Annotated in this window: 54 protein-coding genes and 1 pseudogene (2 of these 55 cut by a window edge); 28 read left to right on the forward strand and 27 right to left on the reverse strand. The window is 64.7% G+C overall.

The window, feature by feature from the left end:
- Positions 1-191 carry the start of a histidine phosphatase family protein gene (locus BM136_RS06750; RefSeq protein ID WP_092971118.1) on the reverse strand. Its footprint begins 484 nt before the window's first position, so the window shows 191 of its 675 coding nt (coding positions 1-191); the start codon lies at positions 189-191; the stop codon falls past the left edge of the window.
- Positions 192-447: 256 nt separating this feature from the next.
- On the opposite strand from BM136_RS06750, the gene BM136_RS06755 reads away from it, so the two are divergent.
- Positions 448-1,671: a M20/M25/M40 family metallo-hydrolase gene (locus BM136_RS06755; RefSeq protein ID WP_092971119.1), complete on the forward strand. Its 1,224-nt coding sequence runs from the start codon at positions 448-450 to the stop codon at positions 1,669-1,671.
- 82 nt (positions 1,672-1,753) lie between these two features.
- Here BM136_RS06755 and copD read toward each other — a convergent pair whose 3' ends face one another.
- Complete coding sequence (gene copD, locus BM136_RS06760; protein WP_092971120.1) at positions 1,754-2,683, reverse strand: copper homeostasis membrane protein CopD; 930 nt, start codon at positions 2,681-2,683, stop codon at positions 1,754-1,756.
- A gap of 4 nt (positions 2,684-2,687) precedes the next feature.
- A complete protein-coding gene (gene copC / locus BM136_RS06765) occupies positions 2,688-3,059 on the reverse strand; it encodes a copper homeostasis periplasmic binding protein CopC (protein WP_092971121.1) in 372 nt (123 codons plus the stop codon).
- A 207-nt stretch (positions 3,060-3,266) separates the two neighbouring features.
- Here copC and BM136_RS06770 point away from each other — a divergent pair, with 207 nt between their 5' ends.
- A complete protein-coding gene (locus tag BM136_RS06770; RefSeq protein ID WP_092971122.1) occupies positions 3,267-4,388 on the forward strand; it encodes a beta-ketoacyl-ACP synthase III in 1,122 nt (373 codons plus the stop codon).
- 28 nt (positions 4,389-4,416) lie between these two features.
- Here BM136_RS06770 and BM136_RS06775 read toward each other — a convergent pair whose 3' ends face one another.
- The 4 genes and pseudogenes from BM136_RS06775 to BM136_RS06785 form a co-directional block, all read right to left on the reverse strand.
- Positions 4,417-5,529, reverse strand: a complete 1,113-nt coding sequence (locus BM136_RS06775) for an alpha/beta hydrolase family protein (protein WP_092971123.1) — start codon at positions 5,527-5,529, stop codon at positions 4,417-4,419.
- Positions 5,530-5,531: 2 nt separating this feature from the next.
- Positions 5,532-5,837 carry an AraC family transcriptional regulator gene (locus tag BM136_RS25580; RefSeq protein WP_254775626.1) on the reverse strand — a complete coding sequence of 102 codons (306 nt, stop codon included), beginning with the start codon at positions 5,835-5,837 and terminating at the stop codon, positions 5,532-5,534.
- 250 nt (positions 5,838-6,087) lie between these two features.
- A pseudogene (locus BM136_RS25585) lies at positions 6,088-6,384 on the reverse strand (helix-turn-helix domain-containing protein); the annotation flags it as partial.
- 54 nt (positions 6,385-6,438) lie between these two features.
- Positions 6,439-7,293 carry a LysR family transcriptional regulator gene (locus BM136_RS06785; protein ID WP_092971124.1) on the reverse strand — a complete coding sequence of 285 codons (855 nt, stop codon included), beginning with the start codon at positions 7,291-7,293 and terminating at the stop codon, positions 6,439-6,441.
- Positions 7,294-7,396: 103 nt separating this feature from the next.
- Between BM136_RS06785 and BM136_RS06790 the strand changes: the two genes are divergently transcribed.
- Both BM136_RS06790 and BM136_RS25675 read left to right on the forward strand, forming a co-directional pair.
- A complete protein-coding gene (locus BM136_RS06790; RefSeq protein ID WP_092971352.1) occupies positions 7,397-7,780 on the forward strand; it encodes a tautomerase family protein in 384 nt (127 codons plus the stop codon).
- On the forward strand, positions 7,777-7,902 hold the full coding sequence (locus tag BM136_RS25675) for a hypothetical protein (RefSeq protein WP_302848161.1): 126 nt from the start codon (positions 7,777-7,779) through the stop codon (positions 7,900-7,902). Before BM136_RS06790 ends, BM136_RS25675 begins: the two co-directional genes overlap by 4 nt.
- Here the strand turns inward: BM136_RS25675 and BM136_RS06795 are convergent.
- Positions 7,892-8,851, reverse strand: coding sequence for an SRPBCC family protein (locus BM136_RS06795; RefSeq protein ID WP_092971125.1), 960 nt, complete (start codon positions 8,849-8,851; stop codon positions 7,892-7,894). The two genes, BM136_RS25675 and BM136_RS06795, sit on opposite strands and share 11 nt — an antisense overlap.
- Complete coding sequence (locus tag BM136_RS06800; RefSeq protein ID WP_092971126.1) at positions 8,835-9,191, reverse strand: ArsR/SmtB family transcription factor; 357 nt, start codon at positions 9,189-9,191, stop codon at positions 8,835-8,837. The genes BM136_RS06795 and BM136_RS06800 overlap by 17 nt, the downstream gene beginning before the upstream one ends.
- Positions 9,192-9,308: 117 nt before the next feature.
- Here BM136_RS06800 and BM136_RS06805 point away from each other — a divergent pair, with 117 nt between their 5' ends.
- From BM136_RS06805 to BM136_RS06815, 3 genes are read left to right on the forward strand one after another with little or no spacing between them, the layout of a single operon-like run.
- Entirely contained in the window at positions 9,309-10,196 is an 888-nt protein-coding gene (locus tag BM136_RS06805) for an alpha/beta hydrolase family protein (protein WP_092971127.1), read from the forward strand.
- Positions 10,193-10,627, forward strand: a complete 435-nt coding sequence (locus BM136_RS06810; RefSeq protein ID WP_092971128.1) for a MarR family winged helix-turn-helix transcriptional regulator — start codon at positions 10,193-10,195, stop codon at positions 10,625-10,627. The genes BM136_RS06805 and BM136_RS06810 overlap by 4 nt, the downstream gene beginning before the upstream one ends.
- The gene (locus tag BM136_RS06815; protein WP_092971129.1) at positions 10,624-11,412 is read left to right on the forward strand and encodes an enoyl-CoA hydratase-related protein; all 789 of its coding nucleotides are present in this window, start codon (positions 10,624-10,626) and stop codon (positions 11,410-11,412) included. Before BM136_RS06810 ends, BM136_RS06815 begins: the two co-directional genes overlap by 4 nt.
- Positions 11,413-11,461: 49 nt before the next feature.
- Here BM136_RS06815 and BM136_RS06820 read toward each other — a convergent pair whose 3' ends face one another.
- Together BM136_RS06820 and BM136_RS06825 are read right to left on the reverse strand one after the other, a co-directional pair.
- Positions 11,462-12,394, reverse strand: a complete 933-nt coding sequence (locus BM136_RS06820; protein ID WP_092971130.1) for a diacylglycerol kinase catalytic domain-containing protein — start codon at positions 12,392-12,394, stop codon at positions 11,462-11,464.
- Positions 12,391-13,431: an SPFH domain-containing protein gene (locus BM136_RS06825; RefSeq protein ID WP_092971131.1), complete on the reverse strand. Its 1,041-nt coding sequence runs from the start codon at positions 13,429-13,431 to the stop codon at positions 12,391-12,393. The genes BM136_RS06820 and BM136_RS06825 overlap by 4 nt, the downstream gene beginning before the upstream one ends.
- Before the next feature lie 97 nt (positions 13,432-13,528).
- Between BM136_RS06825 and BM136_RS06830 the strand changes: the two genes are divergently transcribed.
- Complete coding sequence (locus tag BM136_RS06830; protein ID WP_092971132.1) at positions 13,529-14,263, forward strand: NUDIX hydrolase; 735 nt, start codon at positions 13,529-13,531, stop codon at positions 14,261-14,263.
- Positions 14,264-14,308: 45 nt separating this feature from the next.
- Here the strand turns inward: BM136_RS06830 and BM136_RS06835 are convergent, their stop codons facing one another.
- Both BM136_RS06835 and BM136_RS06840 read right to left on the reverse strand, forming a co-directional pair.
- A complete protein-coding gene (locus BM136_RS06835; protein ID WP_092971133.1) occupies positions 14,309-14,734 on the reverse strand; it encodes a DUF3005 domain-containing protein in 426 nt (141 codons plus the stop codon).
- 64 nt (positions 14,735-14,798) lie between these two features.
- Complete coding sequence (locus BM136_RS06840) at positions 14,799-16,217, reverse strand: aminotransferase-like domain-containing protein (RefSeq protein ID WP_092971134.1); 1,419 nt, start codon at positions 16,215-16,217, stop codon at positions 14,799-14,801.
- Positions 16,218-16,520: 303 nt separating this feature from the next.
- Between BM136_RS06840 and BM136_RS06845 the strand changes: the two genes are divergently transcribed.
- On the forward strand, positions 16,521-18,035 hold the full coding sequence (locus BM136_RS06845; RefSeq protein WP_092971135.1) for a M20 family peptidase: 1,515 nt from the start codon (positions 16,521-16,523) through the stop codon (positions 18,033-18,035).
- Positions 18,036-18,045: 10 nt separating this feature from the next.
- Here BM136_RS06845 and BM136_RS06850 read toward each other — a convergent pair whose 3' ends face one another.
- Positions 18,046-19,002: a TauD/TfdA dioxygenase family protein gene (locus BM136_RS06850; protein ID WP_092971136.1), complete on the reverse strand. Its 957-nt coding sequence runs from the start codon at positions 19,000-19,002 to the stop codon at positions 18,046-18,048.
- A 252-nt stretch (positions 19,003-19,254) separates the two neighbouring features.
- On the opposite strand from BM136_RS06850, the gene BM136_RS06855 reads away from it, so the two are divergent.
- A complete protein-coding gene (locus BM136_RS06855; protein ID WP_092971137.1) occupies positions 19,255-19,617 on the forward strand; it encodes a DUF2917 domain-containing protein in 363 nt (120 codons plus the stop codon).
- A 5-nt stretch (positions 19,618-19,622) separates the two neighbouring features.
- Here the strand turns inward: BM136_RS06855 and BM136_RS06860 are convergent, their stop codons facing one another.
- Positions 19,623-21,032 carry a heavy metal sensor histidine kinase gene (locus tag BM136_RS06860; RefSeq protein ID WP_092971353.1) on the reverse strand — a complete coding sequence of 470 codons (1,410 nt, stop codon included), beginning with the start codon at positions 21,030-21,032 and terminating at the stop codon, positions 19,623-19,625.
- Between the two features lie 8 nt (positions 21,033-21,040).
- Entirely contained in the window at positions 21,041-21,715 is a 675-nt protein-coding gene (locus tag BM136_RS06865; RefSeq protein WP_024977661.1) for a heavy metal response regulator transcription factor, read from the reverse strand.
- A gap of 190 nt (positions 21,716-21,905) precedes the next feature.
- Between BM136_RS06865 and BM136_RS06870 the strand changes: the two genes are divergently transcribed.
- The 4 genes from BM136_RS06870 (at position 21,906) to BM136_RS06885 (ending at position 27,861) form a co-directional block, all read left to right on the forward strand.
- Positions 21,906-22,196 (forward strand): hypothetical protein, encoded by a 291-nt coding sequence (locus tag BM136_RS06870; protein ID WP_092971138.1) that lies wholly within the window; start codon positions 21,906-21,908, stop codon positions 22,194-22,196.
- A gap of 101 nt (positions 22,197-22,297) precedes the next feature.
- Positions 22,298-23,455: a TolC family protein gene (locus BM136_RS06875; protein ID WP_254775628.1), complete on the forward strand. Its 1,158-nt coding sequence runs from the start codon at positions 22,298-22,300 to the stop codon at positions 23,453-23,455.
- 24 nt (positions 23,456-23,479) lie between these two features.
- Positions 23,480-24,670: an efflux RND transporter periplasmic adaptor subunit gene (locus BM136_RS06880; protein WP_092971140.1), complete on the forward strand. Its 1,191-nt coding sequence runs from the start codon at positions 23,480-23,482 to the stop codon at positions 24,668-24,670.
- Positions 24,671-24,681: 11 nt separating this feature from the next.
- The gene (locus BM136_RS06885) at positions 24,682-27,861 is read left to right on the forward strand and encodes an efflux RND transporter permease subunit (protein ID WP_092971141.1); all 3,180 of its coding nucleotides are present in this window, start codon (positions 24,682-24,684) and stop codon (positions 27,859-27,861) included.
- Between the two features lie 9 nt (positions 27,862-27,870).
- Here BM136_RS06885 and BM136_RS06890 read toward each other — a convergent pair whose 3' ends face one another.
- The 3 genes from BM136_RS06890 to BM136_RS06900 form a co-directional block, all read right to left on the reverse strand.
- Complete coding sequence (locus tag BM136_RS06890) at positions 27,871-28,305, reverse strand: HIT family protein (protein WP_092971142.1); 435 nt, start codon at positions 28,303-28,305, stop codon at positions 27,871-27,873.
- A gap of 95 nt (positions 28,306-28,400) precedes the next feature.
- Entirely contained in the window at positions 28,401-29,846 is a 1,446-nt protein-coding gene (locus tag BM136_RS06895) for an MFS transporter (protein ID WP_092971143.1), read from the reverse strand.
- Between the two features lie 41 nt (positions 29,847-29,887).
- On the reverse strand, positions 29,888-30,553 hold the full coding sequence (locus BM136_RS06900) for a TetR/AcrR family transcriptional regulator (protein ID WP_092971144.1): 666 nt from the start codon (positions 30,551-30,553) through the stop codon (positions 29,888-29,890).
- 228 nt (positions 30,554-30,781) lie between these two features.
- On the opposite strand from BM136_RS06900, the gene BM136_RS06905 reads away from it, so the two are divergent.
- Positions 30,782-32,038, forward strand: coding sequence for a branched-chain amino acid ABC transporter substrate-binding protein (locus BM136_RS06905; protein WP_092971145.1), 1,257 nt, complete (start codon positions 30,782-30,784; stop codon positions 32,036-32,038).
- 24 nt (positions 32,039-32,062) lie between these two features.
- Here BM136_RS06905 and BM136_RS06910 read toward each other — a convergent pair whose 3' ends face one another.
- Positions 32,063-32,995 carry a 2-hydroxyacid dehydrogenase gene (locus BM136_RS06910; RefSeq protein ID WP_092971354.1) on the reverse strand — a complete coding sequence of 311 codons (933 nt, stop codon included), beginning with the start codon at positions 32,993-32,995 and terminating at the stop codon, positions 32,063-32,065.
- Between the two features lie 272 nt (positions 32,996-33,267).
- Here BM136_RS06910 and BM136_RS06915 point away from each other — a divergent pair, with 272 nt between their 5' ends.
- The 8 genes from BM136_RS06915 to BM136_RS06950 all read left to right on the forward strand — a co-directional run bounded on the left by BM136_RS06915 (position 33,268) and on the right by BM136_RS06950 (position 45,068).
- Positions 33,268-33,969, forward strand: a complete 702-nt coding sequence (locus tag BM136_RS06915) for a glycine zipper 2TM domain-containing protein (protein ID WP_092971146.1) — start codon at positions 33,268-33,270, stop codon at positions 33,967-33,969.
- An 88-nt stretch (positions 33,970-34,057) separates the two neighbouring features.
- The gene (locus tag BM136_RS06920) at positions 34,058-35,896 is read left to right on the forward strand and encodes a methyl-accepting chemotaxis protein (protein WP_092971147.1); all 1,839 of its coding nucleotides are present in this window, start codon (positions 34,058-34,060) and stop codon (positions 35,894-35,896) included.
- Positions 35,897-36,633: 737 nt separating this feature from the next.
- Entirely contained in the window at positions 36,634-38,745 is a 2,112-nt protein-coding gene (locus BM136_RS06925; protein WP_092971148.1) for a glycosyl transferase family protein, read from the forward strand.
- Complete coding sequence (locus BM136_RS06930) at positions 38,742-40,475, forward strand: NfrA family protein (RefSeq protein WP_092971149.1); 1,734 nt, start codon at positions 38,742-38,744, stop codon at positions 40,473-40,475. The genes BM136_RS06925 and BM136_RS06930 overlap by 4 nt, the downstream gene beginning before the upstream one ends.
- A 246-nt stretch (positions 40,476-40,721) precedes the next feature.
- Positions 40,722-41,981, forward strand: a complete 1,260-nt coding sequence (gene wecB, locus BM136_RS06935; protein WP_092971150.1) for a non-hydrolyzing UDP-N-acetylglucosamine 2-epimerase — start codon at positions 40,722-40,724, stop codon at positions 41,979-41,981.
- An 8-nt stretch (positions 41,982-41,989) separates the two neighbouring features.
- The gene (locus tag BM136_RS06940; RefSeq protein ID WP_092971151.1) at positions 41,990-42,442 is read left to right on the forward strand and encodes a hypothetical protein; all 453 of its coding nucleotides are present in this window, start codon (positions 41,990-41,992) and stop codon (positions 42,440-42,442) included.
- Positions 42,443-42,465: 23 nt separating this feature from the next.
- Entirely contained in the window at positions 42,466-44,178 is a 1,713-nt protein-coding gene (locus tag BM136_RS06945) for a DUF2334 domain-containing protein (protein ID WP_092971152.1), read from the forward strand.
- A 2-nt stretch (positions 44,179-44,180) separates the two neighbouring features.
- Entirely contained in the window at positions 44,181-45,068 is an 888-nt protein-coding gene (locus tag BM136_RS06950; protein WP_092971153.1) for a hypothetical protein, read from the forward strand.
- Here BM136_RS06950 and BM136_RS06955 read toward each other — a convergent pair.
- From BM136_RS06955 to BM136_RS06965, 3 genes are all read right to left on the reverse strand, one after another.
- Positions 45,058-46,191: a mechanosensitive ion channel family protein gene (locus BM136_RS06955; RefSeq protein ID WP_092971154.1), complete on the reverse strand. Its 1,134-nt coding sequence runs from the start codon at positions 46,189-46,191 to the stop codon at positions 45,058-45,060. The two genes, BM136_RS06950 and BM136_RS06955, sit on opposite strands and share 11 nt — an antisense overlap.
- 53 nt (positions 46,192-46,244) lie before the next feature.
- A complete protein-coding gene (locus tag BM136_RS06960; RefSeq protein ID WP_175537096.1) occupies positions 46,245-47,345 on the reverse strand; it encodes a GGDEF domain-containing protein in 1,101 nt (366 codons plus the stop codon).
- A 141-nt stretch (positions 47,346-47,486) separates the two neighbouring features.
- Positions 47,487-48,806 carry an Nramp family divalent metal transporter gene (locus BM136_RS06965; RefSeq protein ID WP_092971155.1) on the reverse strand — a complete coding sequence of 440 codons (1,320 nt, stop codon included), beginning with the start codon at positions 48,804-48,806 and terminating at the stop codon, positions 47,487-47,489.
- Positions 48,807-49,039: 233 nt separating this feature from the next.
- On the opposite strand from BM136_RS06965, the gene BM136_RS06970 reads away from it, so the two are divergent.
- From BM136_RS06970 to BM136_RS25130, 3 genes are all read left to right on the forward strand, one after another.
- Positions 49,040-49,717 (forward strand): response regulator, encoded by a 678-nt coding sequence (locus BM136_RS06970; protein WP_027679979.1) that lies wholly within the window; start codon positions 49,040-49,042, stop codon positions 49,715-49,717.
- Entirely contained in the window at positions 49,714-51,201 is a 1,488-nt protein-coding gene (locus tag BM136_RS06975; protein ID WP_092971156.1) for an ATP-binding protein, read from the forward strand. Before BM136_RS06970 ends, BM136_RS06975 begins: the two co-directional genes overlap by 4 nt.
- Before the next feature lie 244 nt (positions 51,202-51,445).
- Positions 51,446-51,769: a hypothetical protein gene (locus BM136_RS25130; protein WP_139219354.1), complete on the forward strand. Its 324-nt coding sequence runs from the start codon at positions 51,446-51,448 to the stop codon at positions 51,767-51,769.
- Here the strand turns inward: BM136_RS25130 and BM136_RS06985 are convergent, their stop codons facing one another.
- The 4 genes from BM136_RS06985 to BM136_RS07000 form a co-directional block, all read right to left on the reverse strand.
- The gene (locus tag BM136_RS06985; RefSeq protein WP_092971158.1) at positions 51,770-52,381 is read right to left on the reverse strand and encodes an NAD(P)-dependent oxidoreductase; all 612 of its coding nucleotides are present in this window, start codon (positions 52,379-52,381) and stop codon (positions 51,770-51,772) included. It abuts the gene before it with no gap.
- A gap of 99 nt (positions 52,382-52,480) precedes the next feature.
- On the reverse strand, positions 52,481-52,918 hold the full coding sequence (locus tag BM136_RS06990) for an Rrf2 family transcriptional regulator (protein ID WP_092971159.1): 438 nt from the start codon (positions 52,916-52,918) through the stop codon (positions 52,481-52,483).
- A 73-nt stretch (positions 52,919-52,991) separates the two neighbouring features.
- Entirely contained in the window at positions 52,992-53,636 is a 645-nt protein-coding gene (locus BM136_RS06995) for an FMN-dependent NADH-azoreductase (RefSeq protein ID WP_092971160.1), read from the reverse strand.
- A 20-nt stretch (positions 53,637-53,656) separates the two neighbouring features.
- Positions 53,657-53,986, reverse strand: a complete 330-nt coding sequence (locus tag BM136_RS07000; protein ID WP_092971161.1) for a DMT family transporter — start codon at positions 53,984-53,986, stop codon at positions 53,657-53,659.
- Positions 53,987-54,297: 311 nt separating this feature from the next.
- Between BM136_RS07000 and BM136_RS07005 the strand changes: the two genes are divergently transcribed.
- Positions 54,298-54,996: an HAD-IA family hydrolase gene (locus BM136_RS07005; RefSeq protein ID WP_092971162.1), complete on the forward strand. Its 699-nt coding sequence runs from the start codon at positions 54,298-54,300 to the stop codon at positions 54,994-54,996.
- On the forward strand, positions 54,993-55,767 hold the 5' portion of the coding sequence (locus tag BM136_RS07010) for a M20 aminoacylase family protein (RefSeq protein WP_092971163.1). 419 nt of this gene lie beyond the right edge of the window; 775 of the gene's 1,194 nt are visible here — the first part of the coding sequence; it begins with the start codon at positions 54,993-54,995; its stop codon lies off the right edge, out of view. The genes BM136_RS07005 and BM136_RS07010 overlap by 4 nt, the downstream gene beginning before the upstream one ends.

Below are 55,767 nucleotides of genomic sequence, written 5' to 3' on the forward strand. Positions count from 1 at the left end.
CGCAGGATGCCGTCGACGGTCTGCTCATGGCGGCGCAATGTGCCGCAGATGACGCGATCAAAAACAATGTCCTGCCGCGCGAAATATTCGCCGAGCCAGACGCTCTGCTGCTCGCCGCGCTCGGAGAGCCGGTCGTAATCTGCCGCGCCAAACGAGGCCTGTCCGTGCCGTACGAGATAAAGCTCCGCCATCGTCTGCTCGCCAAATCAAAGGGGATCAGATTAGCGGGGCGTGCATTATTTGTGAAATTTATTCTTTGAATGACCGGTAATGCATGCAATGAATAGTTGCGCCAGTGCTTGATCGTGCCACCCGCCGCCCCTGCATGACTTGTCTGCCAGGACAAGCTGCGGGTGACACCCGTGCGCCTCGCGCAACATCACTGCCCCCGCAAGCACCGATCTTGTGTGTAATGGCCGTTTTGTCACTCCGCTACAAAGGTCCCGTATGAAACCATCCCGCCTTGCCGTTGCTGCGCTGCTGCTGTGTGCCTCAGGGCTGTCCTGCGCTGCCGATGCCAATCCCAAGGTGCTGTCCGCCGCAGAGGGTTACCGTGGCGACGCACTGCACCTGCTTGAGCGCTTGGTGAATATTGATTCGGGAACGGGCAACGAAGCCGGGCTCAGCCAGATGGGCAGCATCGTCACCGACGAACTGCGCAAGGCCGGCGCCCAGGTGGAAACGGTGTCCGCCGCGCCAGCAGTCGGCAACAACATCCTCGCCACCTGGAAGGGCACTGGCAAAACGCGCATTCTGTTGATGGCCCACATGGACACCGTCTTCAAGGACGGCACGGCCCGCGCCAAGCCGTTCACCATCAAGGACAAGCGCGCCTACGGCCCCGGCGTGATGGACGACAAGGGCGGCGTGGTGGCGGGTTTGTACGCGATGAAGATTCTTCAGCAGCTCGACTTCAAGCAGTACGGGCAAGTCACGCTGCTGCTCAACACCAACGAGGAAACCGGCTCAAAGGGCACGCGCGCGTTGATCGAGCGCGAGGCCAAGCAGCATGACGTGACGCTCAACCTGGAGCCCGGCCGGCCCGCGGATGGCCTGGTCGTGTGGCGCAAGGGCAGCGGCACGGCGGAGATCGACATCAAAGGCAAGGCCGCGCACGCCGGTGTGGCGCCCGAATCCGGTCGCAACGCCGCAAACGAACTGGCGCACCAGGTGCTGCAAGTCGGCAAGCTGGGCGACAGCGCCAAGCAGACAACCTTCAACGTGACGGTGCTCAAGGCGGGCGACGCAACCAACGTCATTCCCGACCATGCAACGGCCTATGCAGACGTGCGCGTGGCTGTGCCGGAGGAATTCGACCGCGTGGAGCGCGATCTGACGCGCGTGTCGGCCAACAAGCTGATCGCCGAGACGGAAGTGAAGACCTCGCTGGTGCGCAGCTTCCCCCCGATGCCGCGCAATGCAGCGTCCGACCAACTGGCCGCCAAGGCGCAAGCCATCTACGGCGAGATCGGCCGCAAGCTCACGCTCGAGGGTAGCGGCGGCGCGGCCGATTCCAGCCTGTCGGCGGGTGTCGGCACGCCCACGCTCGATGGTTTCGGGATTGTCGGCGGCGGCATCCACACGCCGGAGGAATACGCAGAAGTGGAGAGCGTCGTGCCGCGTCTCTATCTGCTGTCGCGCATGATCATGGAGCTTGCGGCGAACAAGTAAGCGCCGCGCCGGCGGTACGCAACAACGAACGGGTGATGGCGCGGCGCTGTCACCCGTTTTGTTTTGTTGACCGCGCGGGCCGCTAAGCAGGTACCGGCGAAAGCAAGCCCAGCCAAGCCACAAGCACGAGGATGAGCATGGCAAGGCAGGTCTCCGCCTGCAGGCTTCTATGCAGCGCCTTCACTGCGCCCGTGGAATCGCCCGTGCGGAGGGCGGCCGCAAGCCCCGGGCTCAGCCGATAGCGATTGCCTGCCGCCAGCGCGAGCATCAACACAAACAGCGTGAGCTTGCCAAGCAGCAACCATCCATACGGCGTGGTGAAGAGCGCATCGAAGGTTGGGCCGGCGATAAGCACGTAGTTGACGACGCCCGTGGCGATCAACATCCCCACGATGCACGTGCCGATGATCGCGAAGCCGTTGGAGGCACGGCTGAGCGTTTGCACCGAATCCGGCGTGCGGGCTCGCGCGGCCAACGACAGCAACACGAAGGCGACCAGCGCTCCCACCCACGTGCCAGCCGCGAGCAGATGTGCGATGTCGGCGGCGAGATGGAGCATGCCGCGCACGCCGTCGTCCATGGCGCCGTGCCCGGCCCACGCAAGCGTGGCCAGCGCGATGGCACCCGACGCCGCAAGCCCGATCCGTTGGCGGCGCATATTTCGGCGCCATGCGATTCCTACGATGAGACTGGCCGCAAGCACCGCTATGCGCACCAGCCATGCCGCACCGACTGCCGTGCCGGTCAAAATCATGTCGAAGACATGGCCGGTCAACTGGCTGTAGTGCGTGGCGCCTGTCATCGACTCGGCCATCGCCACCACGTCCCAGATCGACAGCACGATGCCGGCCAACGCCGCTGCCTCCGCCACCCTGCCGTACAGCCGAAAGATGCCCGACGATGGATCGATTGGGCCGAGCGCGTAAAGGCTGAAAAGCGATACGCCAAAGAGCACCATCAAATCCAGATACAGCGCAAGGCGCAGGGTGATGGCCAGCCAGTCCTCCGGCATCGCGTTACTTCACCTGGAACGTCAGGTTGCCGGCCACGCGGTGCGTGTCTGCGGCCACAACGTGCCAGTCAACGCGATACGCCCCAGGCGCGAGCTGCTGCGTGGGCGATACGGTCAGCGTGCGCCCGTCGCTGCTGGTGGCAACCTTGGTGGCCACATTGGTGGGCCCGGATGCTGCCGTCATGACAAGCGTGGCGTCGCAGAACTGTGCAACCAGTTTTTCCGAGAAATGGAGCGCAATCTGGGCCGGCGCCGGGCCCGTGGATTTGTCGGCGGGATTGGCCGAGAGCAGCTTCGGATGGGCCAGCGCCAGCGTGGTGACGAGGGCGGCACCGACGGCTACGCACGCTTGGGCAAGTCGGGACGGGCTGAGCATAGGCATGCGGGTTTCCTGCAAAGTTCGGGGATTGCGGCTAGCGTAACGCATTGTTTTCCGCTCAGGCGCGGAGTCGCGAGCAGCCGCCTGACCATGTGCGCGCGGCAGCGCAAGGCCAAACTAGATGTAAACGACCACATCCCGCAACCCGCATTGCCGGGCCGATGTGCTATCGTCGCCGCCACGAAAAATTCACAAATTCCGGGTATGCACGACGTCGTCATCAGCGGCACGGGCCTGTGGGTCGCGCCCGAGGTCATCACCAACGAGGAGCTGGTCGCCTCCTACAACGCCTACACCCAGCGCTACAACGCGCAGCATGCCGCGGCGATTGCGGCGGGCGAGCTGACGGCGCTGGCGGAATCGTCGGCGGAGTTCATCGAGAAGGCTTCGGGTATTCGACAGCGCTACGTGATCGACAAGGCCGGCGTGCTGGACCCGACGCGCATGCGCCCGCATCTGACGCCGCGCCCGGACGATGCGCTATCGCTGCAAGCAGAGATTGGCGTGGCCGCCGCGCGCGATGCATTGGCCGCTGCCGGCCGCGACGCCGCCGACGTCGACATGCTGCTCTGCGCGACGTCCAACTTCCAACGCCCGTATCCGGCGTTGGGCGTGGAAATTCAGAACGGCATTGGCGCGGGCGGTTATGCGTTCGACATGAACGTAGCGTGCTCGTCGGCCACGTTCGGGCTGGAGCAGGCCATCAACGCCGTGCGCAGCGGCACGGCGCGCGCCGCGCTGGTCGTGAGCCCGGAAATCACCTCCGGCCACCTCGATTGGAAAGACCGCGATTGCCACTTCATCTTCGGTGACGTGTGCACGGCCGTGCTGGTCGAGCGCGCGGAAGACACACGCTCCGCCGACGCCTGGCGTGTGCTCGGCACCAAATGCGCGACGAGCTTTTCCAACAACATCCGCAACAACGCCGGCTACCTTTCGCGCAGCGAAGACCGCAACCCGGACGACCGCGATCAGCTCTTCCGCCAGGAAGGCCGCAAGGTCTTCAAGGAAGTCTGCCCGATGGCCGCCGAGCACATTGCCGGCCATCTGCAGCAACTGGGCCACGCCCCGGCCGACGTGCGCCGCTTCTGGCTGCATCAGGCCAACCTGGCGATGAACCAGCTGATCGGCAAGCGCCTGCTTGGGCACGACGCATCGGCGGACGAGGCGCCGGTCATTCTGGATGAGTTCGCCAACACCGCATCGGCGGGTTCCATCATTGCGTTCCACCGTCATCGTGCCGACCTGAAGTCGGGCGACCTGGGCATGATCTGCTCGTTTGGCGCGGGCTATTCGATCGGCAGCGTGGCGGTGCAGAAGCAGTAATCGATCTGCACCGAATCGCGGGCGACGCTCAGGTCTGACCGGGCAGCGTCGCCGCGAAAAAATCCAGCGCCCGGCGCACGGCCTGGGCATGCACCGCATCGCGATCGATGCCGGCGTTGTCCTTGCACAGCAGCGGCACATGGGGTGCGGCACCCGGCAGGCACGCGTCCACGAACGTGTAGTGCGACGCCCCCGGCACCAGCAGCAGATCGGCCTTGGGCAGCATCTTGGCGACGCGTCGCACGTTGGTGTCGATGGGCACGGTGACATCCGCGTCTCCGGCCATCAGCGAGACCGGGATGCTGATGTTGCCAAGCGACGTCGCGTCCATCGCCATGCCCAGTGCGGGCGCCATCGCAAAGACGGCTTTGATGCGTGCGTCGCGGTAGGACGCACCGGAGCGGGCGAGGGAGGCTTCCGTCTGCGATGACCTCGTTGTGTCGGCAGCCGGGTTGATCTGCGCGCGGGCCATCTCCGGCGGATGGCAGATGGCGTCTGCCTGTGGCGAGCCGCAGAACGCCATGAAGGCCGCGACATCCGTGCGGGCGCCGGCCAGTTCCAGCACCGTATAGCCACCCAACGAAAAGCCCACGGCGCCGATGCGCGTGCGATCGACATGCGCGCCCAATACGGGATCGGCTAGCACGCCATCCAACACTTCGCTCACATCGGTGGCGCGCTCCCACCACAGCATGAAGCCTTCGCGCGTTAGCGGTTCCAGCGCCGTGTTGCCCGGATGGTTCACGCCCACGACGATGTAGCCGTGCGCGGCCAGGGCAGCGGCCATCCAATCGAGGCTTCCGGCCGTGCCGCCCGTGCCATGCGAAAGCAGAAGCAGCGGATATTGCCCCTGCGTTGACGCAAAGGGCGCCTCGCGCGCAGATGGCTGCATGCGGAACGGCGACCGGCCCGGCGCATCGATGTTGTGCGAAACCTCCGGCACGGAAATATCAATCGGATACCAGACGTTGGTGATGAGCGCCTGCGTGCGCGCCCCGCGCCAATGGCGCTCAGCCTGCGGGTGAAACGCGCGGGTGGTTTCGCCCACGTGATAAGGCGTAGCGGGCTCGTCTGCGGCACCGGCATACGCGGCGCCCATGACTAAGGCCGCCAGCGCGGCGGCAAGGCAACGATGCAGCATCTTTACTCCTTGCAGATGGGGATCATCAGGTCGGTCACGCAGGCGCGCGGCGGGCGATGTCGCCCGGGGCTGCGATACAGCTCAAGCGCCGGGCGGTCGTCCGGTTCGAAGCCGTAGCTTGGGAGACACCCGCCGTAGAGCGCCTGCATGGTGGGCGCGATCAGCGCGTAAGGGCCGATCAGCCGGTGGCAGGCGTAGAGGCCGCCTTCGATGCGCATCGGCTGCAGGCGGCCGGTGATTGCGCGCGGCGTATCGAGGATCACGCCCGCGAAGTATTCGAACGAGCCAGGCGTTTCCGGGATCGCCATAGCAGATGCCAATGCGGTCAGGCGCCTCTGCCGACTCCATATCGATGCCGAGCAGTTGCCGCAGCATGACAAACGTCTGGCGAATGGTCGCAACGGGGCCGTCGTGGCGCAGGCAGAGCGCGTGCAGAGGCGGCTGCTCGATCAGTTCGATGGGCGGCAGGTCTGCGGTCTCGGTGCTGCGCACATTCAGTGCCTGCTGCCGGGTCTGGAACGCGCGCGGGCTTACGCCGGTGAATTCACGGAAAGCGCGGGCGAAGGCCTGCGGGCTGCCATAGCCGACATTGAGTGCGACATCGGTGACGGAATCTTCTGCGCCGCTCAAACGGTGCGCGGCCTGCGCCAGCCGCATGCGCTGGACGGTCTCGAACACGCCTTCGCCGGTGAGCGCCCGGTAGATGCGATGAAAGTGAAACGGCGACAGGTGCGCTACCGCCGCCAGGCTCTGCACCGTGTGCGGGGCGGCAGGGTCGGCCAGGATCGCTTCGATCACGCGGGCGATGCGGCGGTGATAGTCGTGTTCAGTGCGCGGTTTCATGGGGCAAAGCATAGTCGCCCCGCAGGCGCTGCGCGGTGCAGCGATTGCGCAAATCTGCGCGCAGGGCTATCGCCCGGCCGACGCCCGGAGGGCGGAAGCGAACGTCCGCAGCGCCTTTTTTGCCACAGGATCGGTCAAGCGCGAATGCAGTACCACGCTGCGTGGTGGAAGCGGAGGCAGGCCGAGCGCAGCGCCCATGTCCACCGTGCCGGGCGGCGCCACGCGGCGGCTGAGTGCAGCCACGGCCAGGCCTGCTGCAGCGGCTGCGCCGATGGTGGCCACGCCGCCGCCCACAAATACCTCCTGCCAGGCAATGCCCGCGCCTTCCAGCGTGGCGACTGCCATCTGGCGTATGCGGCATGTGTCCGCTTGATTCGCCAAGCGAATGGGCTCGCCGGCGCGGTGCTCGAAGTCGGGCGCGGCCATCCAGCCGAACGGTTCTTCCATGAGGACTTCACCATCGGTGCGACGGTTGTCGTGGCGCAGCACGATGGCCGCATCCAACGCGCCGCTCTCGAAAATGTCGAGAATCTCCCACGAACTGCCGATGCGGATTTCCAGCGTCAATGCGGGTTCGGCCAAGCCCATCTGGCGGAGCAGCCGTGGCAGTTCCGCGCCGACGATGTGGTGGCTCATCCCGACCGACAAGCGCCGCCGTTCCACGCCAAACGCGCCCAGCGCCCCTTCGTGCGCGGCCACCAGCTCGCGCGCCGCCACCAGAAAGGCCGCGCCATCCTGAGACAGCCGCACGAGACGCGGCGTGCGCTCCAGAAGCCGGCGGCCCAGCGCATCTTCCAGCCTCTTGATCTTCAGGCTCACGGCGGATTGCGTGGAATCCATGGCCTCGGCCGCGCGCGTGAAGCTCTTCAGATCGGCGGTCAGCACGAACGCCTGGACGGCCTCCAGATCCAGCATCTTCATGGTTCAATCATTTTGGAATCGAATGATTGAAATACCTTAGGATGTATTTTTTCAATGATCAATGTGAGGCATGCTGTGGTCACTGCAAACCAAGGAGTGGACCATGCCCCTCGTTCAAGTGTCGCTGCGGCGCGGCAAGCCTGCCGCTTATCACCAGGCCATTTTCGATGGCGTCTATCGCGCCATGCGCGAGACATTCAACGTGCCGGAAGATGATCGCTTCATGACGCTCACCGAGCACGACGCGAGCACCTTCAGCGTCAGCCCGACTTACTTCGGCATCGCGCGCAGCGACGATGTGGTGATCATCCAGATCACCGCCAACAACACGCGCAACCTCGAGCAGAAGCAGGCGCTCTATCGCCGCATCGTCGAGTTGCTGGGCGACAAGCCGGGCGTGCGGCCCGAAGACGTATTCATCAACCTCGTGGAGGTGCTGCCCGAGAACTGGTCGTTCGGCAACGGTATCGCGCAGTACGCGCAATGACGCCGCGCCAGGCGCTTCTGGCGCACCTGGGCGGCGTGTTGTGGGCGGCAGCGTTGATCGTCGGCGCGGCGGTCACCTTGGCGGCCGTCACGCGCGACGTATTGCAGATGCTCAGTCCTTGAGCGAATTGCCGAGCATGTCGAGCAGGAATTGCGTGCCGCGCTCACGCGATCCGGAATCGTCGTAGCCATCCAGGAAGGCGCCTTGCTCGGTCATCACGAGGTGCGTGCCGTCCGAACCGTCCTTCGGCTCACGCAATTCCAACGTGGCGAGCGAGGCGGAGATCTTGCGGTCGTCCAGGTGCATCACGTACGAATAGACGACCCGCTCGTTGGGGATGACGTCGTGATACAGCGCTTCAAAACTGGAGACGACACCGCTGTCCCACCGGCCCTTGACGACTTCGCGGCCGCCGGGCGTGGCATCCATCTCACGCACGAGCAACGTGTAGCCGTTGCCGCCGGCAAACCACTTGGCCTTGGCAGCCGGGTCTGTGAGGGCCTTGAACACGCGCGAGCGCGGCGCGTCGTACGTGCGCTCCACCGTGAAGGTGGCATGCACCACCGAGCGCTGGATGCCATCGGCCACCGGCACGCTTGCGGCTTCGCGCTCCAGCTTGTCCAGCGTCTGCTTCCAGCCTTCGGACGCGCCCTTGATCATCATCTCGGCAATCGGCGCCAGCGGCGTGTGGGTCTGCGTGACTTCCATGCGCGTGCCCCCGCACTCTTCGGCAAAGGTGACGACGGTGTGGGCGTTCATCAGCGGGCGGTTGTCGCCATCCACAACGTTCATGTCGATGACGAGGCGCGCGTTGGGCACGATCTCGAGAAAGTGTCCGCGCGACCAGTGGTCTTGCCCCTCGGGCGAGCGCATGCACACATCGAACTTGCCGCCCACGCGAAACTCCACCGTCGCGTCGGGCACCGTGTAGTGCGTGGGGCAGAACCAGCGCTTGATGTGATCGGCGGTGCTCCAGGCCTTGAAGACCCAGTCGCGGGATACCGGGAAGGTGCGCGAGATCACGAGGGGGCGCAGGGTCGTGCCGGCGGGGCTGTCAATGGTCGTCGTCATGCAAGTCTCCTTGGGTTTTGAGGGTGTCCAGATAGGCGCCGAGGCGGTCGAAGTGCTGCTCCCACTCCAGGCGCCGCTGGTTGATCCACTGCTCTGCGAGGCTCAGCGCCTCGGGTTCGATGCGGCAAGTCCGCACGCGGCCCACCTTTTCCGATCGCACGAGACCGGAGTTCTCCAGCACCGACAGGTGCTGCATCACCGCAGGCAGCGAGATATCGAGGGGTTGAGCGAGTTCGCTCACCGACGCCGGCCCGCGCACGAGCTGCACCAGCATCGCGCGCCGGTTGCCGTCTGCCAGCGCCTGGAAGGCGAGATCGAGGGAGGTGTCATGGTTAAGCATGTGGTTAACTATAGCGCCTCTGAATAGTTAAGCAAGTACTTTATCTTTCCGTCGTTGACACACCGATTTACTTCGCATACAAAGTAAAAAACTTCGCGTACGAACTAAATCGACGTCATGGACAGCACACTGCACACCATTCTCGCCACGGACGGCTACCCGCTGGGCGCCATGCTCTGGACAGCCGCCGGCATGCCGCAGGGCGTGGTGGTCATGCATCCGGCCACGGGCGTGCCGCAACGCATCTACCAAGCGTTCGCCAAGTTTCTGGCCGAACGCGGCTTCCACACCATCACGTATGACTACCGCGGGATCGGCGCATCCCGGCCCAAGAGCCTGCGCCGCTTTGCTGCGCGCATGCGCGACTGGGCCCTGCTCGACGCCGAAGGCGTGATGCGATGGGCGAAGGCGCGTTATCCGGAACTGCCGCACCTAGCGATCGGACACTCGGTGGGCGGCCATGCCATCGGCCTGTGCTGCGCCGACTGGGATGTCGCGGGCGTTGTGCAAGTGGCTTGCCACACGGGCAATTCGCGCTTTATCCGCCAACGCGGCGAACGCTGGCGCGTGGAGCTGATCCTGCGCGGCGTTGGCCCATTGATGGCGAGGCTGATCGGCTACGTGCCCGGCAAGCGCATGGGCCTGGGCGAAGACCTGCCGGGCGGTGTCGCCATCGAATGGGGCGCATGGGCCGGCATGCAGCGTTACTTTTTCGATGATCCGACGCTGGGTGCCATCGAGCGCTTCAACCGCGTCACGCACCCCGTGCTCGTCTACGGCTTTGACGACGACCCGTGGGCCACGCCCGCCGCCATCAACGCGTTGACGATGCACTTCACCAACACGTGGGTCGAGCGCCGGCAAATCACGCCTGCGCAGGCCGGCGGCGCAGTGGGGCACATGGGCTTCTTCCGCTCGCAGTTCGCCACCACGCTGTGGCCAGGTCTGGCGGATTGGCTACGCGAACGTGCCGCCGCCACACGCAACGAAGCGGAGGCTGCATGACGGCACCCGACCGCCGCCTTGTCTATCTGATCAGCGTCGGACAACGCCGCTTGCAGCGCTGGATTCAATCGCGCACCGGCGAGGGCGTGACCGCCGCGCAGTCCGGCCTGCTGTTCTTCCTGGAGAAGAACGACGGCGCGTTGATGCGCGAAGCCGGCGCCGCGTTGGACCTCGGCCCCTCTGCGATGAGCGGGCTGGTCGATCGCACCGCCGACGCCGGCCTCATCGAGCGCCGCGCCGATGCCAAGGATGGCCGCGCCTGGCAGCTCTGGATCACCCCCGCAGGCCGCGACGCCTTGGCCGAAACACGCACCGGCCTGGCTGAGCTGAACGCGCGGCTGACCGAAGGTTTTACCGACGCCGAGATCGATGTTGTCGCACGCTGGCTCGCCAGCCTGCAAACCAAGTTCCCCAACGGAGACGAGCAATGAGTGAACACATCCAGAGCCGCAACGCCGATGGCGTGCTGACGCTCACCCTGGCACGCGCCGACAAGAAGAACGCCATGACCGACGCGATGTACGGCGCACTGGCCGATGCGCTGGACGCCGCCGAGCGCGACAACACCGTGCGCGTGGTGCTGCTGCGCGCCGAAGGCGACATGTTCTCCGCCGGCAACGACATCACCGAATTCGCGTCGATCGCCATGTCGGGCGGCAAGAGCAACAAGGGTGACGCCGAGCGCAACGTCGTTCGCTTCCTGCATGCGCTGGCCAGTGCCACGCGCCCGCTGGTGGCGGCAGTGCAGGGCCGCGCGGTCGGTATCGGCACGACCATGCTGCTCCATTGCGACTTCGTGCTCTTGGCGGACAACGCACAGCTTTCCACGCCGTTCGTCAATCTGGCGCTGGTGCCGGAAGCGGCGTCGAGCCTGCTGATGCCCGCGCGCCTGGGCCACGTGCGCGCGTTCGAGATGTTCGCGCTGGGCGATGCGGTGAGCGCGGAATCGGCGCTCGCATGGGGCTTGGCGAATCGGGTGGTGCCGTTGTATCAGCTCGGCACGGAGGCGGAGGCGATTGCGGCGCGGTTGGCGCGCCAGCCGCTGGGCGCCCTGACCGAAACCAAGCGGCTGATGCGCGATGCCGAACTGCTCAAGCAGCAGATGGATGCCGAGAGCGCCTGCTTTGCGCAGCGCCTGAAGTCTCCGGAGGCGCATGAAGCCTTCCGGGCGTTCGTCGATCGACGGCCGCCCAATTTCAACGCCGTGGCGCACTGAGCGCGGCGGTGTCTCCTTCGGCGGCCCTGGTTCGGCCGCCTTTTTTCATTCAAACCGCCAATCGCCCCTGTGTTGCCGCCACGGAAATCGTCGCTTCCATGCCAGCGGTGAACCGCAGGTAATCCGCTTCCATGCCGTCGGAAAAAATCACGCCGTTCTCGGGCATGCGCGAGCGCAGCTTGAGCGGTTGGCCCGCATCCACATGCCCGAACACGAGCGTGGCCTGCGATGCGCGACTCGGAAACGGCTCGCGCACGGCGAACGTCAGTTGCGGGGTGTCCCATGGTTCGGGCTCATAGTGGAAGCCATCGCCGCCGGCATGCATGGCGCGTGCGACGCCCATCGAGCCGGTCACGATGCTCTTCAGCCACGCCGTCGAACCCAACCCCGTGGCGACGATGATGCCCGACGACGATTGCGCTTCACGCCGCTCACCCAGTTCGATTTCATACAGCGCAGACGCATGCGTGCGCGGCCCGATGAAGAGGTCGTTGACGGCGCGCAGCACCTGCCCGTCGGACAGCCGTGCTTCGGCCATCGTCACGGCTTTGGTAGGGCGCTTGTCGCGCGCCACGTCGGCCAGCACGGTGCCGAGGTCTTTCGGCTCGAAGGGCAGCAGCACGCCGTCCCAGCGGCCGGGCTCCGGGTTCAGGCCAATCAGCGGCTGGCCGTCGAGATACTTCATCGAGTTGGCGACCAGTCCGTCTTGCCCGAGCGCTACGACGATATCGTCCGGCGCAAAGATGAAATTGGGCAGGTAGCTGCGGTCCACCACCTGATAGCGGCCCCAGGCTTCCAGCGCGCGCACGGTGAGTTCGAGGCTGCGCGCGTAGGCGGCGTTCTCGGCCAGGTAGTCGGAAAAATCGGCGCCCAGGTGTTCGAGGTAGAACTTCGCCTGCGCCAGGGTGTGGTGGCGCGCCACCAGCTCTTCAAGCCGGGTGCGGCGCGTCACCAGCACGACCTTGCGGCCATCGGTGCTCATGATGCGGCCCTGCCGGTTGTGCCGGTGGAGGCATTCATCAGCCCTTGCAGCAGGTCTGGCGACACGTTGAGCTGGCCGATGCGTTCGGCACGTTCGGCAATGCCGCCAAAGGCCTGGGCGATGAGCTGGCCGGGTTGCATGCCGGCTGCTGCAAGCGCGTTGACGATGCGCGGGTCGGCCTTTTCCAGTGCCTGCATGACGGCGGCCACGCGGTAGGCCTCGGCTTCTGCCAGCGTGCGGCTGTTCTCGGCCTGCCCGGCTACGAAGGCCTTGCGCTGGCCTTCGAGCTCCACATCGGCGGCCATCTGTTCGTTGCGCAGGGCATTCTCCTTGCGCATCAAGGTGGCCTTGGCTTCCATCTGTGTCTCGCGGATCTGGCGCTTCTTCTGCTCAACCGCAATGTCGGTGTCCAGCTCGTTCTGGCGGATGGCGCGCTCGTTTTCCACGGCCGACATGCGGCGCAAATAGACGGCGTCGTCCGCGGCCTTGAGGTTGGATTCGCGTGCTTCAGCTTCCAGCGCGCGGGCGATGTCGGGCGTCGGCTTGACCGCCATGACCGACACGCCCAGGATTGCCAGCCCCAACGCGGCAATTTCAGGCTGCGCCGCCAGTTCGGCTTGTGCAGTGCGCGCGATTGCCGCCGATGCGCGCAGCGCTGCCTTCAGCTCCATCGCTTGCACGGCCTGCTGCACGATCACTTCGACCTGCTGAGCGACGCGATCGCCCAAACGCTTCGGGTCTTCCGACACGTAGCTCTGGCCATTTTTGGCGAGCGAGAAATCCATCATCGCCGCGGTGCGGCGCGGGTCGCTGATGCGGTACGTCACCTGGCCCTGCACAGTCACGCTTTGGAAATCGGCCGTCACCAGCTCAAGGATGAACGGGCGGTCCTGGCTGGCCACCGGCACGGCCACCAGCGTGGTCGTCGGGCCGTAATAGAAGAACGACAGGCCCGAGCCTTCGCGCACCACCTTGCCGGCGCGGAACTGCATGAGGTGAACGGTGGGCTGCGACTTGATGAAGCGGATGCCGAACATGGTGACCTCCTTTTTGTGTTTTAGTTGTACAGTACAACTTGTATGGGTTGGACAATACAACTTACTATTGAGGCCGTCAAGAAATTTGTGACCCGCCATGGCCACCCGATCGTCTGCAAAGTCCTTCCCGCTACCGTTCACCACCGTGGATGTCGTCATCTTCACGGTGCTGGATGACGTATTGCGCGTGCTGCTCGTGCAGCGCCCCAACGCCGAAGGCGAGCCTTTTCCCGGCGCATGGGCGCTGCCCGGCGGGTTTGTCGATACGGCTGTCGATGCCACGCTGGAAGACTGCGCACGCCGCAAGCTGCTGGAGAAGGCCGGCGTGGGGAGCCCATATCTTGAGCAGCTCGGCAGCTGGGGCGGGGCCACACGCGACCCGCGCGGCTGGTCGGCCACGCACGTCTACTTTGCGTTGATACCGGCGCAGGGCGTGGTTCTTGCCAAGGGCGCCAATGCGGCCGACGTGGCGTGGTATGCGGTGGACGATGTACTGGGTGCGCCAGAACTTGCCTTTGACCACGCGGAAATCCTGCGCACTGCCGTCGCGCGTTTGCGCAGCAAGGTCGAATACACGTCGTTGCCGGCGTTTCTGCTGGCCGAGCCGTTCTCGCTGCCGCAGTTGCAGCGCATGTACGAGATCGTGCTCGGTCGCCCGGTCGATAAAAGCGGCTTCCGCACCCGAATGCTGTCGGCCAATTTTCTGGAAGAGGCGGGGGTGGCGGAAGGCGATTCGTACCGCCCCGCCAAAGGCTACCGTGTGGTTGACCGCAGCGCGCCGGTCGTCTTCCCGCGCACCTTCAGCCCACGCGGGGGGGATTCAAATACCTGAGCGGGGTAACAGGTGCCGTGACGGAAGGGGGTGCAGCGCACCAAGCTAAGCTCGCTCGTCGTCTTCCAAAGAAAATCGCTGTGCCGCGCGCGTGCCGTTGCGCACGGTTTCCTCAACCACCCCGCGGTGCACCAGCTTGTGTCCGGCGTCGGGCGCTACCGTTGGCTGCCCGTGGCTGCGGCGGCTGTCGATGCCCGCAATTGGCCCTTCCGGATAAGGCTCGGGGTTGGTGTTGACCAGCGACGCGTTGGAATAGATGACGTTGTCTTGCCACAGCGACGAGTCCTTGATCGCCTCTCGGCTTTTGCCGTCGGTGTCGACCGTGCTGCCAGAGGCCTCGGTGCCGCAGGCGTCTACAGAGCGGATGCGCTGTGACGCCTGCTGCACGGGGTCGGCTGGGCTGGCGCCTGCAGCGTAGGTGGTGCCGCTGTGCAGCGGCGGGCGGGCAGTATGGAACTTGTCGGAGTGCATGATGGGACTCCTGAGTGAGAGCAGACGGCAGATACGCCGCAAATGCCATGCCTGCGAGCAGCGTCTATGCGCGCTTGCGGGTGGCCCGTTTGCCTGCCTCCTGCAGGAACGCCACCGCACGTGGTTCCGTTGCGTATGCGCTATTGATGCGCACCCATGGCGATACCTCCAGGTTCGGGCGGAAGTAATGCCCGGGCGCCAATGTCACGCCGTGCTTCTCTGCGGTGGCGGCCAGATCGCGCGAATCCTCCACGTGCGGCACACGCGCCCACAGGAAGTTGCCACCCGACGGATGGTGAAACACTTCCCAGCCGGCATCGGCCAGCACATCGAGCGACGCGATGACGGAGTCACCCGCGCGCTGGCGCAGCCGCTCTACATATTTGCGATAGGCGCCGCGCTCCAGCAGCGTGCTCACCACGGCTTCGGCAAAACGCGAGCCGCCAACGCTCGTGAGCATCTTCACGTTGGTCAGGTCATGCACCAGCTCGCGCTTGGCGATCAGGTAACCCACCGGCAGCGATGCCGACACCGTCTTGGAAAACCCGCCCACGTAGATCACTTGGTCGAGTTGGTCCAGCGTTGCCAGCCGCGCGGTCGGATCGGCCTGCAGGTCGGCAAAGATGTCGTCTTCCAGAAACGTGAAGCCGTGGCGCCGCGCCAGCTCAAGCAGCCGAAACGCGACCGGTGGCGACACGACCGAGCCGGTCGGGTTCTGCAGCACGCTGTTGATGAAGAACAGCTTGGGCCGGTGTTCGCGCAGCATCGCTTCCGTGACTTCCACGTCGGGCCCATCGCTCCTGCGCGGAATGCCGACCAGCTTCACACCATGCAAACGCAGCAGGCCGAACACGGTGTAATAGCCGGGGTCTTCCACAAACACCGTGTCACCGGGTTTGAGCAGGTGCCGCATCACAAGGTCGATCGCCTGGCTCGTGCCGGCGGTGATCAACACATTGGGCAGTTCCGCCTGGATACCAAGCTGGCGTGCTCGCATCATGACCTGATGGCGCAGCGCCATGTTGCCAAGCGGCGAGGAGTAGTCGATCACCGCGTGTGTGTCGGTGCGAGAGACCTGGCGGATGGCCTGCGTCAGGCCGTCGACATCGCGCCAGTCGGCCGGCACAAAGCCGCCGCCCAGTTTGAGCATGCCGTCGGGGTAACTGAACTGCTCGAAGATGTGTTTGGACTCGGCCTCTGCCCGGCGCGGGTCTGACCAGCCGCGCCCGTCGCGCCCAGTGAGGTTGCTCTCGGCCACATAGAAGCCGGAGCCGTGGCGCGAATCCAGCAGGCCCAGCGAGACCAATCGGTCATACGCCTCGATGACGGGGAAGCGGCTGATGCCGTAATCGGCTGCAAGTTGCCGAATCGACGGCAGCTTGGCGCCGGGGCGCACGTCGTTGTCGCGGATCCATGCCTGCACGCCAGCCACGATCTGGTCGGCAATCGGCACGCGGGTGGTGGCATCGATGATGAGTTTCATGGGCGCGAAGGCTGATCTGGAAGCCTCTGAACAGATACGAGGAACTGTTCAGTACTGTTCAGGCATTGTAGCCAAACGCGCCGGAACGCGATGGTGCGGATTGCCAAGCGGCGGCCCGCATTCTCCTCGGGACGATGCGCCGGGCTGGCTCCGTGAAAAAGGGGGGCCGGCCCTTTCTTTCGAGCGTTTTGAGGCCGCATTCGGAAGCCCACCGAATACAAGCGACTGCGGCGATACTGGCGCCTTACGCCCCGTGCATGAAAATCGGGCGAAGGCCATGCACCTTCAAAGGAGAGGAGACAAATGCGTACGTCGTTCAAGCGTCGTGGAGCCGTCATCGGGCGGCTGTTGCGCGTGGCCATTGCGGTTGTGGTGTTGGTGGCCGCTTACGTGGCGTTCAACACGTGGCGGCACAGCTCGCGCCAGCTCGATGTGCCCGCTGTCACACCGGTCGCAGTGGACGGGCCGGCCGCTGCGGCGCACCTGGCCGAAGCCGTACGCGCACGCACTGTGTCGAGCGCGACCGATGCGCAACTGAACGCCGACCAGTTCCGCCAGTTGCACGCCATGCTCGAGGCGCGCTATCCCAAGGCACATGCCGTGCTGCAGCGTGAGCAAGTGGGCGACTTTGCGTTGCTCTACACCTGGAAGGGCTCCGACCCGTCGCTAAAGCCCGTCATGCTGATGGCGCACCAGGACGTCGTGCCCATCGCCCCCGGCACCGAAGGCGACTGGACCCAGCCGCCCTTCGACGGCGTGGTGAAAGACGGCATGGTCTGGGGCCGTGGCGCGTGGGACGACAAGGGCAACCTGATCTCGCAGATGGAGGCCATCGAGTTGCTGGCCGCCGGCGGCTTCAAGCCGCGCCGCACCATCCACCTGGCCTTCGGCGCCGACGAGGAGGTGGGCGGCGAGCGCGGCGCCAAGCAGATCGCCGCGCTGCTCAAATCGCGCGGCGAGCGTCTCGAGTTCGTGATCGACGAAGGTCTGCTCATTACCGAAGGCGTGCTGCCGGGGCTGACCAAGCCGGCGGCGCTGATCGGCGTGGCGGAGAAGGGCTTTCTCTCCGTGCAACTCAAGGTCGGGGCCACGCCCGGGCATTCGTCGATGCCGCCGCCGCACGGGCAGAGCGCCATCGCCATGATGAGCGCCACGCTCAAGCGGCTGGATGACGATCAGTTGCCCGCCGGCATTCGCGGTGTAGCGCAGGAGATGTTTGCAACGCTGGCGCCCGAGATGCAGGGCTTCAGCCGCGTGGCACTGTCCAACCTGTGGCTGTTCGGGCCACTGGTGCAGAAGCAACTGGAGGCGTCAGGCAGCTCCAACGCCATGCTGCGCACCACTACTGCGCTGACCATCGTGCAGGCCGGCAACAAGGACAACGTGCTGCCCGGCCGCGCCGAGGCCACGGTCAACTTCCGCCTGCTGCCCGGCGACACCATCGCCTCCGTCACAGCGCACGTGGAAGACGCCGCCAAGGCGGCCGCGCCCCACGGCAAGTTCGAACTGAGCCGACTGCCCGGCTCGAGCGAAGCCTCGCCGGTGTCGCCCACGCAGTCGGCGTCGTATCAGTTGATCAACAAGACGGTGCGTGAGCTGTTCCCGGGCACGGTCGTGGCGCCCGGGCTGATGATCGGTGCGACCGATTCACGCCACATGATCGAGATTGCCGACCATATCTATCGGTTCTCGCCGGTGCGCGCCAAGCCGGAAGACTTGCCGCGCTTTCACGGCACCAACGAGCGGATCACCGAAGCCAATCTGGTGGAGCTGATCCGGTTCTACCACCGGCTGGTGCAGCAGGCGGCCGGGGCTTGATATCAGTGGATCAGTGGGCGTTGGCCACCAGCGTGTCGATGTGCGCGTCGTTGGTGGCTTCGGGGCGGCGCAGTTGCGTGCTGCGGCTGCCGTCCACTGAGATGGCCGTGTCGCCATGCACGGTCACGCGGCGCACCAGGCGCGGCTGGTTGCCGTAATCGTTGATGGCGTAGTGCTGCGTGGCGCGGTTGTCCCAGATGGCGACGTCGTGCTGGCGCCATTGCCAGCGCACGGTGTTGTCCAGCCGCGTCACGCGGTTCTGCAGGAGTTCGAACAGCCGCGTCGATTCGCTGCCCGACAGGCCAGTGAAGCGTTTGACGAAATGGCCGAGCAGCAGGGCGCGTTCACTGGTCTCCGGATGCACGTGCACCACGGGGTGCGAGGCTTCATACACCGAGGCGCTAAACACCTCCCGATGATGCCGCAGGCGTGCGCTCTCGATCTGCGTGCGCTCGGCACCGTAGTCGTAATCGTTGGTGTGCACTGCCCAGAGCTGCTCGGCAAGCTGCTTGAGCGGGTCGGGCAACTGTTCGTAGGCGCGGGCGGTGTTGGCCCAGACGGTGTCGCCGCCGTAAGCGGGAATCGTCACCGCGCGCAGGATCGATACCTTCGGAAACGCATCGAGAAACGTCACATCGGTGTGCCAGGAATCGGCACGGCCGCCGCCCTTTGACGCATCGAGTTCAAACAGCTGCGTGCCGCTGGGTGCCGGCACGGTCGGGTGGGCCACGATGCGGCCGAAGCGCTTGCCAAATGCCTGGTGCGTGTCATCGTCCAGATGTTGCTGGTCGCGAAAGAACAACACCTTGTATTTGAGCAGCGCAGCATACAGGCTCGCAAACGCGTCTTCTGTCAGGTCCGCGCCGAGCTTGAGATCGAGAACCTCCCCGCCGATGTGTCCGGCCACCCGGCGTACGCGCAAGGTGCCGAACGTGGTGTCGATGGTGGCGTTTTGGTCATGTGGCATGGCGGCTCCGGCGAGAATGGCGATGGACCATGCTAGCCAGCCGGCACCCCGTGGAAAACGAACGGTTTGACATATCCAAATGCAATTCTGTCCGTCGTCCCACGAAACTGTTCGCGAAAGATGCTGAACAGTTCAGCAAAACTGTTCACAACTGTTCATGTCAACGGCGTGCGCTGCCGCGCAAGATGGAACCGTGCCGATCCGCAGTCCCTATAAAAATCCACCACGAACCCCGGCACAGGAGTCTCAATCATGCGCGAAATCAGGATCTTCGAACTGGACCGGCCGGGCGTGCCGGTGAGCTGGCGGTCGGCACGGGCCCAAACCATTGCCGCACAAGCCGGGCTGTTGTGGATCACGCAAGAGCATCAGCAGCAGGACATCTGGCTCAGGCCAGGCCAATCGATCGACGTGCCGCCGGGCGTGCGCTTCTGGCTGTCCGGTGAACCGGTTGAGGGCACGCCGGCGCGCTTTGCCGTCACTGAAGATGTCAATGCACCGCGCCGCCTGCTGCGCTTCATCGGCTTGCTGGTGGTGGCCGCGTATCGGCAGGTTCTGCGCGACGACGGCCAGGATGCGACCCGTACGCCGTCGGCACAGCGGATCGGCACCTAAGCCTTTCAAGCCGGAAACACGAGCCGGAACTCGGTCCGCCCACCCGGCGGGCTGCTGGCTTGCACGCTACCACCGTGCAGGTCCATGATGGTTTTGACGATGGCCAGTCCCAACCCGGTGGACTGGCTTGGTTGCGCACCAGATTGCGCCCGCGAGGGGTCGCCCCGGTAGAACCGCTCGAACAGCAGCGGCAGGGCGGGGGCCGGAATGGCCGGTCCGGGGTTGCCCACGGCAATTGCGATGCCCTGCGGCATCAACTCGATCGCTACGTCGATGCACGCTCCAGCGGGTGTGTGACGCAGCGCGTTGTCGAGCAGGTTGTTGATCGCCCGGCGCAGCAACGTCGCATCTGCGCGCAATTGCGCATCGCCGCGCACGTCGATGGTGATGTCACGATCAGCGGCTACCGCCTCGAAGTAGTCGACCAGCACTTGCACCTCGTGGCGCGCATCCAGCGCCGCGATGGACAGCGCCACACGGGCATGGTCGGCGCGTGCCAGGAACAGCATGTCCTCGATCATGTGCGACAGGCGCGCGTATTCCTCCAGGTTGGATTCGAGCACGCTGCGGTATTCCTCGCCCGTGCGCGGGTGTGCGAGCGTGACTTCAGTCTGGCCCACCAGATTGGCCAGCGGCGTGCGGAAATCATGCGCCAGGTCTGCTGAGAACTGCGAGAGCCGCGCAAAGCCATCCTGCAGGCGCGTGAGCATGGCGTTGAGTGAAGCCAGCAAGTCGGCCAACTCACGCGGCGCGCCCTGCAGCGTGAGACGTGTGTCGAGCTGGCTCGGCACCACGGCCGCAGCCTGATTGCCGATGCGTGCCAACCCGCGCAGCGTGCTCCGCACGAGCAGCAGGCTCAGCAGCGCCACCGCCGCCACGCCGCCAAGTACGGCAAACACGATGTGGCGCTGGTACTGGGTCAGCAATGCTGCGCGGCTGTCGCCATCCTGCGCGACGAGCACAATCACTTTCGCGTTGTTCTTGCCCAGCCACGCCTCGGCTGCCGCGGCGCGCGAGGCCATGCCGGTCATCGATATCCATGTCTGTACGGAAGACTCCGACGGCGGCACCGCAGCCGCAACCACGGGCGGCATCGTCACGTGTTCGCCCTCGGGGTTCACTTCCACCAGCGTGCGGCCTTCGGGCGTGGCGATGCGCAGGATCAATCCATCGTGGCCCGACACCACATCGGTATAGCGGTGTGCGGTGCGTGCCAGATCGTCGGCGCTGGGTGCCTCGCTGGCCAGGTGGCGCAGCTGCGTGATCTTGCCGAGCAGCATCGCATCGTCAGCCACGCGCAGTTGCGCGTTGAGCGCGAAGTAAAGATACGTACCAGCCGCAGTGAGCGTGACCGATGCCACCACCACAAACGCCAGCACGAGTCTGCCTGCAAGCGATGCGGGCCAGCGCATCAGCGGCCTCATCAGCGATCAACCGCGTCCAGCACGTAGCCCATGCCGCGCAACGTGTGGATCAGCTTGTGCTCGAACGGGTCGTCCACCTTGGCGCGCAGGCGTCGGATCGACACATCCACCACGTTGGTGTTGCTGTCGAAGTTCACATCCCACACCTGCGAGGCGATCAGCGAGCGCGATAGCACCTCCCCCGTGCGGCGCGCCAGCAGATGCAGCAGCGCGTATTCCTTGGCGGTCAGGTCGATGCGTTGTCCTGCACGCGTGACGCGGCGCTTGATCGTGTCGATGGTCAGGTCGGCAATTTCGAGGATCTCACTTTCGCGCAGCGGGCCGCGCCGCAGGATGGTCCGCACACGCGCTACCAGCTCGGCAAAGGCGAAGGGTTTGACGAGGTAATCGTCTGCGCCGAGTTCCAAACCTTTCAGGCGGTCGGCCAGTTCGTCGCGCGCGGTCAGGCACAGCACCGGCGTGCTCTTGCGGCGGCGCAGTTCCTGCAGCACCTGCCAGCCGTCCATGCCGGGCAGCATGACGTCCAGCACGATCAGGTCGTAATCGTGTTCCATGGCCTGGAAAAGGCCATCGGGGCCGGTGCGGGCGAGGTCAGCCACAAAGCCGGATTCCGTCAGGCCCTTGAGCAGGTAATCGCCCGCTTTGGGCTCGTCTTCAACAATGAGCAGTCGCATGGTGAAAGGTGGCGCGCGTTTGATGTATCCGCCAGTGCCGCCACGATATGCCAAAACCCCCGACGGAGGCACAAAGATGACAAGTTTGTCATCTTCGAGTCATGCCCGCGTGGCGCACCGCTCCCTAGACTGGCCCCACTGACATCCCCCTTCCTGTTTGCTGATGTCAGGCCTTTTGAAGGAGATCCTCATGGCGATTCGATTCCAACGCGTGCTTCCTCTGGCGGCACTGGCCGCATTGCTGGCAACCGGCACGGCCGTGGCCGCGCAAGGCGATCACGAAGCGTGCTGCGCGCCGCAGGCCAAGTCGACGCTCGCGCCGCTGGCCAAGGCCGACGCGCGTGACCCGTACACCGATGGCGCCAAGTCCGGTACGCGTGACCCTTACACCGATGGCGGCAAGGCCGGCGCCCGCGATCCCTACACCGATGGTGCAAAGACTGGCGCACGCGATCCGTACACCGACGGCGCGATTGCGTAATGCGCTGTTTCCAGCCCGCCGGGGCGGTCCTTTTGTGTCTTCTGGCTGCCCCGTTGGCCACCGCAGCGGCGACTGAGCCCGTCGCTCCGGTGGCGCTTTCCATGCCAACTGCGGCATCTGAACGCGTGACCCTGCAGCAAGCCGTTGACCGTGCGGTGCAGACACATCCCGCCCTGGCGGCTGCGGGCTATGAAGTGGCCGCCAGCGAAGGCGCACTCGACCAAGCCCGCCGGCTGCGCAATCCCGAAGCCGCCTTCACGACAGAAGACGTTCGTCGCGACCGCGCCACGATGACGGCACAACTGAATATCCCATTGGAACTGGGGGGCAAGCGCGGTGCACGCACGCGTGCCGCAGAAATCGCCCGAGATGCCACGGCGCAAGATGCCGCCGTGCTGCAGGCCGAGTTGCGTGCGGATGTCGCGCGGGCCTTTTTCGATCTGGTGATTGCGCAGGAGCGCTTGGCGCTCGCGCAGGCGTCGGATGCGTTGGCCGCTCAGGCCGAATCTGCCGCTGCGCGGCGTGTGCAGGCGGGAAAGGTGTCGCCGGTGGAGCAAACCAAGGCCGGTGTGGCCCGTGCCAGTGCCGCCATCGAACTGCGTGACGCGAATGCTGAACTGCTGATCGCCCAGCGCGCATTGGCGGCCTTCTGGGGCACCGCGTCCGCCGCGCCTGAGGCCGACGGCAGTGCGGAGACGCTGCCCGTCGTGCCGCCCGAAGCGCGCCAAGCTACCGGAGCGCTGGAAAACTCGCCCCGCGCCATCCGCGCCCGTCTGGAGATCGACCGGCGCCAGGCGCTCGCCAACGTGGAGCGCAGCAAGCGCGTGCCCGACGTGACGCTCACGGTGGGCGCCAAGCGCGACAGCGCCGCGAACAACAACATGGCGGTGCTCGGCATTGCCGTGCCGCTGCCGCTGTTCGACCGTAACCAGGGCAACCAGCTTGAAGCACAGCGGTTGGCCGACAAGGCGTTTGAAGACTATCGCGCCCTGCAGCTTGAGCAGAACGCCACGCTCGCGCAAGACGTAGCGCGGCTCGACGCGGCCCGCGCCGCCGTGCAGTCGCTGCGGCAAGACGTGTTGCCCGGCGCGCAGCGCGCGTATGACGCGGCACGCATCGGCTTTGATGCCGGCAAGTTCAATTTTCTCGATGTGCTGGACGCCCAACGCACGCTCTTCCAGGCGCGCGCGCAATACCTGGCTGCGCTGTCTCGCGCGCACCAGGCGGCCGCCGGCATAGATCGCATTCTCGGCCGATAAAGCGGCCTCTTTCTTTCTGCCGACATGACACTTCCACCGAAACAACGGCGCGCCATCGCGCTCATCGTCGTGCTTGGCGCGCTGGCCGCTGCCGGGCTGTGGTTCGGCATGGGCGCGCGCCAGGCTCCGACGTCCGAGGCCGAGGCGGCACCTGCACCGGCCGCCACTGGGCAGGCCGAGGCGCCCCACGCCGAAACGCTCGCCATGTCGGCCGACGCCATCGCCAATGCAAAGATCGGCGTAGAAACCGCCGGTGCTGCCGAGCTGCGAACGGAGGTTGTCCTGCCCGGTGAAATTCGCCTGAACGAAGACCGCACCGCCCACGTGGTCCCCCGTGTGGCAGGCGTGGCGGAGAAGGTAGCGGTGGAGCTTGGCCAACCAGTAGCGCGCGGCCAACTGCTGGCCGTGCTCTCCAGCCCCGCGCTGTCGGATCAGCGCAGCGAGTTGCAGGCGGCCCAGCAACGTCTCGCGCTTGCGCAGGAAACACACGCACGCGAAAAGCGCCTGTGGGAGCAGGGCATCGCCGCTGAACAGGATTACCAGCAGGCGCGCACCTCGCTGCAGGAAGCGCGCATTGCGGCGGACAACGCCCGCCAGAAACTGACGGCTATTGGCGCGGCGCCGGCGGGGTCGGCGCTGAATCGCTTCGAGTTGCGTGCGCCTTTTGACGGCGTGGTGGTCGCCAAACACCTGTCGCAGGGTGAAGCGGTGCAGGCGGAAACGGCAGTCTTTACCGTGGCTGATCTGCGCACCGTGTGGGCGGATTTCTCCGTTACTGCCAAGGACCTGGAAGCGGTCACGACCAACGCTGCCGCCACCGTGCGCGCGACCGCCACGGGCACCGCCGTGCAAGGCAAGGTCTCGTACGTTGGCACCTTGCTGGGCGAACAGACCCGCACCGCGCCCGCGCGCGTCACGCTCGACAACCCCAAGCTCGCTTGGCGGCCCGGCATGTTCGTCAACGTGTCGGTCGAATCGGGGCGCGTGCAGGTGCCCGTGGCCGTGCGCGCCGATGCCGTGCAGACCGTCGACGAGAAGCCCTCGGTGTTTGTGCCCGTGCCGGCCGGCTTTGAAGTGCGCCCCGTCAAAACGGGCCGCACTGACGGCACCTGGACGGAGATCCTCGAAGGGCTTCCCGCCGGCACGCGCTACGCCGCAGCCAACAGCTACGTGCTGAAGGCCGAAGCCGGCAAGTCCGCCGACCACGGTCATTGAAAGGAGGCGCTATGTTTGAACGCCTCTTGCGCACCGTCATCGCCCAGCGCTGGCTGGTGCTGCTGGCTGTGCTGGCCGCCGCCGCGTTCGGCGCGTACAGCTATACGCGCCTGTCGATCGATGCGGTGCCCGACATCACCAACGTGCAGGTGCAGATCAATACCCCGGCACCGGGGTACTCGCCGTTGGAGACCGAACAGCGCATCACCTATGCGCTGGAAACTGCCATGGCCGGCTTGCCGAAGCTGGAGCAGACGCGCTCGCTCTCGCGCTACGGCCTGTCGCAGGTGACGGTGATCTTCAAGGAAGGCACCGACATCTATTTCGCGCGCCAGTTGGTGAGTGAACGCTTGCAGGCCGCGAAGGAGCAATTGCCCGATGGCATTTCGCCAAGCATGGGGCCCGTTTCCACTGGCCTGGGCGAAATCTACCTGTGGACTGTGGAGGCCGACGCCAACGCGCGCAAGCCCGACGGCGCTGTCTACACCCCCGCAGATTTGCGCGAGTTGCAGGACTGGGTGATCCGTCCGCAGATCCGCAACGTGCCGGGCGTGACGGAGGTGAACACCATCGGCGGCTTCGCAAAGGAATTCCTGGTGGCTACAAGCCCGGAGCGCCTGGCTTCGTACAAGCTCACGCTGGCCGATGTGGTGGCCGCGCTTGAGCGCAACAACGCCAACGTCGGGGCCGGCTATATCGAGCGCAAGGGCGAGCAATACCTCGTGCGCGCGCCCGGCCAGTTGCGCGATGCGGCTGACATCGGCAACGTCGTGCTCGCCAGCCCGAACGGCACGCCGGTGCGCTTGCGTGACGTCGCCAGCATCGAAAGCGGCAGCGAGCTGCGCACGGGCGCCGCCACCAGCAATGGGCGCGAGGTGGTGCTCGGCACGGCGTTTCTGTTGATGGGCGAAAACAGTCGCACCGTTTCGCAAGACGTGGACAAGCGCATGCAGGAGATTCGCAAGACGCTGCCGGCGGGTATTCGCGTGGAGTCGGTGTACGACCGTACCGTGCTCGTCGACAAGGCCATCGCCACGGTCAAGAAAAACCTGCTGGAAGGCGCGATTCTGGTGATGGCGGTGCTGTTCCTCTTCCTCGGCAACCTGCGTGCGGCCGTGCTGACTGCGCTGGTGATTCCGTTGTCGATGCTGATGACGTTCAGCGGCATGGTGTCGGCCAAGGTGAGCGCCAACCTGATGAGTTTGGGCGCGCTGGATTTCGGCATCATCGTTGACGGCGCCGTGGTGATTGTCGAGAACTGCGTGCGGCGACTTGCGCATGCGCAGGAGGCTCGCGGTAGACCGCTCACGCGCGCCGAGCGCTTTGAGGAGGTGTTCGAAGCCGCCCGCGAAGCGCGTCGCCCGTTGCTGTATGGCCAGCTCATCATCATGGTGGTGTACCTGCCGATCTTTGCGCTCTCGGGTGTGGAAGGCAAGATGTTCCACCCGATGGCGATCACGGTGGTGCTGGCCCTGGCTGCGGCCATGGTGCTTTCCATCACGTTTGTGCCGGCTGCCGTGGCCTTGTTCATTGGCGAGCGCGTAGCCGAGAAAGAGAACCGCCTGATGGGTTGGGCGCGCCGCATGTATGCGCCGCTGCTCGAACGCGTGCTGGCTGCGCCGGCCGTGGTGTTGACGTTTGCCGCGGTGGCGGTGTCGGTCTCGCTGGTGGCAGCCACGCGCCTGGGCGCCGAGTTCGTGCCCAACCTGAACGAAGGCGATCTTTCCATCCAGGCCATGCGCGTTCCGGGCACGGGGCTGGTGCAATCGCTGGACATGCAGATGCAGATCGAGCGCACGCTCAAGGCGAAGTTTCCCGAGATCGAGCGTGTCTTTGCGCGCACCGGCACCGCAGAAGTCGCGACCGACGTGATGCCGCCAAGCATCTCCGACGGCTACATCATGCTCAAGCCCGAGCGCGACTGGCCCGCCGGCGCGGATGGAAAACGTCGCAACCGGGAGCAGTTGCTGGCCGACATTCGCACCACGGTTGAAGCGCTCCCCGGCAACGCGTACGAGTTCTCACAGCCGATTCAGTTGCGCTTCAATGAGCTGATTTCGGGCGTACGCAGCGATGTGGCCGTCAAGCTCTTCGGCGACGACATGGGCGTGCTGGAAGCCCAGGCCAAGCGTATTGCGGCGCAGCTCGGTAAGCTGGCCGGCGCGACCGAGGTGAAGATCGAACAGACTGGCGGACTGCCTTTTTTGAACGTCGATATCGATCGCGACAAGGCTGCACGTTACGGCCTCTCCAGCGGGGCGATTCAGGACACGGTGTCCGCGGCCATCGGCGGTAAGGATGCGGGCACGGTGTTCCAGGGCGACCGCCGTTTTGGCATTGTCGTGCGGCTGCCGGAAACGGCGCGAAGCGACCCGGCAGCGCTGGGCCGCCTGCCGCTGGCATTGCCCAACGGACAGGGTTACGTGCCCCTGTCCGATGTGGCCACACTTAACGAGGTCACCGGCCCCAACCAGGTCAGCCGCGAAGACGGCAAGCGCCGCATCGTCGTCAGCGCCAATGTGCGCGGGCGCGATATTGCCTCGTTTGTGGAAGAAGCGCAGGCAGTGCTCGATGCGCAGGTGCGTCTGCCGGCCGGTTACTGGATGGCGTGGGGCGGGCAGTTCGAGCAGTTGCAGTCGGCTACCGAGCGCCTGCAGATCGTGGTGCCGCTGGCGCTGGCCATGGTGCTCACGCTGCTGTTCATGATGTTCGGCAACCTGAAAGATGGTTTGCTCGTGTTCTCGGGCATTCCGTTCGCGCTGTCGGGCGGCATTCTGGCGCTGGCGCTGCGCGGCATTCCGCTGTCGATTTCAGCGGCAGTGGGCTTTATCGCGCTGTCTGGCGTGGCGGTGCTCAACGGGCTGGTGATGCTGAGCTTCATCCGCAGCCTGCGCGAGAGCGGCCAGTCGGTCGACATGGCCGTGCGTGAGGGTGCGCTCACACGCTTGCGGCCGGTGCTGATGACGGCTCTGGTGGCGTCGCTCGGCTTCGTACCGATGGCGCTGGCAACCGGCACGGGTGCGGAAGTGCAGCGGCCGCTGGCGACGGTGGTGATCGGTGGGATTCTGTCGTCGACGGCGCTGACGCTGCTGGTGTTGCCGGTGTTGTATCGGCTGGCCTATCGGCGGGAGGATGGGCGAGAAGGCGCCACGGCGCAGGCAGATTCGGCAGTGCCGTCCGCTGCGCCATAACGGCGGTGCTTACTCCGCTTGCAGTGCGGCGATGATTTTCTCGGCGTGGGCCTTGAGCTTGTCGCTGTCGGCCTGCACGCGGGCGTGCGGTTGCAGCGGGGTATCGCTGTAGCGCGGCAGCACGTGAAAGTGCACGTGCGGCACCGTCTGCCCGGCAGCACTGCCGTTGAGCTGGAAGACTGCGATACCCGGCGGCGTGAACGCAGCACGCACGGCGCGCGCCAGCTTGCGCGTGGTGCGGATGGCAGCCGATGCGGCATCGTCGGACAGGTCGAACAGCTCGGCCGCGCCTTCCTTGGGCAGCACCAGCACGTGGCCATCGGCCTGCGGCATGATGTCCATGAAAGCGATGGTGTGGTCGTCTTCGTACACCTTGATGCAGGGCAGCTCGCCGCGCAGGATCTTGGCGAAGATGTTCTGGTTGTCGTAAGTCGCGTCAGGCATGGGTGTCTCCAATAAGCGGGAAATGCACAGGAAAGCGCTGCGCGAAAGTATATAGGCGACCGGCGACGACGAACGTGGCGCCGGTTTGGCGTAGATCAAGCAGGGCTGTCGTCAACCGACAGCGGCGCAGCCACGTGTTCGAGCGGCTTGCGCTCGGCTGCCGTCCCCCAGCAAGCCTGCACCGCGGCCGCAAGCAGCATCAGCACTGCGCCGAACGCATAGCCGCCGAACACGGCACCGCGCGAGTGCGTATCGATCAGCCAGCCGAACAGCGCAGGCCCGGCCACGCCGCCAAGCCCCGTGCCCACGGCATAGAACAACGCGATGGCCAGCGCGCGCACCTCGAGCGGAAAGGTTTCGCTCACCGTCAGGTACGCCGAGCTGGCGGCGGCCGATGCAAAGAAGAACACCACGGTCCACGCGATGGTCTGCGTGGTGGCATCGAGCACACCCGCCTTGAACAGCGCGCCACTCACCAGCAACAGCACGCCGCTGATTGCATAGGTCGCGGCAATCATCGTGCGCCGGCCTACCACGTCAAACAGCCGCCCAAGCAGCAGTGGCCCGAGAAAATTACCCAGTGCGAACGGCAGCAGGTACGTGCCGACCTTCGTTGCGGGCACCTCATAGAAATCCGTCAGCACCAGCGCGTAGGTGAAGAAAATCGCGTTGTAGAAAAACGCCTGCGCCGCCATCAGCGCGAGGCCCACCAGCGCGCGCTGCCGGTGCTGCACGAACAGCACGCGCGCGACTTCCATCAAGCGTGGATGGCCACGGCTGCGCATGCGCAATGCTGGCAGCGGCGCGGTATCGAAGCGATGGCCGCGCGCGGCGATTTCGCTTTCGATGTCCTGCACGATGGTTTGCGCTTCTTCGTGCCGGCCGCGCGTGATGAGCCAGCGCGGGCTTTCCGGAATCCAGAAACGCATCACCAGAATGATGAGCCCCAGCAGGGCGCCGATGAAGAAGCACAGCCGCCAGCCTGTATCGAGGCTCATGTGCGCTGGGTCCAGCAGCCACAACGATGCCCCCGCGCCCAACGCGGCACCAACCCAGAACGTGCCGTTGATGGCGAGATCCGTCCAGCCGCGCACGCGCGCCGGCGTCAGCTCCTGGATAGTCGAGTTGATGGCCGCGTATTCGCCGCCGATCCCTGCGCCAGTGAGCACGCGAAACACGACGAGGCTGGCGAAGCTCCACGAAAACGCTGTCGCCAGCGTGGCCAGGATGTAGACGCCCAACGTGATGAAGAACAGCTTGCGGCGGCCCAGTCGATCCGTCATCCAGCCGAACAGCAGTGCGCCGAACACCGCACCGACCAGGTATGCGCTGCTGGCAATGCCAACCTGCGCGTTGGTCAGATGCAGCGAGGGGCTTTGCTTGAGCGCACCGGCCACGGCGCCGGCCAGCGTCACCTCCAGGCCGTCGAGCAACCACGTAATGCCCAGCGCAATGACCACGCGCGTGTGAAAGCGGCTCCACGGCAGGCGATCGAGCCGGCTGGGCAGGTCGGATGTGTGTAAGGCTGGCGATTCGGGCATCGCGGCGCACTCGGACAGGAATGCGCACGACGCAGCACGAATTATTCCCGCGCAGTTGCGCCTGTATCTTCTTGCGGCGCGCCGGCGAGCAGCGTGTCTTCAAAGAAGCGGCGGCGCGCATCCTTGTCGGGCTTGCTGCCTTGGTGCCAGAGCGTGGCTTCGGAAAGCTGGTAGGCGTACAGCATGAAGGCGCGCGCCTTGGCATCCTTGCGCGCAAAGCCGATCGCCTGGAAATGCTGGACGTAGTAATCCATGCGATGCTCGTCGACGGCTTCGACAGCTTCTTGCGCCATCGGGTCGCGCCGCGCCCAGGCGCGGATGGCGAATTCGATCATGGCGGTGCGGCGCGCGCTGCGTCCGCGAAACGGCAGTGCGAGCAGATCGCGCACCAGGCCCTGCACTGATGGATTCTGCCGCTCCAGCTTGGGGCCCACGCGCGTGCGCTCACTCCAGTCTTGCAGCACCTGATGCAGCAGGTCGTCGCGGTTCTTGAAGTGCCAGTAGAAACTGCCGCGCGTGACGTCCAGCTGCTTGGCGAGCACGTCCACGCGCACCGCATCGATGCTCTTGGTGACGAGCAGATCGGTGGCGGCGCGAACCCAGTCGTCGGGCGTGAGCTGTGCACGCGGCGTGGCAGGGGAGGCGGAATCGGCATCGACCTCGACGGCTTCGTCGTGTTCGTCGATCAGCGGGGATGGCTTGGGCATGAAGGCGGATTCTAGCCGCGCTGACGGGGCTGTCCAGCGCTTAAATCGTGCTGAGGCCCCCAGGTTTGCGCGGGTTGACACGGCAACAAACGCACTCCTACCATGCACATACGTTTGTGTATGGAAGGATCGAGCTGCTGCAAGCCTCGGTTTGCGGTTTTGTGCAAAACCATGCTCGACGATGCCTTCTGCACGGCGTCTAACGATAAGACATCAGGAGACATTTGCATGAAGGCATTCCGACTCGCGCTGTGCGCGGCGGCAGCAGTTGGCACATTCGCAGGCGCATTTTGCCCGGGCACCGTCCACGCCGAGACCGTCAAGATCGCGTGGATCGATCCGCTGTCCGGGTTGATGGGCGCGTTGGGCCAGAACCAGCTGCGCAGCTGGCAATATGCGGCCGATCTGGCCAACCAGCAGAACTGGAGCGGCAACGGCACCAAGTTCGAAGTCGTCGGTTTTGACAACAAGGTATCGCCGCAAGAAAGCCTGACGATCCTCAAGCAGATCACCGACCAGGGCATCCGCTATGTCGCGCAGGGCGACGGCTCCAGCGTGGGCATGGCACTGCAGGACGCCATCGCCAAGTACAACGATCGCAATCCAGGCAAAGAGATCATCTATCTCAACTACGCCGCGGTCGATCCGGACATGACCAACAGCAAGTGCAACTACTGGCACTTCCGCCTGGACGCCAACTCCGACATGAAGATGGAAGCCCTGACGAGCTATCTCGCCAAGGACCAGAACATCAAGAAGGTCTATCTGCTGAACCAGAACTACTCGTTCGGCCACCAGGTGGCGCGTGCGGCCAAGGAATATCTCAAGCGCAAGCGTCCGGACATCCAGGTGGTGGGTGAAGATCTGCACCCGCTTGCGCAAGTGAAGGACTTCTCGCCGTATGTCGCGAAGATTCGTGCGTCTGGCGCCGATACGGTCATCACGGGCAACTGGGGTAGCGATCTGGCACTGCTGATCCGCGCGTCGAAAGATGCGGGCCTGACCACCAATTTCTATACGTACTACGCAGGCACCACCGGTGTGCCCACGGCGATGGGCGCTTCTGGCGCCGACCGCGTGAAGGTCATCAGCTACTTCGCGCCGAACGACGGCAACCCGAAAACGAGCGCCGTGCTCGACGGCTTCAAGAAGAAGTACAACGACGACTTCTTCAACGCTGACGTTTACACCGGCATCGCCTTCCTGGCCAAAGCCATCAAGACCAGCGGTTCAGCCGAGCCTGCCAAGGTGGCCAAGGTGATGGAAGGCATGACGGTCGACGGCCTCAACGGCCCGATCGAGATGCGCAAGACCGATCACCAGGCGCAGCAGACGCTGTACGTGACCACCTGGGTGAAGGCCGACGGCAAGAAGATCAAGTACGACCAGGAAAACACCGGCTACGGCTGGCGTACCGACGTCACGCTGGAACCGCACCTTGCGGCCCAGCCGACGTCTTGCCAGATGAAGCGTCCGGCGTCGTAATCGCGTGATTGACGTGTCCCCGGCTTACACCGGGGACACCACGCCTGTGCCCGCCAGGTGCCCGCGGGCGTTCTCCAGAAAGCGATCCACCGTAGCCTGCACCGATTCCGGCGACCAGCCGGCAATGTGCGGCGTCAGCACGACCTGCTCCAGGTCCAGCAGCCCGGCCGGCGGCTTGGGCTCGCTCTCATACACATCCAGCCCCGCACCACCCAGCTTGCCCGAGCGGATGGCCGCTTCCAGCGCTGCCGTGTCGACCACGCTGCCGCGCGCAATGTTGACCACGTAGCCGTTCGGGCCCAGCGCTTCCAGGATCGTCTGGTTGACGAGGTGCTTGGTCTGCGCGCCGCCCGGCGTGGCAACGATCAGGAAGTCGGCCCACTCAGCCATGTCCTCGAGTGCATCGAAGTAGCGGTACGACACCCCGTCGCGCGGCTTGCGGTTGTGATAACCGATCTGCATGTCGAAGCCGGCAGCGCGGCGCGCGATCTGCAGCCCGATGGTGCCCAGACCAACGATGCCGAGGCGCTTGCCGCATACGCCGGGCTGCAGCGGAATGTCGTCGCGCCAGACGCCGTTGCGTGTGGAACGATCCAGCTTGGGAATGCCACGCACGGTCGCCAGCAGCAAGCCAAAGGCGTGGTCGGCCACGCAAGCGTCGTTGGTGCCGGCGCCGTTGGCCACCGCTACGCCACGTGCGCGGGCGGCTTCCAAATCGATGTTCTCGTAGCCAGCGCCCAATGCGCAGGCCAGTTCCAGCTTAGGCATCGCGGCAATTTCCGCTCCGGTCAGGCCCGTCGAGCCATTGGTGAGCACGATGCGGACATCTTGCCCGTCGCGCGCGATGGCGGCATCGCGTTCGGCGCGGGTCGGTGCATGGATGACGTGAAAATGTTCAGCGATCTGCGCCACGTTCTCGGGCGTCATCGCAATGAGGAGCAGCAGGGTCGGTTGCATGGTCAGGATAGGAGGCGGGCCGCATGAATGGGGCAAGGCCCGGTCGGCAAGGAGGTGCGCGGCACGGCGCTTGGCGATGATAACGCGTGCCCCCACAGCCGTGCTGGAAGCCATGGCCGCCATGCGGTTACACCCCGTTACCGATGAGCGGGTTTGGTTGCACGGGTTTGCAGGCGTGCGGCATAGACTTTGCGGCAAGAGGCGCATGGCCGCAGGCCGCAGAGCAGACTGCTGGTCCGGCCCAGACGCCTCGTTCACAAGACGGGATCATCATGCGAGCAACGAACAAGTCGGACCGTACAGGGCGCGTAGCGCGTTGGATGACAGTGGCCACATTGGCTGCCGTGGCAGCGGCGCTGACGGGCTGCGTGACAGCGCCGGCGTACCCCGGTTACGGCGCGGGCTATGGCGCGGGTTATGCCGCGGGCAGCAATGCCTACGGCAACAGCGTCGGCCCGACCAGCTACAGCAGCGGTTACGACAGCACGTACAACAACGGCTACGGCAGCTATGACCCGAACGCGCCGCAGCCCTATCCGCAGCAGCCGGCGCCGACCTATTCGCAGCCCCAGCCGACTTACTCGCAACCGAACTATTCGCCATATCCGAACAACGGCGATCAGTCTTATCAAGCGCCCGCTGATAACCGCTACGGCGTTGTTGAATACGTCGAGACGGTGCCCGTGCGCGGCCAGTCGAGCGGCGTAGGTGCGGTACTCGGCGGCGTGGTGGGCGGCTTGCTGGGCCATCAGGTTGGCGGCGGACGCGGCAACACCGTGGCCACCATCGGCGGCGCGGTGGCAGGCGCCATGGCGGGCAACGCCGTGGAGGGCAACACGGTGGTCGGCCAGACTTATCGCGTGACCATGCGCCTGAACGACAACTCGCGCGTCACGCTTACACAGAACAACCCGAACGGACTGCGCGTGGGTGATCGCGCACGCATCGAAAACAACATGGCAGTGCCTTACTAGCCACATCCCGCATGGCGCCGCCCGCGCCGGCTTCAGAAACGGAGCGGGTCGGCCGATATAGCGGAGGCAATAACCCGCTGTGACTGCCATGCTCAATCGACTTTCCATCCGTTTCCGACTCAACGCAGCACTGGCGCTGCTGGCCGTGCTGCTGGCGGCCACCGGCACCATCGGTGTGATCGGGATGCGCGCCTCCGACGCCAATATCAATGAGGTCTATACCAATCAGCTCGCTTCGGCATCGCTGATGGGCAAGGCACAGCTGAACGCAGCGATCGTGCGTAGGACGCTGGATCGGGCGGTCTTCCATCCGGATGCGGCCGACGTGCCGGCCATCATCGAAAAGGCCAACGCTTACCGCGCCAAGTCTGAGGGCGCGTGGAAGCAATACAAGGCGCTGCCCATGAACGCGGAGGAAGCGCGCCTGGCCGCTGACGTTGAAGCCAAGCGCGCAGCGTTGTTCCGCGATGGTGTTGAACCGCTGATGAACGCCCTGCGCGCGCACGATACCGCTGCTGCGGACAAGGTGGTGATGACCCTCATCCCGCCGCAGTTCGTGGCACTGTCTGCTGCTGTAGACGCGCTGGATCGTAGCCAAGCTGAGCAGGCCAAGGCCGCCTACGAAAGCGCGGTTGCCCGCTCGCATGCGTTTCTGATGTTGATCATTGGTGCCATCGCGGTGGGCATCGCGGCGGCGCTGGGCTGCGCATTCGGCCTGCACCGCGCGATCTCTGTGCCGCTGTCCAAGATGCTGGGCCACTTCAGCGCGATCTCGAACGGCAATCTGACCGAGTGCATTACCGTCAGCAGCAAGGACGAAATGGGCGCGCTCACGCAAGGTCTCGTCGACATGCAGAACGGGCTGATCCGTACCATCGTGACGATGCGCGGCGGTAGCGAATCCATCGCCAGCGCCACCAAGCAGATTGCGGCCGGCAACATGGACTTGTCGCAACGCACGGAAGAGCAGGCGTCGTCGCTGGAAGAAACAGCGTCGAGCATGGAAGAGCTGACCAGCATCGTGCGCCAGAACGCCGACAACGCACGCCAGGCCAGCCAGCTTGCGGGCAACGCTTCGGACATCGCCGTCAAGGGCGGTGAGGTGGTGGGCCGCGTGATCGAGACGATGTCGGGCATCAACGACAGCAGCAAGAAGATCGCCGACATTATCGGCGTGATCGAAGGCATAGCATTCCAGACCAACATCCTCGCGTTGAACGCGGCGGTGGAAGCTGCGCGCGCAGGCGAGCAGGGCCGTGGGTTTGCGGTGGTGGCCGGTGAAGTGCGCAGCCTGGCGCAACGCTCGGCCACGGCGGCCAAGGAGATCAAGGAACTCATCAGCGATTCGGTTGGCCGCGTTGAAAACGGCTCGACGCTGGTGACCGAGGCCGGCGCGGTGATTGACGAAGTGGTTGTGGCAGTCAAGCGCGTGACCGACATCATGGGCGAGATCAGCTCGGCATCGGACGAGCAAAGCGCCGGCATCGAGCAAGTCAACCAGGCCGTCACGCAGATGGATGAGGTGACTCAGCAGAACGCCGCGCTGGTGGAAGAGGCAGCCGCTGCTGCGCAATCGCTGGAAGAGCAGGCCGGCGTGCTTCGCGAGGCGGTGGCGTCGTTCCGCTTGCCGGTGGCGGGTGTGCGCGCCGAACCTGTGCTGGCGCCCGTGGCTGCAAAGGCGGCGCCCGCTGCATCGGCTACATCGGCCGCATTGACCGTTTCCAGCCCGGTCGCTAAACCGGTTGCACGCAAACCTGCCGTGGCGACGGCGCGTGCGGCCGGCAAGCGTCCCGCTGCGCCGGCCAAGTCGGTCGCTGTGCCAGTTCAAAGCGCGAAGGTAGCGCCTGCCGTGGCAGCCGAGCCCAAGCCTGGCAAGCTTGCCTTGGCTGCGGCCTCCAGCGATGCCGACGACTGGGAACAGTTCTGACGCACAGGCCGACACGCTCAATCCAACAAGCCGCGTCCAGAGCGCGGCTTTGTGTTTCAGCGCTGTAACCGATTTGCGGAATTGCTTGGGCCGATGTTGTCAGCCCAGGCGGCGATTCGCGCGGCAATGTCGCCGATGCGTGCCTCAACTGCGCACCAGCCCCCATCTGACGAGCGATTCGTCTGGAAGGTCCTTTGCGCATAAGGCTTTGCAACCTGCACTGCGCTGCGCGCCGAAGTGCATGCAGCAACGCGCGCTCCGTGCCGGTGAAGTGCACTTCCCGCTCGCCTAACCCAAACACCCTGCAGTGGACCGCTCAACGCCTCCGTCATTCGTAGGGAGGCTTTGTCCGCTGCCGTACGAACACCCGTCCCATCAGGCGATATTGCATGCCGTGGCGTTGATCTTGCAGACCCCGTCCGCCGCATCTTGCGTTCATACATGCAACAACCCTGCGTGTCCGACACGTGTCTGAAGGCGTACGTGGTGCACTGCACCGCATAACTGTGCGCCTCGGCGGGTGTTGGTATGGTCCTCGCGTTCCCCCTCGCGAGAAGCAGGCTAGAGAGACGCATCCACCGATCGACGGCAGGCGATCGGGGCGGATGTCACGGCGCAAAGCGGTTGCGTCGGACGTCGAAGAAGACCTTTGGGGGAAGCATGAGTGCCACAGCGCAAGGCGGGGGGTACGCCGGACACTGGCAACGCGCCCGTAGGGCGGGAGCGGGGGAGCGACCATGAGCGATCTGCCATGGGACCTTTACCTCGCGTTGCTCAACACCTTGACGGTGGCGACCACGCTCGTCATCTTCATCAGTACCGCCGACGACTTTTTCCTGGATGCCTTCTATTGGGTGCGGGAGCTGTGGCTCTGGCCGCAGCGTGGCCGCACCCCCGTCACGATCTCGGCGCAGTCGCTGCGTGAGCGCGAAGAGCAATGGCTCGCCATCATGGTGCCGGCGTGGAAGGAGTACGACGTCATCGCCAAGATGGTCGAGAACACCCTGGCGACGATGGAGTACACGCGCTTCATCATCTTTGCCGGCGCGTACCGCAACGATGCGGAGACCACCACCGAGGTCGAGCGCATGGTGCGCCGCTATCCCGGCCGCGTGGTGCGCGCAGCCGTCACGCACGATGGCCCGACGTGCAAGGCCGACTGCCTGAATACCATCATCCAGACCATCATCCGGCATGAGGCAGGCCACGGCATCCGCTTTGCGGGCGTGATCATGCACGACTGTGAAGACGTGATCCACCCGCTGGAGCTGAAGTACTTCAATTACTTCATCATCGATCAGGATCTGGTGCAGTTACCGGTGCTATCGCTTGAGCGCAAGTGGTACGAGTGGGTGGCCGGCACGTACATGGATGATTTTTCAGAGACGCACCAGAAAGACCTGGTGGCACGCCAGGCGCTGACCGGCACTGTGCCGGGGGCCGGCGTGGCGCTGTGCTATAGCCGCCGTGCGATCGAGGCGGTGATGAAGGTACGCGGCGATTCTCCGTTCAACACCAGCACGCTTACGGAAGACTACGACTTCAGTTTCCGCCTGCGCGAACTGGGCATGCGCGAAGCGTTCGTGCATTTCCCGATCTGCGAGAACGCAGCGCCGGCCGAAGACGCCGCGGGCAAGACGCGCACACGCTGGCACCTGGGGCGGCGCAAGGGCACGCGTCCGCAACTCCTGGCCACGCGCGAATACTTTCCGAGCACGTTCCGCACGGCGTATCGCCAGCGCGCACGCTGGGTGCTCGGCATTGCGTTCCAGGGCTGGTTGCAGATGGGCTGGAACGGCAATCTCATCACGCGCTACATGTTCTTCCGGGACCGCAAGGGCGTGCTGACGGCGCTGTTCTCGATCCTGGCGTATGTGCTCTCGCTCAACTATCTGGCGCTTGGCGCACTGATGGCAAAAGGCGTGGTCACGATTCCGGATGGCACGTTCGTGGTCGGCAGCTTCTGGATGCAGGACCTGCTGGCTGTCAATGCCGCGCTGCTGTTCAACCGACTGGCGCAGCGCGTGTACTTTGTCGGTCGGCTCAATGGCCCGCTGCAAGGCGTGCTGTGTCTGCCCAGGCTCGTCGTGAACAACTTCATCAACTTCTTCTCGGTATGCCGGGCGTGGAAGATCTTCCTGATCTACTGCCTGACCGGCAAGCCCATCGCCTGGGACAAGACGCAGCACACCTATCTGTCGAACGACGCGCTCGGCCGCACGCGCTGCAAGCTGGGCGAAACGCTCGTCAAGTGGGAAGTGCTCACGCAGGAGCAGTTGGACGCGGCGCTTGCCATCCAGAGCCAAACCGGGCGGCGTCTTGGGCAGGTGCTGGTCGAGCAGGGCCTGGTGACGCCCGACACGCTGGCCGATGCGCTGGCCGAGCAGGTCGACCTGCCGCGCGTGAGTCTGACCAACGTCGTGCTGGGCGCGCTGGCCGATTGCCTGCCGCGCGACCTGGCTGTGCGGCATCACGTGGTGCCGTTCTCGATTGGCGAAGACGGTTCGCTCAACATCGCCGTGTCGGAGTTGCCCGACGGCGAAGCGTTGGAAGAGTTGGCGCGTGCTGCGGGCCGCAAGGTCGCATGCTTCATGGCGTGCGACCACGAGATGTCGGCCGAGCTGGCGCAGATGGCCGATCCCAACCGCCGTGCGACGGTCGTGTTTGGCCCGGCGGCGCATTCGGCCATGCTGGCCGTCGAATCCATGACGGGCGCCGGCCCAGGTGTTGCAGCCGGCACGGCACCCGCACCCGAGGCTTCCACCATCCCCCCCATTCACGTGCCGCCGGACTTGGCCCCCGGGCCAGACCCTCGGCCCAATCCATCAGTTGCGGGAGGTGTGGCATGACACGCGAGAGAGCAGACCGTTTAACCGTGCGCCGGTTGCGCTGGCCGATTGCCGCGGCAGTGTGGGTGCTGTGTCATGGCGTATCGCTGGCAGAGCAGCCTGCGCCGTTGCAGCCCGATGCCTACTTTCGCGCCGATCGCGCCTATCACGCCATCGACGCCAACAAGCTTGACGATGCCGAGGCCGCCACGCGCGCGGCATTGGCCGTGCAGCCAGACAGCTTGCAACTGAATCTGTTGCTGCTCGATGTGCTTACGCGCAAGGGCCAGTTGGATGCGGCACGCGCGCAGGCCGACGCGCTGCTGCGGAAATATCCCGACGAGCCACGCGTGTACGCGCAGCACGGGTTCCTAGCGCAGAAAGCAAATGACCCCGCTGTGGCCGAGCAGGATTTTGCGCACGCCGTGCAAGGCACCGACTGGACCCCGCAGGAGCAGCGCAACCTGCATCTGGCCTGGTCGGATAGTGCGTACTCCGCCAAGCATCCGCAGGCTGCCCTCGATGCGCTCAGCGGCATGAAGGACGAGCCCGATGCCGACGTGCAGGTGCGCCTGGCGCAGTCACGCTTGCAATTGGGCGATCGGGATGGCGCAACCCAAGCGGCCACGCTGGCCGCCGAACACGCTACGGACCCGGCGCGGCAGCGCTACGCCAAGGCGCTGCTCGCCCAGGCAATGGCGCCCGAAGCGCAGGGTGACGCCACTTCCGCCAATGATCCGCGCGTGATCGGTCAGCGTGAGTTGAACGAGGCTTACAGCCATCTGCGTGCGCGTGACGACCGCGCTGCATTGGCAGCGTTCCAGCGCGGCTTCGCCACGGGCGAGGGTAACTGGACCCACTACGCCGATGCCGCCTACGCAGCAAAGCGGCTGGGCGACAACCCGACTGCCATCAAGCTCTTCCGGGAAAGCCTCGACCATGCCGATGCCGATGCCAAGAGCGACCGCGGTGGCAATGGAGACGACCGCCTTCAACCGGATCGCCGCTTCGGTTACCGGCGTGAAGTCGAGCAGATGCAGCGCACGTTCGGCATGGTTCTCTCTGGCGCGTATCAAACGTCTGCATTCGGTTTGCCCAACACGGTGAGCGCGGGGCAGGCTGGCGCAGAGGTGTACTGGCAACCGCCCGGTATCGGCTACCGTGACGGCAGCATCTTCCAGCTCTTCGTGCGCGGCTACGACAGCGTGTACGACCGCAACGGCAACACGGGTCTGCCGACCGCGCAGGGCTCCGTGGGCGCACGCTACAAGCCGATCAAGGACATCAACCTGGTGTTCACCGCCGAGCGTCTCTTCCGCATCGGGCAACTGACCACCAACGATACATTGCTGCGCATCGGCTTCTCGACCGACCAGGGGCTCGACCTGCAGGTCACCAAGCCGCGCTGGCAGACGTGGCAGGTGTTTGGCGAGGGCGCGTACTTCCTCAACCAGGGCCGCATGATCGTCAGCACGGAAATGCGCTACGGACACACGTGGTTGCTCAACTCGATCAGCGATCGCCTGACGGTCTATCCGCATATCGTGCTGGCGGGCGATCACGACAACAAGGCGATCGGGCAGCGGCTCGCGCTTGGTGTTGGCCCAGGCATCAACTTTCGCTACTGGTTTCGGGAGTCGCACTACGCAGCGCCGGCCAGTTGGCTGGATTTGACCGTGCAATACCGCTTGCCGTTGACGCATGCGGATCGAGCAAAAGGGGTGGTCGCGCGAGCCATTCTTTGGTTCTAAGCAACCCTGGATTCAAGCAGACCCCAGTCAGAGGTGTCGCAGATGAAACGTTTTTGACCGCCGAGGGAAACGGGTAACAAAGAGAAATGGCAGCGGCGTCCGAAGGATGGCGTCGCAGCGCCATGGCGAGTCAAAGCGGGACGCTTGGCACGGCCTTCGCTCATTGGCGAAGTCTGTGCCGGCGTCAGAAGCGACACGTTCGTCGTCGCGCTTTGCATGCGCCGATGCGGATGACTGGGGGGAATCATGACAGGAAAAATTTTGACCGTGTTCGGCACGCGCCCGGAGGCCATCAAGATGGCGCCGCTGGTGCAGGCATTGCAGGCCGAGGCAGGTTTTGAGTCGGCGGTGTGCGTGAGTGCGCAGCACCGGCAGATGCTGGATCAGGTGCTGGAACTCTTCGGCATCGTGCCGGAGTTTGACCTCAACCTGATGCGGCCTGGGCAGACGTTATCCGACATCACGTCGAACGTGCTGGGCGGCATCGACGGCGTGCTCGATGCCTACAAGCCCGATGCCGTGCTCGTCCACGGCGACACGACGACCACGCTGGCGGCAAGCCTTGCGGCGTTCTACCGGCGCATTCCGGTCGGGCATGTGGAAGCGGGTCTGCGCACCGGCAACATCTGGTCGCCATGGCCGGAAGAGTTGAACCGGCGTGTTACCGATTCTGTGACGACCTGGCATTTCGCGCCCACGGCCGAATCGCGCCAGAACCTGCTGGACGAGGGCATCGACCCGGAGCAGGTCACGCTTACCGGCAACACCGTCATCGATGCGTTGCTGGCCGTCAAGCACCGGCTGGACGACGACACCACGCTCTCAGCGCAGATGGCGGCGCGCTATCCGTTCCTGGAAGCGGGCCGGCGAATGATCCTGGTGACGGGCCATCGCCGCGAGAACTTCGGCGAGCCGTTCGAGAACTTCTGCGTGGCGCTGCGCCTGCTGGCGGCGCGTCATCCGGATGTACAGGTCGTGTATCCGGTGCACCTGAACCCGAACGTGCAGCAGCCGGTCAACGCCATCCTCTCCGGCCACGACAACGTTCATCTGATTGCGCCGCAGGACTACTTGCCGTTCGTCTACCTGATGGACCGCGCCTACCTGATCGTCACCGATTCCGGCGGCATTCAGGAAGAGGCGCCCGCGCTGGGCAAACCGGTGCTGGTGACGCGTGATACCACCGAGCGGCCAGAGGCCGTGGCATCGGGCACCGCGCGGCTGGTCGGCACCGATACGCAACGCATCGTCGATGAAGCAGAAGCGCTGCTCAAGAACACCGCTGAATACGAGCGCATGGCGCAGGCTCACAACCCCTATGGCGACGGCCACGCCTGTCGGCGCATTGTCGATGCGCTGAAGAAAGCCTTCACCACGCAGCCACAAATGGTGACGCGCGGCCCGCAACTCATTCGCAAACCGGCTACCGAAGCCGAAATCATCGATCTGGAAGCGGCGCGTGCCACCGCGCAAGGGTCGTCAACGCAGCACCGCCTGAACGGCTAGGAGGCTTGATGAAAGCGAAGCAAATCGGAGGCGGCGTGTTGGTTGCCTCCGCACTTGTTGCCGGGTGGCTGATCGTGGCGCCGCCGTGGGCTGGCGATGGACGCGTACCTGCCATCGTGACCGGCGCGATGGACCAGGGTAGCCCCGGCGCCGACACCGACAAAAAAGCCCCAACGCCCGCATCTTCCAGGGCGACGGCCACGGCTGCGCAACCCGTGCAGCCCACCGTTGTGGCAGCAGTAACACCCAGGCCCGTGACTGGAGGCGCGCGCGCTTACGGCTACGGCGTCATGGATGAGAACGGACAGGTCATTCCACCGCCACGCACGGTGGTCATGACTGAAGTCCGCCCCGGCACGCCGGAAAACGAGACGACAGGTACAGACCGTGGCCACGATCGTGGCCCCAACTTCAACCTCGGGCTCTACCGCCAAGCGGACGGCTCGTTCTATCGCCCATGATTGCCATGAGTCGGAGAGTCATCATGAAGACATTGCTACGTAAGTTCCTGTGCGCGCTCGTCTTTGCGGGCGGGCTGCTCGGCATTTCGCTGACAGCGCCGGCACAGGCCGCCACCTGCACGATCGGGCTCGGGCCCATCTGCGTGACAGTGGGCGGAACAACAACGAGCACGCCAGCCCCGATGCTCGTGCTGTACGACGCCCCGCCAAACGACCAGTACACCAACCTGGGCAAGTCGTACGCGATCATGCTGTACAACCTGCTCGCGCACTTCAACACCACCATCACGCTGCTGCCCGTGCAGAACTACACGGCCGGCATGACCGAGCAATACACCGCCATCTTCTACATGGGGAGCTACTACAACAACCCCATACCGGCGGCGTTTCTGTCGGATGTGACCACCACACAGAAGACCGTCGTCTGGTTCAAGTACAACCTTTGGGAACTTGCCTGGAACACGGCGTATCCATTCACCTCGCGCTACGGCATCAATTTTGTCGGTCTGCGCGGCATGAACGCCGCGCCCTCGGCGAGCGCGCCAAACCCCGGGTTCTTCGATACGGTGTCGTACAAGAGCCAGAGCATGACCAAGTACTACGCCTTCAATGCCACGACTGGCGCCATCAGCGCTGATCCGGACATTGGCGTGACCTCTGTGGCCGATGCCACCAAGGCCAGCAGCGTGGTGACGATCACCAACTCGGTGACGCAGGAAACGGCGCCATACATCATGCGGTCGGGCAATTTCTGGTACGTGGCCGACATGCCGTTCTCTTACATCGGGCCACGCGATCGCTATCTGGTGATGTGCGACATGTTGCATGACATTCTGGGCACCAATGCACCCACGTTGCACCGTGCGCTCGTGCGTCTGGAAGATATCAACGCCACCAACACTGTGACGTCCATCAATACCCTCACGGATTATCTGTACAGCAAAAAGATTCCGTTCTCGCTTGCCACCATCCCGCTGTACAAAGACCCGAACGGCGTCTACAACGGCGGCGTGTCGCAGACCATCCACCTGGTTAATGCGACGGGGCTCAAGTCGGCACTGAACCATGCGTTGCCACGGGGCGGGAAGATCCTGATGCACGGTTACACGCACCAGTACAGCAACATCCCGAACCTCATCAACGCCGTCAGCGCGAACGACTTCGAATTTTGGCTCGCCACGCAGAACAGGCCCGTGAACGAGGACTCAACGCAATGGGCGGCAGGGCGATTGTCTTCGGGGCTGCTGGAGTTCCAGCTCAATGGCTACGCGCCGTTCGCCTGGGAGGCGCCGCACTATCAATCGTCTCCGCTGTCGATCAAGGCCGTGCCGCAGTACTTCAAGAACACCTACCAGCGCGTGGTGTATTACACATCGGATAACCCGCAGACCTTGAACTCGACCACCGCCGGACATGATTTTTCGGTCGGCCAGTTCTTCCCCTACATCATTCAGAAGGACTACTACAACCAGCGCATCATTCCTGAAAACCTGGGCAACGTGGAATACAACATCTGCAATATCGATCCGTCGTCATGCCTGACGTACACCGCACAGGACATCTTGACCAATGCGACGTATGCACAGGTGGTACGTGACGGGTTTGCCTCGTTCTTCTTCCATCCGTTCTGGCTGGAGCCGGAACTTGGCACGCCCGGCTATACCGACTTCCAGACCATCATCACCGGTATCACCGGCATGGGGTACACCTGGGCGGACGCCAGCACGGTGAAGTGACGATGTACCGGATGCGCTCGTTACTGGCAGCAGCCATGTTGGCATTGAGCGCATCCGCCGAAGCCGCAGGGCCGGTAGGCGCCATGCCTGCCGGCCCTGCGCCGTTGTATGGCGTGACGGTCGATGCGGTGGACAACATACCAGCCGTGGTGGATGCGCTGTCGCACCTCTCGCGCACGCCCACGGTGCGCGTCGTCTTTGATGAAGGCATGGACGCGCCGCATTACGTTGGGGCGGTGGCCGCCATCCGGGACGTCGCGTATGTGATGGGCGAACTGGTGGATTCTTCCACGCTCCGGCAATACACCGCACAGCAACTGCGTACGCGTGCCGCTGCTTACCTGCACGCCCTTGGCACCAACGTCGATGTCTGGGAAATCGGTAACGAGATCAACGGCGAATGGACCGGCCCCACGCGTGACGTGATCGACAAGACCATGGCCGCCTATGAAGTCATCAAAGCCGGCGGCGGCCGTACAGCGCTCACGCTGTACTACAACGAGGGCTGCGCCGAGCAGCCGTCACGTGCGATGTTCGAGTGGGTGCAACGTAATGTGCCGCTGCGCCTGCGCGATGGGCTTGATTACGTCTTCATCAGTTTCTATGAAGACGACTGCAAGATCCCTCCGCCCGATTGGAACGCGGTGTTCACCAGGCTAGGCGGACTGTTTTCGCATGCCGCGCTGGGTTTTGGAGAAGTCGGGACGCGACATGCTGCACGCAAGCCGGCGCTCGTCGCGCATTACTACGGGCTCGCGGTCACACATCCTCGCTTTGTCGGCGGCTACTTCTGGTGGTACTTCCGGCAAGACATGGTGCCGCGCTCAAGGCCGCTATGGCGCAGCCTCGATGCGGCGTTCCTCAGCATGCCCGTGGCGGTCAGCCGCTAGCCCGCGCGCTGACGCGTTGGGTGTTTGCGGTTGATTTGCGGTCTGCCAGGTCTTCGGGTTCAACCGGCTCGCCGTCACGACGCACCAGCTGGATCGTGCGCGTGGGCAGCGCGAACGAGGTGCCGAGATTTTCCAGACCTTCCAGGATCGTCAGGTTGATGCGCTGCTGGATGTCCATGTACAGGTTGAAGTCCGGATCGGTCACGAAATACACGACCTCGAAGTTCAGTGCGTTCTCGCCAAACTCCTTGAAGTGCGCGCGATCAAACCGCGTGTTGCCGGCGGCTTCCACCGCACGGCGCACGATGTCCGGAATCTTCTGCAGTTGCGCGGCACGCGCATCGTAGGTCACCCCAAAGGTGAAGACGATGCGTCGTTCCGACATCCGTTTGTAATTGTGAATCGTGCTCTTGAGCAGCGCCGTGTTGGAAGCGACGATCTCTTCGCCCGACAGGCTGCGGATGCGCGTGGTCTTGAGGCCCACGTGCTGCACCGTGCCGGCAATCGATTCGAAGACGATGAAGTCTCCGATCTCGAAGGGCTTATCCAGCCCGATGGCGAGTGAGGCAAACAGGTCACTCAGGATGCTTTGCACCGCCAGCGCCACCGCCACGCCGCCCACACCCAGGCTGGCAACGAAGGCCGTGATGTTGACGCCCACGTTGGCCAGAATGGCCAGCAGCAGCATCGACCACAGTGCGAAGCGCAGCACCCATGCGGTCATCGACGTGATCACGGGGTTGCGCGTCGCGTGGGTTTGCGTCGACAGCCGATCACGCGCCCACAGTTTCACGCCGCGATTGAGCCACAAGGCAATCTGGAACCCGATGATGACAAACCAGATGTGGTCGAGCTTGTTGGCAATGCGCGTGGGCAGATCGATGAAATACGACCCGGCAAGCAATGCGGCCAGCGCGATGAACACCGGATGCGTATCGCGCAGCACTGCGGTGACGAGAATGTCGAAGCGGTAGCCGGTCCGGCGCGCGCGCGCGTCAAACCGGTTACAGATGAGGTGCAATACGCTGGACAGCACCGCATATGCAGCGATTACAGTCAATGCGGCGGCGGCCCAATCGCGGGCCGGCACGCGCAGGAAGGTGTGGGCGTTGAGCCACTCCATGGGCATCTCCGTGCAGAAATCACGGATGCTGCGCCGCACATAACGTGCCTGCCTTACTGCCGCAGCGTTGCCCTCGGCTCGGCGTCGTTCGGTACGCACACGCGGTTGCGGCCCTGACGCTTGGCTTCCATCAGGCCGAGATCGGCATCTGCCAGCAGGTGGGCCAAGTCCTGTCCGGGGCGTAGCGGAGCGGCGCCTACGCTCACTGTCAGCGGCCCCGCGGGCGTTTGCGTGCCGGCCACCGCCGTCTTGAGCCGTTCGACCACGGCCAGCGCGCCGGTCAGGCCGCAAGCCGGCAGCAGTACGGCGAATTCGTCACCGCCCAGACGGCCGAACAGGTCGGCGGGGCGCAGCACGCCCGCCAGCGCATCGGACAGCGCGATAAGTGCCTCGTCGCCTGCGGCGTGTCCCCACGTGTCGTTGATGGATTTGAAGTGATCGACGTCGAGGTACAGCGCGCACAGCGGCTCGGCATGATGCTGCGCACGCTCTACCGCAAAGGTGCCCAGCTCGAAGAAGCGCTGCCGCGCGAGCATGCCGGTCAGGTGGTCAGTGTTGGCGCGATCGGCCAGGCTGCGTTCGGCCGCAAAGTGCCGGGCCATGGCGCGCAGCAGGTAGTGATGAATGACCGCGGCCGCAGCAATGCAGATCGGCAGATAAAGCACCAGCCCCAGCCAGCCGTGGTGGATTGCCGTGGCAGGTTCCGGGGCGATGAGCAACGCGACGATGGGGCCGGCCATGCACAGCGCCATGGCGATGCAGAAATCGCGCCGCGTGAGCCACGCGGGGCTGGTGGCAAGCGGCATCAGATAGAACGCTGGCAGCACCCATTGGAGCCCAGCCTGATGGCCGAACGCGATGATGGCCGCCTCCTCTGCCAACAGGTGCGTGAGCGCCAGCAGCCCCCACATGCCGGTGTGCCGATACCGCTGTGCGACCACCACGATCGCCAACAGCAGCAGGAGCAGCGCGAGCAGAGGCTCCAGCCGATGCAGCAGCCCGACCGACCAGCCCAGCACGATCGCGAAGGCGTAGCCGAGCACACCGCATTTGCTCAGCGCGAGGATCATCGGCACGAAATGGCGCGCCTGATAGTCACGCGAGGGCGTGCGAGCGTCGGGCAGGTCGGAGGCGGTAGGCAGGTTCGCGCTCAAGGCAGGGCAAGAGAGACCCTCTGGCGCGACGGGATGATGCGGGCGCGGGCGGGGCCGGATTGCGCAACAAAGCGCGCATTCTAATGGCGACAGGCAACCCCGTGCGCGGATTTTTAGTGGGGGAATCCCGCAACGGGCGTCTCAGCCTGCCAGCAGCTGCCACACCAGCCACACATTGGCGATGCTGATGACGATGAATAATCCCCACGCGAGCCACGACGTTAAACGGCTGTTAACAAATACCCCCATCAGCGTGCGATCGCTCGTCATGCGGATCAGGGGAAACATCGCAAACGGCAATTGCAGGCCGAGCACCACCTGGCTGATGACAAGCAGTTTGCCGATGGCGTGGTCGCCCAGCATCGCCACGCCGATGAACGCAGGGATCAGCGCCAGCGCGCGCGTGATCAACCGCCGCTGCCAGCACGGGATGCGCAAGTCGAGGAATCCTTCCATCAGGATCTGCCCGGCGATGGTGCCGGTAAAGGTGGAGCTTTGCCCGGCCGCCAGCAACGCGATGCCAAACAGCAGCCCCGCCAACGCCGTTCCGACGATGGGCTCCAGCAGGTGGTAGGCGTCCTCGATGTCGGCCACGTTTTGATGGCCGTGCGCGTTGAATGCGGCGGCGGCCAGGATCAGGATCGCGCCGTTCACGAGCAGCGCCAGCCCCAGCGACACGATGGTGTCTAGCCGCGACAGGCCGATGGCCTCACGCTTGGCCGCCTCGGTGTTGGCCGTCATGCGCGTCTGCACGATGGACGAATGCAGATACAGGTTGTGCGGCATCACCGTTGCACCCAGGATGCCGATGGCCAGATACAGCGGCTCGCGCTGGCTCACGGCCTGCCACGAGGGCATCAATCCGGCTGCCACCGAAGGCCAGTGCGGCTTGATGAGCACGAGTTCAACGAAGTAGCACAGCCCAATCGTGAGAATGAGCCCCAGCACGATAGCTTCCAGCTGGCGGAAGTTTTTGCCCTTCAGGCCCAGCACGATCAGCGTGTCCAGCGCGGTAAGCGCCACGCCCCACAGGATCGGCACGCCCAGCAGCAGGTGGAAGGCCAGCGCGCAGCCCAGCACCTCAGCCAAGTCGCACGCAATGATGGACAGCTCTGCCAGCAGCCATTGCACACGCAATGCGCCGGGCTGATAGCGGTTGCGAGAGGCGCGCGCGAGATCCATGCCGGTGACAATGCCCAGCCGCGCCGAGAGGCACTGCAGCGCCATGGCCGCCAGGCTGGAAAGCACGACCACGAACAGCAACGCATAGCCGTAACGCGAACCAGCTTCAATGTCGGTCGCCCAGTTGCCCGGGTCCATATAGCCGACCGATACCAGCAGCCCCGGCCCCGCAAAGCGCAGCAGCTTCTTCCACAGCGGCAAGCCTGGCGGCACGGCAACGGTGCCGCGCACCTCGGATGGACAGAACGGGGCGGTGGCGGTGGTGGGGAGGCGGAACATGCGCGTGTTGCTAAGAAAAATGCAATCAGAATTTCAGAATGATAGCTAAACGCCACGCCGCACGTCTGAAGCCGCGCCCGGTATGTGTTGGCGGGGCGACTTTCTCGGCACATTTGTCCACACACTTAAGGCAAAGCTCAGTCCGTTGCGGTAGATTTCGAGCTTCGCCGGCGCCTGTTTTCCACGCGCCGGTTGTCCGTTTACCGTCATTACCGCCGCCGAGATTCCCGCGCATGAACGCCATCCTCCTTATCGAAGACGATTTGCCCTTGGGCACGGCGCTGGCCCGCGCGCTGCGTCAGGCCGGCTACAACGCGACCTGGGTGCGCCGCCTGGTCGACGCGCAGAAATGGATCACCACCAACACCTTCGAAGCCATCGTGCTCGATCTTGGGCTGCCCGATGGTGAGGGCCATACCTTCCTGGAAGAACTGCGCGCCGCGCACAGCGACGTGCCCGTCATCATCGCCAGCGCGCGCGATGCGCTGTCTGAGCGCCTCAAGGGGCTGGATTCCGGCGCGGATGACTTTCTCGTCAAGCCGTTTCCCGTGGATGAACTCATCGCCCGCCTGCGCGCCGTGCTGCGCCGGCATGCGGGGCAGAGCACCAACCAGTGGAACGTCGGCAATTTGGTGGTCGAGCCCTCGCAGAAGCGTGTGACGCAAGAGGGGCAGATCATCGAACTGACCCCGCGTGAATACCAACTGCTGCTTGAACTTGTGCGCCGCGCGCACCGTTGGGTGCCGCGCGAAACGCTCATGGACGCGCTCTACCGTGAGGGCGACAGTGTGAGCGCCAATGCGCTGGAAGTTGTCATCCATCACCTGCGCCGCAAGCTCGGTAACGAAACCATCCAGACCATTCGCGGTGTCGGCTACATGATCGGCGGCAACCGCGGGGCCGCCCAATGAAGCTGGCGGTTCCAGCCATCCTGCGGGTTCGCTCGCTCTCGTTCCGCCTGTATGTGCTGATCCTGCTCGCGCTGGTGCTGATGCTGCTGGTGCAGCTCGTCATCGCGCATCTGGAAATCTCGCGCACCAACAGCCGGCAGGTGGTGAGCGACCTGCGCATGTCGGCGCAGGCCTATGCGGACCTCACCACGCTCAACATGGATGACGTGCCGCGCCGCGAAGAATTCCTGCGCCGGCTCACCGACATCAAGCTGGGCCTCTCGCTGCCCAACATCCTGCCGGGCGAATTCCGCTACGTGCTGTGTGATCGCGCGGGCCACGTCATCACTGCGTTTCCGGGTGCGCCCACCATGCCGTGCGGCAAGGCGCACGACACCGTCGTCGAGATCATGCTGGAGGGCAAGCCGTGGCGCAGCTACACCGTCGACAGCGTCGACGGCAAGATCTCGGCCACCGTGGCGCAGCCCCTGACCGCGTACGAGCGCGCCATTCGCGACCTGTTCGAGGAGGTGGCGGTGGCGCTGGCCATCCTGGCGAGCGCGCTGATGGTGATGGTCGGTTGGGCGGCGCACCAGGGCCTCAAACCGCTGCGTACGCTCACGCGCCAGGTCGAGGCGCGTGACTCTGCCGATCTTGACCCCGTGCAGAGCGTGGAACATGCGGAGCTGAAACCGCTGGTCGATGCCTTGAACGGGCTGTTCGCGCGTGTACGTCGTGGCATCGAGGCAGACCGCCGTTTCTTTGCCGATGCGGCGCACGAACTGCGCACGCCGCTGGCGGCCATTCAGGCGCAGGCGTATGTCGTCTCGCATTCCGATAGCGAAGACGATCGTTCGACCGCGCTGCGCGAGTTCGACCGCGGCATTTCGCGCGCAACGCAGTCGCTTGCCAAGCTGCTTGCCATCGCCCGGCTGGACGCGCGTCGTGTGGAGGCGCAGCTTGCGCAGGGCGCGTTGTCCGACCTGGCGGGCTGTGCGCGCAGCGGCGTGATCCAGCAGGCCTCGCGCGCCGAGCGTCGCAACATCACGCTGTCGTACGACGGCGCCAACCAGGCGTGGGTGTCGGTGTCGCATGAAGACGCCGCGACGCTGGTGGAAAACGTGCTCGACAACGCCGTGCGCGAAACGCCCAACGGTGGCGAGGTGCGCGTGGCCGTCAAGCGCATCGAGCAAGCCGGCACGCCGATGGTCGAACTGCGCATTGAAGATTCCGGCCCCGGCATTCCGCTCGACGAGCGCGATCGCGTATTCGAGCGTTTCTACCGCCCCCGCACCAGCCAGTCGCAGGGCAGTGGCCTGGGCCTGGCGATCGTGCGCCGTATCGTGGAATTGGGAAATGGCTCGGTGGCCATCGAAGACGGCCTGGCTCATGCAGATGGCAGAGGCTGCGCGATCGTGATCCGCCTGCCGGCGCTGGATTCCGCGCCCGAGCCGATCGAGCCCGATGATGCGCCTCCCGGCATGGCCGACACGCCCAGCCATTGATTGGCGCGGCTCGCGGTTGGTGGTCCCGGCACTGGTGGTGCTGGGGCATCTGGTGTTGCTGGCATGGTGGCGCGATCGTCCGGTGCCAGCCCTCCACGACGCGCCGACGATGCTGCAAGGGCGGTTGCTTGACACCGAGCCTCCGCCGGCGCCGGTGCTGCGTCCGGAGCGCGGCGCGCACACCCCATCAAAGTTGCCTCAAACAGATTCCATCCCGCATTCAGCTGAACCGGTGCAGCAGCCCATGTCTGCCGCGCCCGCGGCTGCCGATGCAGTTGAAGCGCGCACGCTCGATCTGGCTGCACCGCTGATGCCCAGCCAGCGAGCGCGATCCCACGCTGAAGACAACATCGCCCAGAGCACAGCGCACGGCACCGGTCACGCATTCGGGCCAGACGCTTCTGCGCCGCGTGCGGCACGGTCGATCGAGGAATCGCGCGGCGCTGCGGGCCGCTGGCAAGCCCGCATGGAAGTGGGCAGCAGCGCCTACTGCCTGAGCGCGCAAGACCCAAGCCTGCGCCGCGACCCCTTTGAAAAGGCACTGGCCGTGCCATCCACCTGCCGCTGATCAGTAACCGACTGTGAAGCGCTGGCGCGGGTGTGCCGGTTTTTCCGTTTCGTCGAGGAAGGCGATGGCGTAGTCCTCCATCGAAATCCACGGCTTGCCATTGGCATCCACGAGCAGCGAATCCTTGCCGACGCGGAAGTGGCCCGTACGCTCGCCCGGCTCGAAGATGGCCGACGGCGACACGAACGTCCAGTTCAGCTCGGTTTCCTTGCGCAGCGCGTTAAGGAAATCGCGACCGGCCGAGGCTTCGTCAAAGTACTCCTTGGGGAACTGCGGGGTGTCGATCAGCGCCACGCCCGGGGCCACTTCCAGGCTGCCGGCGCCACCCACCACCAGCAGACGCTGCACGGCCGCTTTCTTCACCGCACCAACGATCTGGTCGGCGCTTGCCTGCAGAAAGCGCACCGTGCTGTAGGCCACATCGTTGCCGGCAAGTGCGGCAGCGAGGCCAGCTTGGTCGGCTACATCCACATCCTTGGTGGTCAGGCCAGCACGTGCGGGCAGCTTGGATGCCGTGCGCGCAATGGCGGTCACCTGGTGGCCGCGGCGCAGTGCTTCGTCGATCAGGCGGGTGCCCACGCGCCCCGTGGCGCCGATGATTGCAATCTTCATGTTCAACTCCTTATGGAATGGTTCGAGCGGTTGAAACGTTATATGTAATTAATACAGTTACATATAGGGGTAAAAAAATAGGCCGACATGCCGGCCCGGCTAGGCTCGACGGCGGCGGCGTTGTGCGTGTCCCACCTCGTTGAGGATGCTAGCGATGGTTTGCGCAGCAAGCTCCGCTTCCAGCGCGGATTGCGCGCGCTCCGTCACACGCTCCAGCACGCCGGTGATCTCACGGCCGACCTCGCACGCCGGGTTGGGTGCATTGGGCGGCAGCGCAATCAGCACCGGAGATTCCACCACACGAAAGACGTCCAGCAGCGTGATGCGATCTGCCGGCCGCGCCAGCGTGGCACCGCCTGTTGCGCCCATCTGCGAGGTGACAAAGCCGGCGTCGGCCAACTGCGCCACCAAGCGTCGGATAAGTGCGGGGTTGGTTCCCACGCTGCCCGCGATCAGCGACGACGGCACCGGCCCCTCTGCGCTGGCAAGCAGAGTGAGGATATGCACGGCGACGGCGAAGCGGCTGCTGGTGGTCATGGTGATGAATGCAAAGTGTAACCATGATAGATACACTTTGGCGTGCGGTCAACCCCTTCGGCGGATGTGCGCTTTAGAAGGCGGCGGCCAGTGCCGTGGCCCGCGCTTTGGCATCTGCCTTGGCGGCCGTCAGCACGTCGGGCGTGGTGAGCGTGGGTGCTGCGCTGATCTCGGTCACGTCTTCAATGCCCAGGAAGCGCAGCCAGCGGCGCAGATAAGGTTTCTGAAAATCGTCCGGTGATTCGCTTGCGCCTTCAGTGTGTGCAGCGTACGCCCCTGCGCTGGCGTAGATGAGGGCCGCCTTCTTGCCCGAGAGTAGCGCCTGATAGCCTGTGGCCGGCGACCAGTTCCAGTTCTGACCCGGCAGCGTCACCACATCAATGAAATGCTTGAGCCGGTAGGGCACTCCAAAATTCCACATCGGAACAGAGAATAGATAGTGGTCTGCCGCGTTGAAGCGTTGCGACAGCGCCACCGCGCTCTGCCATTGCGCACGCTGTTCCGGCGTGGCGTTCTGGGTGCGCAAGACCGCAAACTTGGCGCCGATCATATCGGCGTCGAATTCGGGCAGGTCGATGTCCTCGCTCCACAAGTCGATCATGTCCATCTCATGGCTTGGGTGCGCGATGCGGTAGGCATCGAGAAACTGCTTTGCCACGTCGATGGAGTGGGACAGCGTTTTCATGGGAGAGGCTTCGATATAGAGCAGACGGGTCATGACGGGCTCCTGATGCGGTCTTATGCTGCGTTGAAGAAATTGAGGCCGGGGGTGCCGGCGATCACCAGTCCGATGCAGGCCAGGCGCGCGGGCTGCATGCTCTCGCCAAACAGCACGATGCCGAGCACGGTCACGCCCACCGAGCCGATGCCCGTCCAGATGGCGTAGGCCGTGCCAGCGGGCAGGCCGCGCATGGCATGCGTGAGCAGAAAGACGCTGGCAAGCGCCGTCACAATGCCGAGCACGCTGGGGATGGGGCGTGTCCACCCCTGTGCAAACTTGAGCGAGATCGCCATGGCGATCTCCACAGCGCCGGCTGCCAGCAGCCAGAGCCAGGCGGTTTGAAGCATGGAACCTCCGAAGTGTCCGCTGCCGAGCCGGCAAGCGGATGCGTTGCGATGCACCCAGAGTAAGGACGGGGCGACGCGGCAACAAGTACGTACCTGAAGGTAACCACCAGGCACGATGCGGGTATCAGCGCCCCGCAGCCGCCCGCCAAACGATCTGTGCGCCAGCCTGGCAAAAACGCAATTCGCTGCCGTGCCGTGCCGCGCGATCGGCACCATCGTCGGCGCTGCTGCTCCTAAGCTAGACGCCATGCAAGGCGGCTTGCCGCCACCCTTGGATTCATTCTGGCGTCCAACCATTCAGGAGCGTTGTCATGGCCCTTCGGGATTTCAAAGTGCTCACTTTCGATGTCGTCGGAACGTTGATCGACTTCGAGGGGGGCATGCTTGCCTACCTGCGCCGTGCGGTGCCCGACAGCAGGGTTACCGACGAGGATTTTCTGGGCGCGTATCGGGCAGCACGCAAACGCGGTCGGACCGAGTGGTATCCCGATGATCTGGTGCCGTGCTGGCACATCGTGGCGCAACAGCTTGGCCTGCCCGATAGCGACGCGCTGGCGCATGGTTTTCGCGATTCGGTGGCCGAATGGCCGGCGTTTCCCGACTCGGTGGAGGCGCTGCAGCGGTTGGGCAAGCGCTTCAAGCTCGTCACCATGACGAACGCGCAGTCCTGGGCGCTCGAACATTTCCAGCGGACGTTGGGCGCACCGTTCGACCTGCTGCTCAGCTGCGACGATGCCCTCTGCGAGAAGCCCGATGCGCAGTACTTCGCCTACGCGCGCGGCCGCTACGAAGGTGCCTGGGGCTTCAAGCAAGCCGACAATCTGCACGTGGCGCAGAGCCAGTACCACGACATCGGCATCTCCAAACGTCTGGGCATCGCCACCTGCTGGATCGAGCGCCGGCATGGCATGAAAGACTCGGGCGGCACCATCGAATCGGAGCACACCGTACCTGATTACCACTTCCATACGCTGGCCGAGCTGGCCGATGCAGTGGAGGCCGGCGAGTGAAGCCCGACGCCATTGCGGAACCGGTCGCCGATCTGCTGCCAGACCTTGTGGCACTGCGCCGCGACCTGCATGCGAATCCGGAACTCGCCTACGAAGAACACCGGACGGCCCGCATCGTCGCGCAGTCGCTGCGTGTGTTGGGGCTGGCGGTGGAGGAGAGTATTGGGGGCACCGGCGTGGTCGGCACGCTGCGCGGCGGCCGAGGCACCCGCAGTGTCGCGCTGCGCGCCGACATGGACGCGCTGCCGATGGTGGAACTGGGTCGATCACCGCACGCGAGCCGCGTGCAGGGCAAGCATCACGGTTGCGGGCATGACGGGCACACCAGCATGCTGATTGGCGCTGCGCGCCAGCTTGCGCGCACGGGCATCGACGGCACCGTCCACTTCATCTTCCAGCCTGCCGAAGAGGGCCAGGCCGGTGCGCGCCGGATGATTGAAGACGGCCTGTTCGAGCGTTTTCCATGCGATGCCGTCTATGCGTTACACAACTGGCCGGATCTGCCACTCGGACATGCGCAGACGCGGCCGGGCTCGATCATGGCGGCGGCAGATCGGTTCGATATCACCGTGTGCGGGCGTGGCGGGCATGCGGCCCAACCGCACCACACGCCGGACGCCATCCTTGCCGCCAGCCAGCTTGTGGCGCAGCTGCACACCATTGTGTCGCGCCGAATTGATCCGAGCGAATCGGCGGTGTTATCTGTCACGCGCATCGAAGGCGGCCACAGCCACAACGTGCTGCCGGCCGAAGTACGCATCACCGGCACCG

This window comes from Ralstonia sp. NFACC01 (genome assembly GCF_900115545.1).
Classification (GTDB): domain Bacteria; phylum Pseudomonadota; class Gammaproteobacteria; order Burkholderiales; family Burkholderiaceae; genus Ralstonia; species Ralstonia mojiangensis.

Coding starts and splice junctions, on each gene's coding strand:
- BM136_RS06835 (WP_092971133.1), bottom strand. CDS start 14,734: ATGCACTCCGACAAGTTCCATACTGCCCGCCCGCCGCTGCACAGCGGC.
- BM136_RS06825 (WP_092971131.1), bottom strand. CDS start 13,431: ATGTTCGGCATCCGCTTCATCAAGTCGCAGCCCACCGTTCACCTCATG.
- BM136_RS06880 (WP_092971140.1), top strand. CDS start 23,480: ATGACACTTCCACCGAAACAACGGCGCGCCATCGCGCTCATCGTCGTG.
- BM136_RS06905 (WP_092971145.1), top strand. CDS start 30,782: ATGAAGGCATTCCGACTCGCGCTGTGCGCGGCGGCAGCAGTTGGCACA.
- BM136_RS06950 (WP_092971153.1), top strand. CDS start 44,181: ATGTACCGGATGCGCTCGTTACTGGCAGCAGCCATGTTGGCATTGAGC.
- BM136_RS06875 (WP_254775628.1), top strand. CDS start 22,298: ATGCCAACTGCGGCATCTGAACGCGTGACCCTGCAGCAAGCCGTTGAC.
- wecB (WP_092971150.1), top strand. CDS start 40,722: ATGACAGGAAAAATTTTGACCGTGTTCGGCACGCGCCCGGAGGCCATC.
- BM136_RS06800 (WP_092971126.1), bottom strand. CDS start 9,191: ATGCTTAACCATGACACCTCCCTCGATCTCGCCTTCCAGGCGCTGGCA.
- BM136_RS06985 (WP_092971158.1), bottom strand. CDS start 52,381: ATGAAGATTGCAATCATCGGCGCCACGGGGCGCGTGGGCACCCGCCTG.
- BM136_RS06870 (WP_092971138.1), top strand. CDS start 21,906: ATGGCGATTCGATTCCAACGCGTGCTTCCTCTGGCGGCACTGGCCGCA.
- BM136_RS06830 (WP_092971132.1), top strand. CDS start 13,529: ATGGCCACCCGATCGTCTGCAAAGTCCTTCCCGCTACCGTTCACCACC.
- BM136_RS06930 (WP_092971149.1), top strand. CDS start 38,742: ATGACACGCGAGAGAGCAGACCGTTTAACCGTGCGCCGGTTGCGCTGG.
- BM136_RS06840 (WP_092971134.1), bottom strand. CDS start 16,217: ATGAAACTCATCATCGATGCCACCACCCGCGTGCCGATTGCCGACCAG.
- BM136_RS07000 (WP_092971161.1), bottom strand. CDS start 53,986: ATGCTTCAAACCGCCTGGCTCTGGCTGCTGGCAGCCGGCGCTGTGGAG.
- BM136_RS06775 (WP_092971123.1), bottom strand. CDS start 5,529: ATGCTGCATCGTTGCCTTGCCGCCGCGCTGGCGGCCTTAGTCATGGGC.
- BM136_RS06900 (WP_092971144.1), bottom strand. CDS start 30,553: ATGCCCAAGCCATCCCCGCTGATCGACGAACACGACGAAGCCGTCGAG.
- copC (WP_092971121.1), bottom strand. CDS start 3,059: ATGCTCAGCCCGTCCCGACTTGCCCAAGCGTGCGTAGCCGTCGGTGCC.
- BM136_RS06885 (WP_092971141.1), top strand. CDS start 24,682: ATGTTTGAACGCCTCTTGCGCACCGTCATCGCCCAGCGCTGGCTGGTG.
- BM136_RS06890 (WP_092971142.1), bottom strand. CDS start 28,305: ATGCCTGACGCGACTTACGACAACCAGAACATCTTCGCCAAGATCCTG.
- BM136_RS06820 (WP_092971130.1), bottom strand. CDS start 12,394: ATGAGCACCGATGGCCGCAAGGTCGTGCTGGTGACGCGCCGCACCCGG.
- BM136_RS25675 (WP_302848161.1), top strand. CDS start 7,777: ATGACGCCGCGCCAGGCGCTTCTGGCGCACCTGGGCGGCGTGTTGTGG.
- BM136_RS06910 (WP_092971354.1), bottom strand. CDS start 32,995: ATGCAACCGACCCTGCTGCTCCTCATTGCGATGACGCCCGAGAACGTG.
- BM136_RS07005 (WP_092971162.1), top strand. CDS start 54,298: ATGGCCCTTCGGGATTTCAAAGTGCTCACTTTCGATGTCGTCGGAACG.
- BM136_RS06920 (WP_092971147.1), top strand. CDS start 34,058: ATGCTCAATCGACTTTCCATCCGTTTCCGACTCAACGCAGCACTGGCG.
- BM136_RS25130 (WP_139219354.1), top strand. CDS start 51,446: ATGTCTGCCGCGCCCGCGGCTGCCGATGCAGTTGAAGCGCGCACGCTC.
- BM136_RS06945 (WP_092971152.1), top strand. CDS start 42,466: ATGAAGACATTGCTACGTAAGTTCCTGTGCGCGCTCGTCTTTGCGGGC.
- BM136_RS06850 (WP_092971136.1), bottom strand. CDS start 19,002: ATGCCACATGACCAAAACGCCACCATCGACACCACGTTCGGCACCTTG.
- BM136_RS06815 (WP_092971129.1), top strand. CDS start 10,624: ATGAGTGAACACATCCAGAGCCGCAACGCCGATGGCGTGCTGACGCTC.
- BM136_RS06925 (WP_092971148.1), top strand. CDS start 36,634: ATGAGCGATCTGCCATGGGACCTTTACCTCGCGTTGCTCAACACCTTG.
- BM136_RS06940 (WP_092971151.1), top strand. CDS start 41,990: ATGAAAGCGAAGCAAATCGGAGGCGGCGTGTTGGTTGCCTCCGCACTT.
- BM136_RS06770 (WP_092971122.1), top strand. CDS start 3,267: ATGCACGACGTCGTCATCAGCGGCACGGGCCTGTGGGTCGCGCCCGAG.
- BM136_RS06955 (WP_092971154.1), bottom strand. CDS start 46,191: ATGGAGTGGCTCAACGCCCACACCTTCCTGCGCGTGCCGGCCCGCGAT.
- BM136_RS06785 (WP_092971124.1), bottom strand. CDS start 7,293: ATGAAGATGCTGGATCTGGAGGCCGTCCAGGCGTTCGTGCTGACCGCC.
- BM136_RS06995 (WP_092971160.1), bottom strand. CDS start 53,636: ATGACCCGTCTGCTCTATATCGAAGCCTCTCCCATGAAAACGCTGTCC.
- BM136_RS06810 (WP_092971128.1), top strand. CDS start 10,193: ATGACGGCACCCGACCGCCGCCTTGTCTATCTGATCAGCGTCGGACAA.
- BM136_RS06915 (WP_092971146.1), top strand. CDS start 33,268: ATGCGAGCAACGAACAAGTCGGACCGTACAGGGCGCGTAGCGCGTTGG.
- BM136_RS06970 (WP_027679979.1), top strand. CDS start 49,040: ATGAACGCCATCCTCCTTATCGAAGACGATTTGCCCTTGGGCACGGCG.
- BM136_RS06965 (WP_092971155.1), bottom strand. CDS start 48,806: ATGTTCCGCCTCCCCACCACCGCCACCGCCCCGTTCTGTCCATCCGAG.
- BM136_RS06790 (WP_092971352.1), top strand. CDS start 7,397: ATGCCCCTCGTTCAAGTGTCGCTGCGGCGCGGCAAGCCTGCCGCTTAT.
- BM136_RS06845 (WP_092971135.1), top strand. CDS start 16,521: ATGCGTACGTCGTTCAAGCGTCGTGGAGCCGTCATCGGGCGGCTGTTG.
- BM136_RS06805 (WP_092971127.1), top strand. CDS start 9,309: ATGGACAGCACACTGCACACCATTCTCGCCACGGACGGCTACCCGCTG.
- BM136_RS06865 (WP_024977661.1), bottom strand. CDS start 21,715: ATGCGACTGCTCATTGTTGAAGACGAGCCCAAAGCGGGCGATTACCTG.
- BM136_RS06755 (WP_092971119.1), top strand. CDS start 448: ATGAAACCATCCCGCCTTGCCGTTGCTGCGCTGCTGCTGTGTGCCTCA.
- BM136_RS06990 (WP_092971159.1), bottom strand. CDS start 52,918: ATGACCACCAGCAGCCGCTTCGCCGTCGCCGTGCATATCCTCACTCTG.
- BM136_RS25580 (WP_254775626.1), bottom strand. CDS start 5,837: ATGGCGATCCCGGAAACGCCTGGCTCGTTCGAATACTTCGCGGGCGTG.
- BM136_RS06855 (WP_092971137.1), top strand. CDS start 19,255: ATGCGCGAAATCAGGATCTTCGAACTGGACCGGCCGGGCGTGCCGGTG.
- copD (WP_092971120.1), bottom strand. CDS start 2,683: ATGCCGGAGGACTGGCTGGCCATCACCCTGCGCCTTGCGCTGTATCTG.
- BM136_RS06895 (WP_092971143.1), bottom strand. CDS start 29,846: ATGCCCGAATCGCCAGCCTTACACACATCCGACCTGCCCAGCCGGCTC.
- BM136_RS06795 (WP_092971125.1), bottom strand. CDS start 8,851: ATGACGACGACCATTGACAGCCCCGCCGGCACGACCCTGCGCCCCCTC.
- BM136_RS06975 (WP_092971156.1), top strand. CDS start 49,714: ATGAAGCTGGCGGTTCCAGCCATCCTGCGGGTTCGCTCGCTCTCGTTC.